The sequence below is a fragment of the Rhizobium sp. PAMB 3174 genome, from assembly GCF_052908375.1.
Genome location: NZ_CM128608.1, coordinates 3,144,874 through 3,200,441 on the forward strand (window position 1 = coordinate 3,144,874; position 55,568 = coordinate 3,200,441).

At 63.1% G+C, this 55,568-nt stretch carries 56 protein-coding genes (2 of these 56 only partly in view); 25 read left to right on the forward strand and 31 right to left on the reverse strand.

All coding sequences use genetic code 11. The annotated features are described in order from the left end of the window. From ACU5AY_RS15095 to sppA, 10 genes are all read right to left on the reverse strand, one after another. Window positions 1–557, reverse strand: partial view of a GNAT family N-acetyltransferase gene (locus ACU5AY_RS15095; protein WP_446826816.1) — the 5' portion only. The gene continues 322 nt to the left of window position 1, outside the view; 557 of the gene's 879 nt are visible here — the first part of the coding sequence; the start codon lies at window positions 555–557; its stop codon lies beyond the left edge, outside the window. Between the two features lie 90 nt (window positions 558–647). Then, window positions 648–2,858, reverse strand: a complete 2,211-nt coding sequence (locus tag ACU5AY_RS15100) for an ATP-binding protein (RefSeq protein ID WP_446826817.1) — start codon at window positions 2,856–2,858, stop codon at window positions 648–650. A 159-nt stretch (window positions 2,859–3,017) separates the two neighbouring features. Beyond that, complete coding sequence (gene lspA / locus ACU5AY_RS15105; protein ID WP_446826818.1) at window positions 3,018–3,509, reverse strand: signal peptidase II; 492 nt, start codon at window positions 3,507–3,509, stop codon at window positions 3,018–3,020. After that, window positions 3,506–4,357 (reverse strand): TrmH family RNA methyltransferase, encoded by an 852-nt coding sequence (locus ACU5AY_RS15110; protein WP_446829029.1) that lies wholly within the window; start codon window positions 4,355–4,357, stop codon window positions 3,506–3,508. The genes lspA and ACU5AY_RS15110 overlap by 4 nt, the downstream gene beginning before the upstream one ends. Before the next feature lie 2 nt (window positions 4,358–4,359). Continuing rightward, on the reverse strand, window positions 4,360–5,478 hold the full coding sequence (locus tag ACU5AY_RS15115) for a class I SAM-dependent methyltransferase (protein ID WP_446826819.1): 1,119 nt from the start codon (window positions 5,476–5,478) through the stop codon (window positions 4,360–4,362). A gap of 111 nt (window positions 5,479–5,589) precedes the next feature. Beyond that, a complete protein-coding gene (locus tag ACU5AY_RS15120; protein ID WP_446826820.1) occupies window positions 5,590–7,518 on the reverse strand; it encodes an O-linked N-acetylglucosamine transferase, SPINDLY family protein in 1,929 nt (642 codons plus the stop codon). 59 nt (window positions 7,519–7,577) lie between these two features. Continuing rightward, window positions 7,578–9,485 carry an O-linked N-acetylglucosamine transferase, SPINDLY family protein gene (locus tag ACU5AY_RS15125; RefSeq protein ID WP_446826821.1) on the reverse strand — a complete coding sequence of 636 codons (1,908 nt, stop codon included), beginning with the start codon at window positions 9,483–9,485 and terminating at the stop codon, window positions 7,578–7,580. A gap of 95 nt (window positions 9,486–9,580) precedes the next feature. Next, complete coding sequence (locus tag ACU5AY_RS15130; protein ID WP_446825518.1) at window positions 9,581–9,922, reverse strand: lipopolysaccharide assembly protein LapA domain-containing protein; 342 nt, start codon at window positions 9,920–9,922, stop codon at window positions 9,581–9,583. Between the two features lie 118 nt (window positions 9,923–10,040). Beyond that, complete coding sequence (locus tag ACU5AY_RS15135; protein WP_446825519.1) at window positions 10,041–10,361, reverse strand: integration host factor subunit beta; 321 nt, start codon at window positions 10,359–10,361, stop codon at window positions 10,041–10,043. 34 nt (window positions 10,362–10,395) lie between these two features. Continuing rightward, complete coding sequence (sppA, locus tag ACU5AY_RS15140) at window positions 10,396–11,340, reverse strand: signal peptide peptidase SppA (RefSeq protein ID WP_446826822.1); 945 nt, start codon at window positions 11,338–11,340, stop codon at window positions 10,396–10,398. 287 nt (window positions 11,341–11,627) lie between these two features. On the opposite strand from sppA, the gene lptC reads away from it, so the two are divergent. The 7 genes from lptC (at window position 11,628) to ptsN (ending at window position 17,093) form a co-directional block, all read left to right on the forward strand. Next, a complete protein-coding gene (gene lptC, locus ACU5AY_RS15145) occupies window positions 11,628–12,293 on the forward strand; it encodes an LPS export ABC transporter periplasmic protein LptC (RefSeq protein WP_446825521.1) in 666 nt (221 codons plus the stop codon). A gap of 14 nt (window positions 12,294–12,307) precedes the next feature. Then, the gene (locus ACU5AY_RS15150; RefSeq protein WP_446825522.1) at window positions 12,308–12,871 is read left to right on the forward strand and encodes an LptA/OstA family protein; all 564 of its coding nucleotides are present in this window, start codon (window positions 12,308–12,310) and stop codon (window positions 12,869–12,871) included. 46 nt (window positions 12,872–12,917) lie between these two features. Further along, on the forward strand, window positions 12,918–13,691 hold the full coding sequence (gene lptB, locus ACU5AY_RS15155; protein ID WP_446825954.1) for an LPS export ABC transporter ATP-binding protein: 774 nt from the start codon (window positions 12,918–12,920) through the stop codon (window positions 13,689–13,691). Window positions 13,692–13,984: 293 nt separating this feature from the next. Further along, a complete protein-coding gene (gene rpoN, locus ACU5AY_RS15160) occupies window positions 13,985–15,541 on the forward strand; it encodes an RNA polymerase factor sigma-54 (RefSeq protein ID WP_446826823.1) in 1,557 nt (518 codons plus the stop codon). A 202-nt stretch (window positions 15,542–15,743) separates the two neighbouring features. Then, window positions 15,744–15,899: a hypothetical protein gene (locus tag ACU5AY_RS15165; protein WP_446825524.1), complete on the forward strand. Its 156-nt coding sequence runs from the start codon at window positions 15,744–15,746 to the stop codon at window positions 15,897–15,899. Window positions 15,900–15,967: 68 nt separating this feature from the next. Continuing rightward, entirely contained in the window at window positions 15,968–16,543 is a 576-nt protein-coding gene (gene hpf, locus ACU5AY_RS15170) for a ribosome hibernation-promoting factor, HPF/YfiA family (RefSeq protein WP_446825955.1), read from the forward strand. Window positions 16,544–16,628: 85 nt separating this feature from the next. Further along, window positions 16,629–17,093, forward strand: coding sequence for a PTS IIA-like nitrogen regulatory protein PtsN (gene ptsN / locus ACU5AY_RS15175; RefSeq protein WP_261931409.1), 465 nt, complete (start codon window positions 16,629–16,631; stop codon window positions 17,091–17,093). Window positions 17,094–17,190: 97 nt separating this feature from the next. Here ptsN and grpE read toward each other — a convergent pair whose 3' ends face one another. Then, window positions 17,191–17,838: a nucleotide exchange factor GrpE gene (gene grpE / locus ACU5AY_RS15180; protein ID WP_446826824.1), complete on the reverse strand. Its 648-nt coding sequence runs from the start codon at window positions 17,836–17,838 to the stop codon at window positions 17,191–17,193. A 111-nt stretch (window positions 17,839–17,949) separates the two neighbouring features. Beyond that, window positions 17,950–19,038 carry a heat-inducible transcriptional repressor HrcA gene (hrcA, locus tag ACU5AY_RS15185; RefSeq protein ID WP_446825526.1) on the reverse strand — a complete coding sequence of 363 codons (1,089 nt, stop codon included), beginning with the start codon at window positions 19,036–19,038 and terminating at the stop codon, window positions 17,950–17,952. Between the two features lie 174 nt (window positions 19,039–19,212). On the opposite strand from hrcA, the gene rph reads away from it, so the two are divergent. From rph to ACU5AY_RS15210, 5 genes are all read left to right on the forward strand, one after another. Further along, entirely contained in the window at window positions 19,213–19,935 is a 723-nt protein-coding gene (gene rph, locus ACU5AY_RS15190) for a ribonuclease PH (protein WP_446825527.1), read from the forward strand. Window positions 19,936–19,953: 18 nt separating this feature from the next. After that, the gene (locus tag ACU5AY_RS15195) at window positions 19,954–20,376 is read left to right on the forward strand and encodes a VOC family protein (protein WP_446826825.1); all 423 of its coding nucleotides are present in this window, start codon (window positions 19,954–19,956) and stop codon (window positions 20,374–20,376) included. Beyond that, a complete protein-coding gene (rdgB, locus tag ACU5AY_RS15200; RefSeq protein WP_446826826.1) occupies window positions 20,376–21,020 on the forward strand; it encodes an RdgB/HAM1 family non-canonical purine NTP pyrophosphatase in 645 nt (214 codons plus the stop codon). Before ACU5AY_RS15195 ends, rdgB begins: the two co-directional genes overlap by 1 nt. Continuing rightward, window positions 21,020–22,207 (forward strand): radical SAM family heme chaperone HemW, encoded by a 1,188-nt coding sequence (hemW, locus tag ACU5AY_RS15205; RefSeq protein WP_446826827.1) that lies wholly within the window; start codon window positions 21,020–21,022, stop codon window positions 22,205–22,207. The genes rdgB and hemW overlap by 1 nt, the downstream gene beginning before the upstream one ends. 226 nt (window positions 22,208–22,433) lie before the next feature. Then, a complete protein-coding gene (locus tag ACU5AY_RS15210) occupies window positions 22,434–23,012 on the forward strand; it encodes a GNAT family N-acetyltransferase (RefSeq protein ID WP_446826828.1) in 579 nt (192 codons plus the stop codon). 67 nt (window positions 23,013–23,079) lie between these two features. On the opposite strand, the gene ACU5AY_RS15215 is transcribed toward ACU5AY_RS15210, so the two are convergent. Continuing rightward, on the reverse strand, window positions 23,080–23,673 hold the full coding sequence (locus ACU5AY_RS15215) for a class I SAM-dependent methyltransferase (RefSeq protein ID WP_446826829.1): 594 nt from the start codon (window positions 23,671–23,673) through the stop codon (window positions 23,080–23,082). 182 nt (window positions 23,674–23,855) lie between these two features. On the opposite strand from ACU5AY_RS15215, the gene ACU5AY_RS15220 reads away from it, so the two are divergent. Further along, entirely contained in the window at window positions 23,856–24,158 is a 303-nt protein-coding gene (locus ACU5AY_RS15220) for a hypothetical protein (RefSeq protein ID WP_446825533.1), read from the forward strand. Window positions 24,159–24,263: 105 nt separating this feature from the next. Here the strand turns inward: ACU5AY_RS15220 and dnaA are convergent, their stop codons facing one another. The 4 genes from dnaA to mutM form a co-directional block, all read right to left on the reverse strand. Continuing rightward, window positions 24,264–25,703: a chromosomal replication initiator protein DnaA gene (gene dnaA, locus ACU5AY_RS15225; RefSeq protein ID WP_446825534.1), complete on the reverse strand. Its 1,440-nt coding sequence runs from the start codon at window positions 25,701–25,703 to the stop codon at window positions 24,264–24,266. Window positions 25,704–26,533: 830 nt separating this feature from the next. Beyond that, a complete protein-coding gene (rpsT, locus tag ACU5AY_RS15230; RefSeq protein WP_261931420.1) occupies window positions 26,534–26,800 on the reverse strand; it encodes a 30S ribosomal protein S20 in 267 nt (88 codons plus the stop codon). Window positions 26,801–27,000: 200 nt separating this feature from the next. Then, window positions 27,001–27,774, reverse strand: a complete 774-nt coding sequence (locus ACU5AY_RS15235; protein WP_446826830.1) for an enoyl-CoA hydratase — start codon at window positions 27,772–27,774, stop codon at window positions 27,001–27,003. A 31-nt stretch (window positions 27,775–27,805) separates the two neighbouring features. Continuing rightward, window positions 27,806–28,684 (reverse strand): bifunctional DNA-formamidopyrimidine glycosylase/DNA-(apurinic or apyrimidinic site) lyase, encoded by an 879-nt coding sequence (gene mutM, locus ACU5AY_RS15240; protein ID WP_446826831.1) that lies wholly within the window; start codon window positions 28,682–28,684, stop codon window positions 27,806–27,808. A gap of 163 nt (window positions 28,685–28,847) precedes the next feature. Between mutM and ubiE the strand changes: the two genes are divergently transcribed. Both ubiE and ubiB read left to right on the forward strand, forming a co-directional pair. Further along, complete coding sequence (gene ubiE, locus ACU5AY_RS15245; protein WP_261931423.1) at window positions 28,848–29,624, forward strand: bifunctional demethylmenaquinone methyltransferase/2-methoxy-6-polyprenyl-1,4-benzoquinol methylase UbiE; 777 nt, start codon at window positions 28,848–28,850, stop codon at window positions 29,622–29,624. A 6-nt stretch (window positions 29,625–29,630) separates the two neighbouring features. Beyond that, entirely contained in the window at window positions 29,631–31,205 is a 1,575-nt protein-coding gene (gene ubiB / locus ACU5AY_RS15250; protein ID WP_446826832.1) for a 2-polyprenylphenol 6-hydroxylase, read from the forward strand. Window positions 31,206–31,236: 31 nt separating this feature from the next. Here ubiB and ACU5AY_RS15255 read toward each other — a convergent pair whose 3' ends face one another. Both ACU5AY_RS15255 and mntR read right to left on the reverse strand, forming a co-directional pair. After that, window positions 31,237–32,286, reverse strand: coding sequence for a type I restriction endonuclease (locus ACU5AY_RS15255; protein WP_446826833.1), 1,050 nt, complete (start codon window positions 32,284–32,286; stop codon window positions 31,237–31,239). Between the two features lie 1,560 nt (window positions 32,287–33,846). Next, on the reverse strand, window positions 33,847–34,296 hold the full coding sequence (mntR, locus tag ACU5AY_RS15260) for a manganese-binding transcriptional regulator MntR (RefSeq protein ID WP_446825538.1): 450 nt from the start codon (window positions 34,294–34,296) through the stop codon (window positions 33,847–33,849). A 230-nt stretch (window positions 34,297–34,526) separates the two neighbouring features. On the opposite strand from mntR, the gene ACU5AY_RS15265 reads away from it, so the two are divergent. After that, complete coding sequence (locus ACU5AY_RS15265) at window positions 34,527–35,885, forward strand: Nramp family divalent metal transporter (RefSeq protein ID WP_446825539.1); 1,359 nt, start codon at window positions 34,527–34,529, stop codon at window positions 35,883–35,885. 13 nt (window positions 35,886–35,898) lie between these two features. On the opposite strand, the gene ACU5AY_RS15270 is transcribed toward ACU5AY_RS15265, so the two are convergent. Then, a complete protein-coding gene (locus ACU5AY_RS15270; RefSeq protein WP_446826834.1) occupies window positions 35,899–36,948 on the reverse strand; it encodes a methyl-accepting chemotaxis protein in 1,050 nt (349 codons plus the stop codon). A 301-nt stretch (window positions 36,949–37,249) separates the two neighbouring features. Beyond that, window positions 37,250–38,833, reverse strand: a complete 1,584-nt coding sequence (locus tag ACU5AY_RS15275; RefSeq protein ID WP_446826835.1) for a peptide chain release factor 3 — start codon at window positions 38,831–38,833, stop codon at window positions 37,250–37,252. 124 nt (window positions 38,834–38,957) lie between these two features. Between ACU5AY_RS15275 and dut the strand changes: the two genes are divergently transcribed. The 5 genes from dut (at window position 38,958) to ACU5AY_RS15300 (ending at window position 41,984) form a co-directional block, all read left to right on the forward strand. Further along, window positions 38,958–39,431, forward strand: a complete 474-nt coding sequence (dut, locus tag ACU5AY_RS15280) for a dUTP diphosphatase (protein WP_446826836.1) — start codon at window positions 38,958–38,960, stop codon at window positions 39,429–39,431. Then, window positions 39,428–40,327, forward strand: coding sequence for a GNAT family N-acetyltransferase (locus tag ACU5AY_RS15285; protein ID WP_446826837.1), 900 nt, complete (start codon window positions 39,428–39,430; stop codon window positions 40,325–40,327). Before dut ends, ACU5AY_RS15285 begins: the two co-directional genes overlap by 4 nt. A 96-nt stretch (window positions 40,328–40,423) precedes the next feature. Next, entirely contained in the window at window positions 40,424–40,753 is a 330-nt protein-coding gene (locus ACU5AY_RS15290) for an ArsR/SmtB family transcription factor (RefSeq protein ID WP_446826838.1), read from the forward strand. A 14-nt stretch (window positions 40,754–40,767) separates the two neighbouring features. Further along, window positions 40,768–41,268 (forward strand): SRPBCC domain-containing protein, encoded by a 501-nt coding sequence (locus tag ACU5AY_RS15295; protein WP_446826839.1) that lies wholly within the window; start codon window positions 40,768–40,770, stop codon window positions 41,266–41,268. A gap of 98 nt (window positions 41,269–41,366) precedes the next feature. Next, window positions 41,367–41,984, forward strand: a complete 618-nt coding sequence (locus tag ACU5AY_RS15300; RefSeq protein ID WP_446825546.1) for a LysE family translocator — start codon at window positions 41,367–41,369, stop codon at window positions 41,982–41,984. A 4-nt stretch (window positions 41,985–41,988) separates the two neighbouring features. Here the strand turns inward: ACU5AY_RS15300 and ACU5AY_RS15305 are convergent, their stop codons facing one another. Continuing rightward, window positions 41,989–42,621, reverse strand: a complete 633-nt coding sequence (locus tag ACU5AY_RS15305) for a LysE family translocator (protein WP_446826840.1) — start codon at window positions 42,619–42,621, stop codon at window positions 41,989–41,991. A gap of 229 nt (window positions 42,622–42,850) precedes the next feature. Here ACU5AY_RS15305 and cysK point away from each other — a divergent pair, with 229 nt between their 5' ends. Next, window positions 42,851–43,819, forward strand: a complete 969-nt coding sequence (gene cysK / locus ACU5AY_RS15310; RefSeq protein WP_446826841.1) for a cysteine synthase A — start codon at window positions 42,851–42,853, stop codon at window positions 43,817–43,819. An 82-nt stretch (window positions 43,820–43,901) separates the two neighbouring features. Here cysK and ACU5AY_RS15315 read toward each other — a convergent pair whose 3' ends face one another. The 9 genes from ACU5AY_RS15315 to rsmI all read right to left on the reverse strand — a co-directional run bounded on the left by ACU5AY_RS15315 (window position 43,902) and on the right by rsmI (window position 52,984). Then, window positions 43,902–45,434 (reverse strand): YifB family Mg chelatase-like AAA ATPase, encoded by a 1,533-nt coding sequence (locus ACU5AY_RS15315; RefSeq protein ID WP_446826842.1) that lies wholly within the window; start codon window positions 45,432–45,434, stop codon window positions 43,902–43,904. Window positions 45,435–45,635: 201 nt separating this feature from the next. Continuing rightward, the gene (gene gshB, locus ACU5AY_RS15320) at window positions 45,636–46,583 is read right to left on the reverse strand and encodes a glutathione synthase (RefSeq protein WP_446826843.1); all 948 of its coding nucleotides are present in this window, start codon (window positions 46,581–46,583) and stop codon (window positions 45,636–45,638) included. Between the two features lie 98 nt (window positions 46,584–46,681). Continuing rightward, window positions 46,682–47,179 carry a cupin domain-containing protein gene (locus tag ACU5AY_RS15325; protein WP_446826844.1) on the reverse strand — a complete coding sequence of 166 codons (498 nt, stop codon included), beginning with the start codon at window positions 47,177–47,179 and terminating at the stop codon, window positions 46,682–46,684. A gap of 110 nt (window positions 47,180–47,289) precedes the next feature. Beyond that, a complete protein-coding gene (locus ACU5AY_RS15330) occupies window positions 47,290–48,348 on the reverse strand; it encodes a sn-glycerol-3-phosphate import ATP-binding protein UgpC (RefSeq protein WP_446826845.1) in 1,059 nt (352 codons plus the stop codon). A 2-nt stretch (window positions 48,349–48,350) separates the two neighbouring features. Then, window positions 48,351–49,199, reverse strand: a complete 849-nt coding sequence (ugpE, locus tag ACU5AY_RS15335) for a sn-glycerol-3-phosphate ABC transporter permease UgpE (RefSeq protein WP_446826846.1) — start codon at window positions 49,197–49,199, stop codon at window positions 48,351–48,353. An 11-nt stretch (window positions 49,200–49,210) separates the two neighbouring features. Then, a complete protein-coding gene (gene ugpA, locus ACU5AY_RS15340) occupies window positions 49,211–50,095 on the reverse strand; it encodes a sn-glycerol-3-phosphate ABC transporter permease UgpA (RefSeq protein ID WP_446825554.1) in 885 nt (294 codons plus the stop codon). Window positions 50,096–50,202: 107 nt separating this feature from the next. Next, window positions 50,203–51,522: a sn-glycerol-3-phosphate ABC transporter substrate-binding protein UgpB gene (gene ugpB / locus ACU5AY_RS15345; protein ID WP_446826847.1), complete on the reverse strand. Its 1,320-nt coding sequence runs from the start codon at window positions 51,520–51,522 to the stop codon at window positions 50,203–50,205. Window positions 51,523–51,717: 195 nt separating this feature from the next. After that, window positions 51,718–52,086, reverse strand: a complete 369-nt coding sequence (locus tag ACU5AY_RS15350) for a YraN family protein (RefSeq protein ID WP_446826848.1) — start codon at window positions 52,084–52,086, stop codon at window positions 51,718–51,720. Window positions 52,087–52,090: 4 nt separating this feature from the next. Next, window positions 52,091–52,984, reverse strand: coding sequence for a 16S rRNA (cytidine(1402)-2'-O)-methyltransferase (gene rsmI, locus ACU5AY_RS15355; protein WP_446826849.1), 894 nt, complete (start codon window positions 52,982–52,984; stop codon window positions 52,091–52,093). A 250-nt stretch (window positions 52,985–53,234) separates the two neighbouring features. Between rsmI and dnaN the strand changes: the two genes are divergently transcribed. The 3 genes from dnaN to pyrF form a co-directional block, all read left to right on the forward strand. Next, window positions 53,235–54,353 carry a DNA polymerase III subunit beta gene (gene dnaN / locus ACU5AY_RS15360; protein WP_446825558.1) on the forward strand — a complete coding sequence of 373 codons (1,119 nt, stop codon included), beginning with the start codon at window positions 53,235–53,237 and terminating at the stop codon, window positions 54,351–54,353. Between the two features lie 153 nt (window positions 54,354–54,506). Then, window positions 54,507–55,100, forward strand: a complete 594-nt coding sequence (gene pmtA, locus ACU5AY_RS15365; RefSeq protein WP_446826850.1) for a phospholipid N-methyltransferase PmtA — start codon at window positions 54,507–54,509, stop codon at window positions 55,098–55,100. 89 nt (window positions 55,101–55,189) lie between these two features. Next, on the forward strand, window positions 55,190–55,568 hold the 5' portion of the coding sequence (pyrF, locus tag ACU5AY_RS15370) for an orotidine-5'-phosphate decarboxylase (protein ID WP_446829030.1). Its footprint extends 329 nt past the window's final position; 379 of the gene's 708 nt are visible here — the first part of the coding sequence; its start codon is at window positions 55,190–55,192; its stop codon lies off the right edge, out of view.

The following is a 55,568-nucleotide window of genomic DNA, read 5'->3' on the forward strand; positions in this document are numbered from 1 at the left end:
ACGCCCGGGAACGAGGCGCAGCCGAACATCGCGTCGACGCCGTAACGCAGCGCATAGGCCCAGTTGCCCTGCCACAGAAGCTCGACGGTGCGCTTGGTGCGGTAGGCCGGCAGCACGCAGGAGCGGCCGAGCTCCATGAAACGCTTGCCCGGATGGTGGGCGATCAGCCCGTCGACATCGAATTCGGAGGCCGAATAGAAGCCGCCATGGGCTTCTGCTACTTCCTGGCGCATCAGCCGGTAAGTGCCGACGATCTGGTCTTCGGTATCGCCTTCGAGCGAGCGGTCGAGCACCAGCAGATGGTCGCAGATCAGGTCGAAGGCATCGAAGTCGCGCTTGCGGCGTTCTGCCTCGGGGTCGAGCTTCGCCCGCATTTCCTCCACGAAGACCCGGTAGCGCACGGCCTGGGCAGCGTCGATTTCGGACGCCGTGCGGGCGAGCCGCGTTTCCAGGCTGCCGATGCGTCCGAGCAGCTTCGCATCAGAGCCGGGACGGACGATGGATGCCCGTTCCGCGATGAGATCGAGACCAGGCCGGTCGGCAACATTGGTTGTCATTGCGAATCGCCTTGTGTTCGCCTGAAAAGTTCGAGCGCGCTTAAATCATGGATGTACTACAGCAGCATGACAACCCTGTGAAGCGGCGGGTCAGGCTTTGCGCGCGGCCGGCTTTGCCTTGGACAGCGCTGCGATCTCGGCCAGCAGCCCCGCCGGATCGAGCGGCTTCGTCAGCACGCGGTTGGCGCCGGCAATCAGCGCCTGGCGGTGGATGTCGTCGCGCTTGTCGCCGGTGAGCACGATGATCGGCATCGGATCGGAGCCGAGGCCCAGTTCGCGCTCGCGGATCTTAGGCAGGATCTCCAGACCATGTCCGCCGGGCATGTGAAGGTCGGTGACGATCATGTCCGGGCGGTCGGCATCATCACCGCAAAGCGCGGTCATCATGGCCTCGAAATCGCCGCAGACATCGACCGTATGGCCGGACTTCTCGAGCACGGCGCGCACCAGCATGACGTTGACCGGATCGTCCTCGCCGAGCAGCACCTTCAGGCCACTGCCCGCCGGTGCCGACATCTTCGGCAGGTTGAACTCGTATTTGCGGGCGTTGTCGTTGATCGCTTCGCGCCGCTCGACGCCGCGCATGCGGCCCAGGAGCACGTCGATCAGCGACTGTTCGCGCAGCGGCCGGATGAGCCAGGCGTCGAACGCGCCGAAGCCGGCGGCATTGCGCTCCTCCGGATTGACGAGCAGGATCCTGCGCGGCGACTGGCCGTTCTCGTGCAGATGTTGCGGCATCCGCGCATTGAAGGCGTCGGCAAGCCGGTTGTCGACGATGACGTCGGTGAAGGCGCGACCGCCGCTGATGATCTCCATCGCGGCATCGATGCCGGCGGCACTGGAGCAGGAGCCGCCCAGCGTCGTGATCGTCGCGGCAAGCGCGGTCTCGGCAGGGCCCTTCGGCGCGATGATCAGCACGCTCGTTTCGGCCAGCGCCTTGCGGCGGGCGACCACCACGTCCTCGCGCTCCTCGGACCGGATCGGGAACAGGATGCGGAAGGTCGATCCCTTGCCCTTGATGCTGGCGACCTTCAGATCGCCGCCGAAGGCCTTCATGATGCGCAGCGATATCGCCAGGCCGAGGCCGGATCCGGCGCTCTTTTCCTCGCTGTTGCCGGCCTGTTCGAATTCGCCGAACACGCGGCGCTCCTCGTCCTCGGTCATGCCCGGCCCGGTGTCGATCACCGAAATGACGGCCATGTCGCCCTCGCGGCTCGCGCGGATCTGCACACCACCCTTGACGGTGAACTTCACCGCATTGCCGATGACATTGTAGAGCACCTGCTGCAGGCGGGCCTCGTCGCATTCGAGAATGGCGGGAACGTCGGCCGCAATCGAGGTGGCAATCTCGATGCCCTTGTCATGGGCGCGGTGCGACAGCATTTCGGAGACGCCTTCGACCAGCTTGCGCAGCGCCACCGGCTTCTGCCTCAGCTCGAAGCGGCCGGCCTCCATGGCGGAGAAGTCGAGCAGGTCCTCCACCAGCTTGACCAGCGTGTCGCCGGACTGGCGGATGCCTTCGAGATAGTTGCGCTGGGCCGGCGTCAGCGGCGCTTCCTCCAGAAGCTGGCTCATGCCGATGATGCCCGACAGCGGCGTGCGGATTTCATGGCTGACGGTCGCCAGCAGGCGCGACTTGGCGGCATTCGACTGTTCCGCCTTCAGCCGCGCCTCTTCCTGCGCCCGCATCAGCCGGCGTTCGTCGGTAACGTCGCGGCCGACGCTGCTGATGATCAGCTGCCCGCTTGACGGGTCACGCACGGTAATGTCGTGCCAGATGAAGAGACGCTTGCCGGCGGGACCGGTGATTTCGACCTCGAAGCGGTTGGGCACCGTCGAGGGGTTGAAGATCAGGCCGAGCTCGCGGCAGGTCTTTCCCTCGGGCTCATCGCAATCGGTCAGGCGGCGGAAGGTCTGGTTGGCGTCGATGATGCGCCGGTCGGAATCGCGGCTGAGCGCGATGTCGCCAAGGTCGTCATGGATCGCGGCCAAGCGGACGCTGCGTTCGGCGTCCGCCCAGGAGCGATCGTGATCGGCCTCCTCGACCAGCCGCGACAGCTCGTCGGTTGCCGTATCCTCCTTGGCCGTGCCGTAGTCGACGGGCGCCAGCGCCAGCTGGACGATGATGAAGACGATGCCAGCGGTCATGATGCCGAGCACCATCCAGCCGGCCGGGCCGCCGGCCGCGCTGAACAGCAGCGCCACCGCTGCCAGTCCGCCGCCACCGAGCCAGATACGAAGAAGCAGGCGGGCCATGCTGCCACCATTCTGTTTCGACGCGGGCTTCGGATCAGTCATCATGGCAGGCCTTACCTCCACGCCAGCCGACGCCTCCGTTGCTTCGGATTTCGAAGAGACGGACAGGATATCCTTATCGGTTCTCAGGCTGCGCGCAAATTCACTCATGCAACCTGAGTAGCATACACTTCTTCCGAATCGTTTTGTCGAAACACTAAATTTTTAGGGTTTTTGCGCTTTGGAACCGAGGAATTCATCGATGACGACGAGCACCGCGCCGATGGTGATGAAGCTGTCGGCGAGGTTGAAAACGGCAAACGACCACGTCGATGTGTGAAACAGAACATAGTCGATCACGTGGCCGTAGAGGAAGCGGTCGAAGAGATTGCCGAGCGCCCCGGCGATGATCATGGCGAAGCCGACATGGGCGAAATGCCGGTCGGGCTCGGTCCGTCGCCAGAGCCAGATGACGAAGGCGACGATGGCAAGCCGCATGCCGACGATGAACCAGCCTTCCATGCCCGACAGCATCGAAAAGGCGACGCCGAGATTGTAGGTGCGGTAGAGCGCCAGCATGGGCATGACCGGCACGGCCTGTTGGAACGGCAGGTAATGGTCGACGGCGATCTTGACCGCCTGGTCTGCGGCGACCGCCAGCACGATGAAGAGAACGATCGCGACGGGATTGCGCAGGAAGCCGGATGTCTGCGTCATGCGCCGCCGTCCAGCGTCAGGAGGTGGCGACGGGCTTCGAACAGCATGACGGCGGTGGCGACGGCGAGATTAAGGCTGTCGGCCCTGCCCTGCTGCGGAATGCGGGCGAGCGCGTCGGCCTCTCTTGCCAGCTCGTCCGGCAGGCCGGACTGCTCGTTGCCCATCAACAGGACGACCGGCTTCTTGCGATAGTCGATGGTCCGGTAGTCGACCGCCCCGGCGAGATGCGTGGCGACCACGCTGACGCCCGCCGTCTTCTTCCAGGCGATGAATTCGTCCACTGTTGCGCGGATCAGCGGCATGGCGAAGACCGAGCCCATGGTGGCGCGAACCGTCTCCATCGAGAACGGGTCGGTCGTCTCGCCGACCAAGATGACGCCCGAGGCGCCAGAAGCATCGGCCGTGCGGATGATGGTGCCGAGATTGCCGGGATCGCGCACCCGATCGAGCGCCACCCAGGTCTCTCCGGCCTGCGGCTTCACCCTGGCCAGCGGCAGCCAGCGCTGCTCGAAGACGCCGGCGACCATCTGCGGATTGTCGCGCCGGGTGATGGAGGACATGACCTTTTCCGAGACTTCCAGCACCAGCCCGCCGGTCGCGACCGTCTTTGCCGCCACCTGCTCGACCGCCGGCTTGCCCTTGGCCGCCTTCGCATAGACCAGCGTGCGGATGGTCCAGCCGAGTTCGATCGCGTCGATGATCAGCTTCAGGCCTTCGGCGAGGAAGGTCTTCGTCGCGTCGCGCTCCTTCTTCTGGGCGAGCGCCTTGATGTCCTTGACGATCGGATTGGAAAGGCTGGTGACTTCCTTGACCTGGCCGACGCGGCGGCGGTCGTGATCGTGGTTCATGGTCATTTCGGCACCCAGCGGCTGAAGAGTGAGGTCGAAAGGGCACGGCCCTGCGATTTGCCGTCGAGGCCCGCCTCGCGGATGACGAGCTCGCCCGATTCCACCACGCCGCCCCTGCCGCGCATGGTTTCGCGCATCAGTTCATGCATGGAATAGAAGCTCGCCCGGATGGAGTAGGCCGTCAGCACCAGGCCGATCGCCTTCGGCGCCAGGATTTCGCGGCAGCCGGCCAGCATGTGTGGCAAATGGTCGAACAGGTGCCAGACCTCGCCCGCCGGGCCGCGGCCGAATTTCGGCGGATCGGTCAGGATGATGTCATAGCGGTTGCCGCGCCGTCCCTCGCGCTCGACAAACTTCATGGCGTCCTCGCAGATCCAGCGGATCGGTAACCTGTCCATGCGCGAGAGCGCCTGGTTTTCGCGTGCCCAGCCGATCGCCTTCTTCGAGGCGTCGACATGGGTGACTTCGGCGCCGGCGGAGGCGGCGACCAGCGAGGCGACGCCCGTATAGCCGAACAGGTTCAGGACCTTGACCGGCCGCTTGGCGGCCTCGATCGCATCCTTCATCCACGACCAGTGGGCGATCTGCTCGGGGAACACGCCGACATGGCGGAAGGACGTGAAGCGGCCAAGGAAATCGACGTCCAGCACCTTCAGCGGCCAGGTTTCGCCGAGCGCCTCGCGCGGAAAACGCCAGCGACCCATGCCGTCCTCATCGGTATCGCCGGTGAAAATGGCATCGGCGTTCTCCCAGACATGCGCAGGCAATGCCGGCGGCCACAGCGCCTGCGCCTCCGGGCGCACGATGCGGTAGGGGCCGTATTGTTCCAGCTTCAGCCCGTAGCCGCTGTCGATCAGGTGGAAGTCGCCGGACGCGGCGCTTTCTAGGATGACCGGCAGGCGTTCGGCCGGGCGCTCGCCCGAAAGAAGCGGCAGGCGCTCGACGGTCACCGTCTCCTTCTGCTCGGAACGCGGGCTTTCGGCAACATTTGCCCTGGCCGCCTGCGGCCGGTCCGCAGCGCGCTCGCGCTTCGGCTTCGGCGGCTTTCCGCCCGGGTTCTTCGTGCCGGCGCCCTTGGCAAAGGGCTTGCCACCGTCGGTCCTGCGCTGCCTGTTCTTCACGTCACCTGTCTCTCCGGACCATCCGGCCCGTGGCTGTTGCTTTCGTTCGTCAATATAGGGAAGCCGTACATAAGGGAAGGCGCAAGAGGTTTCCAGCGCCGGGACCATCCGTCAGACGAGAAAGGTGCCGCCCCGTGCCGGCAGAGCGGGCACGTCGATGTGGTCGGGGCCGAGGCCGGCGCGGGCCCGTTCGATCATCATCTCGTAGGCGCGCTCCAGATGCCGGGCAAAGCGCTCGGTATCGAAGAGCGGCGCGCTCACCCGGCTTACCGCAAGCCGCGCACGGACAGCGGCCAGGCGTTCCCGGTCACCGGCCAGCGCCACGGCGAGATCGGCGAACCCGGCAGCGTCGTCGGCCACCAGGTCCGGAAGCCCGACGGCTGTCAGCAGGCTTTCGGAGACCCGCGAGGCGAAACTGCCTCCCTTGAAGGTCACCAGCGGCGTGCCGGCCCAGAGGATGTCGGAAGTCGTCGTATGGCCGTTGCAGGGATAGGCATCGAGCGCGAGGTCCACGGCGGCGATGCGCGACAGGTAGCTGTCATACGCTTCGCCGGAAAAGAAGATCAGCCGCTCGGCGGCCACGCCACGACTGGCGAACACCTTCGCCAGATTTTCCCGCGGCAGGCCTTTCCGGCACAGCAGGCAGAAGACGGAATCCGGGACGCGGCGCAAAATATCCGCCCAGAGGTCCAGCGTGGTCATGGTGATCTTGGCCGGCGAGTTGAACGAGCCGAACACCAGCCTGTCGTTCGGCAGTCCGAGATCGTCGCGCGTGAGGGCCAGCGGCTTCGGGCGGTTGCGGCTGCCATTCGCCTGGTATGTCTCAGGCAGGCGGCACAGGCGCTCGGTGTAAAAGGGCTTGCTCGTGTCCGGCGTGACGATCGGATCGGTGATGGCATAATCGACGTCCATGCCGGTCAGCGATCCCGGATAGCCGAGATAGGTCACCTTCACCGGGGCGTCGGAGCGGTTCAAGATGCCGAGCCGGGCGCCGGTGGTAAAGCCCTTCAGGTCGACGAGAATGTTGATCCCGTGCGCCGCGATGCACTGGGCCGCCTCGGCATCCGTCATGGCGCGCACTGGCACCACCGCATCGCGCATCCATACCGGCCAGCGCCTCTGGTAGTCCGCGTCTGCCGCGTCGGTGTAGCAGAACAGCGTGATCTCGAAGCGCTCGCGGTCATGCGCCTGCATGACCTCCTCGAACAGGATCATCGTCGCATGCCAATGGAAGTCGTTGGAGAGATAACCGATCCTGATCTTTTCGCCGGCCTTCGAAGGCGTCCGCCTTCGCGCAGGAATATCCTGCGGCTCGATGCGGTGCAGGCCCAGCGTATCGTAGGACGGCAGCCCGTGGACGCGTTCGTCGTCGGTGCGCATCAGCCGCGACCAGGCCAGTTCGTTGCGGCAGAGCGCTTCCGCCGCCGCATCGTTGCGGCTCTGGAGCGCACTGAATTCCGCCGTCGCGTCCAGGTCCGCGACATTGATCGCCCGCGCATAGCGCAGGCTGTTCAAGGGCAGGCTCTGCGGCCGCGTGCGGCAGGCTTCGGCAAGGAACAGATAGAAGCGGTCGGCATCCCCGATCGCCGTCTCGAAATCGGCGAGAAGGGCAAAATGCTGCGGATTGGCGAGGTCGAGATCGGCGATGAAGCTCTCGGCCTCGGCGAGCGCGCCGGCGAGCTTGCAGGCCATGGCAAGCCGGTAAAGGAAGGCCGGATCGCCGCGATGAAGACGCGCGGCGTCCGCGGCGATTGCGGCAGTCCGGGCATGCTGCCCCTCGTCCGCAAACAGGTTGACGGCAAACTGCAGGAAGAGCGCCCGCTTGTCGGCGATCGCCGCCGCAGCGCTGACAAATGCCTCCGCGGCCGCGACCTTCCGCCCGAGCTTCAGATTGCTGTTGGCGAGAATAACCAGAAGGTTCTGCCGCGTCTTGACGTCGGCACGCGCGAGCGCTCCCTCGGCCGCCTCTACCGCGTCCGCAAAGCGGCCGGCCTGATAGGCGGCGAGCGCAGTCGCCATGCCGGATGGAGCCTGTTTCATCGCGTATTTCGATCCGAGCTTTGCATCATGCCCCCTGGACTAGTTAAAGGTCGCGACCGTCACCGCGCAAGTTTCGGCACATCGATGTGGTCCGGCGGCAACCCCGCACGGGCGCGCTCCATCATCATCTCATAGCCGCGCTCCAGATGCCGGGTGAAGCGATCGGTATCGAAGAGCGGGGCCGTCGGACGGTTGGCCGCAATCCGCTCGCGGATCGTCGTCAGGCGCGCCGTATCACCCGCCAGCGCCACAGCCAGATCACAAAAGCCCGCCGCGTCTTTCGCTATCAGCTCCGGCAGACCGATCGCCTCAAGCAGGCTTTCCGAGACCCGCGAAGCGAAGCTCCTGCCCTTGAACGTCACCAGCGGCGTTCCGGCCCAGAGGATATCGGACGTCGTCGTGTGGCCATTATAGGGATGCGTGTCGAGCGCCAGGTCAACAGCGGCGATGCGGCCGAGATAGGCTTCGTACGCAACGTTCGCGAAGAAGATCAGCCGATCTTGGCCAATACCCTCGCGCCCGAAGGCATCGGCAATGTAACCCCGCGCCAACGGATCGTTGCAGAGCATATAGAGCAGCGAATCCGGCACGCGCCGCAGGATGTCCGCCCAGAGCCGCAGCGTCGCATGGGTGATCTTGTGGACCGCGTTGAACGACCCGAAAGCGAACCGGTCCGCCGGCAATCCCAGTTCGGCGCGTGTGACGGAAGCAGGTCGTGGCCGGTTGCGGCTGCAGTTCGACTGGTAGGTGTCCGGCAGGCGGCACAGCTTCTCCCGATAGACGGACCGGCTTTCGTCCGGCGTCACGACAGGGTCGGTGATCGCATAGTCGACGTCCATTCCTGTCAGCGGTCCGGGATAGCCGAGATAGGTCGCCTTCACGGGCGCGTCGGAGCGGTTGAGAATGCCGAGCCGGGCGCCAAGCGTGAAACCCTTGAGATCGACGAGAATGTCGGTGCCCTCGCGATCGATCAAAGCCGCCGCCTCCGCGTCGCCCAGGTCCCGGACGGAAACCACCTCGTCGCGCAGCACCGCCGGCCAGCGTTCCTGATAGCGGGCGGCCTCCTTGCCCGTATGGCAGAACAGCCGGATATCGAAGCGTTCGCGGTCGTGGCCGAGCAGCACCTCCTCGAACAGGCGCATGGTCGCGTGACCGAAAAAGTCGTTGGAGAGGTAGCCGACGCGGATCTTTTCGCCGACGGCGGACGGCTGCCGGCGATTGCGCGGAATGTCGTCCGGATCGGTCCGGTGCATGACCAGCGTGTCGTAAGACGGCCGCGCATGCGCGCGCTCGTCGTCGGTCCGCGTCAGGCGGATCAGCGCCAGCTCGTATTCCCGAAACGCGCGGGCGCGCGGTCCGTCGCCCGTCGCGACCGCATCGAATTCATCGAGGGCCGCAAAGTCGCATATCGCCCTCGCCCGTGCATAGCGCACGCTGTTGAGCGGAATGTTGTCCGGCCGCGGCCGGCAGGCGCCGTTCAGGAACCGGTAGAAGCCGGCCGGATCGCCGAGCGCCTGCTCGAACTCGCCGAGCAGCATGAACTGCTGCGGCTTTTCGAGATCCAGGTCGGCGATGAAGGGCGCGGCGTCGGCCAGCCGTCCCGCGTGCTTCAGCGCCGAGGCGAGCTTGGCGAGCAGCGGCTTGTCGTCACGGTTCGCCGCCCCGACCTCGGCGGCAATCGCCGCCATCGCCTCGAACCGTCCCTCGTCGAAGAACAGATTGGCGGCGAACTTCAGGAATTCGGCGCGCTTGTCGGGAAGAATCTCGGCCGCCCGTACGAAGGCATCGGCGGCGGCCTGCCGGCGGCCGAGCTTCAGGCTGGCATTGGCGAGGATGACGAGGAGCATCGGCCGGGCGTTCGCACCGGCGGATTGAAGAGCCGCACCCGCCGCATCGGCCGCGCCGGCAAAATCGCCCGCGCGGTAGTCAGCCAGCGCCTTAGCCGCCATCGGCGGATTGTCCGTCATATCACCGCATGCCTCTTGCCACGGCGGCAAGGTCTAGCGGCCGACACTTGCGTGAACCTGCTCGATACGTCATAAGGAATGAAGGGTGGAGCCGGTCAGTTGCCCGGCAGGGACAGGGACTGGCCCGCGAGCGATTCCGCCCGCGCCTTGTGCTGGCCGGCTTCGGCCTGCCATTTGACGGCCTCGCGTGCCTCGCGGCGGGCGCGCTTGCGGTGCTTGCCCTGGCTGACCCAGGTCGCGGCCGATCCGACGATCATGCCGAGGATCAGGGCGCAGAAGAGGAAGACGAACAGCGGTGCGCTGACGGACAGGACCTGGTCGGACGGGCGGAAGGGGTTGAGCGCCAGCGTCACGCTGTCACGATTGGCAACGGAGAGCAGGATCAAGACGATGCCGAGCGGCACCAGGACGATGATGTTGATCAGCTTTCGCGTCATTCGGCATTCTCCTCGCCAGTGTCGGCACAGACTGGCATGCATTTCCGGCAAAATATGGGGCGAAGCGACCGTTCCGCAAGACCATCATGCGGATTTTGCCGTCTCGCGCCCTGCCGGATCAATCCTCGTCTTCGTCGTCCTCGTCGTCATCCAGCATGCCGTCGGCATTCAGGCGTTCACGCAGTTCCTTGCCGGTCTTGAAGAAGGGAACCCACTTTTCCTCGACGAAAACGCTTTCGCCGGTGCGCGGGTTGCGACCGGAGCGGGACGGACGATTCTTGACGGAAAACGCACCGAAGCCACGCAGTTCGACCCGGTTGCCGGCCGCCAGCGCATCAGTAATTTCGTCCAGCACGGCGTTGACGATATTTTCCACGTCGCGGTGATAAAGGTGCGGATTGCGCGCGGCAACGATCTGCACCAACTCGGATTTGATCACGACTTCCCCCGTTTCAAAATTCTTATTTGGCCACTCAAGGCCGCCAGTACGACGTCAACCCGTCAACCAGCAAGTGTTCTCCGGCACCAGCCGGCAATTTGTCACGTCCGGCTAAGTCACCATAACCAAGCAAATTAATCAATGTGGAAAGTGCTCTGGGCAGCGTGAAGCCGGAAATGCCCTCACTCGCCTGCCAGTCGACCATCGGCAGGTCCGAAGACACGCCTCTGGTCTCAAGATAAGCGCGGATTTCCTCGTCGCCGCCGAGTTCGTCGACCAGCTTCAGCTTCAGCGCCTGGCGGCCGGAAAAGATGCGTCCGTCGGCAAGGGTCACGGCCTCGTCATGCGAGAAGCCGCGCCGTTCGGCGACGAGGTCTACGAACCAGTCATAGCTGTCGAGCACCAGGTCGCGCACCACGGTTTTCGCATCCTCGCTCGGCGGATGGAAGGGCGATGGCTCGGCCTTCAGCGGTGCCGACTTGATCTCCTCAAGCGAAACGCCGATCTTGTCCAGGAGGTCCTTGACCTGCGGATATTGGAAGATCACGCCGATCGAACCGGTGATCGATGTCTCGCCTGCAAAGATGCGGTCGCCGGCAACCGCAATCATATAGGCGGCCGACGCCGCGGTGGTGCGGATGTCGGAGACGACCGGCTTGACCGCCGCGATGCGGCGGATCGCCTTGTAGACCTTTTCTCCGCCATAGGTGGTGCCGCCATTCGACGAGATGGAAACGACCAGTGCCTTGACCGCGTCGCTCTCCTCGATCCGGGTAAGCCGCGCCAAGAGCTCCTCGTCGTCGGTGATCAGGCCGGTGACGCTGATGCGGACAACCTGCGGGGCCGAGCCGACCCGCTCGCCATTGGCCATAAAATAGGCCGAAAAGCCACCGACAAGAATGAGCGCGGCCGCGAAGAGCCTCCAGAAGCCCAGCTTGCGGCGAAGTGCTCGGCGGTCGGCGATTGCGGATTGGTCCATCGGAGAATAAAAGCCCTGTGCCGGAAAATGTCGGTTCGTGCCGCACCACTAGCGCCACGCGGTTGCATATGGCAAGAAAGAAACCATATTGGCAATCGGCTGTCATGATGGCATGTGTGCCGAAAAGGTCGCATGTTCACCGGGAATCAGTGAATTGCGTGGTATTAACGGGCTTTGACCGAGCTTGACATTGCGCGCAATGCAATTGATTTGCATTATATTGTGTTATTACTTTAACTTCGGAACATATGTTCCGACTATTCGATTGTTGGGAAAGTCTGGGGTTCATGCTTGATAGCGTGCAGAAGCCGGCATACGGCGCCGGCCTGGCGAAGTCGCAGAGCGCGTATTCGCGCGGGCTTCGCCATTCTCGGCGTGTGCGCTGGCTGAAAGTCCTCCTGCCGCTGGCCGCCATTCTCGTCTCGGGCTCATTCGTCGGCGTCGCCGTCGTGCGCAGCTACCTGCCGGACAACATCAAGATCGCCGCCGCCACCATCGAGAACGGCATGGTGGTGATGGAAAAGCCGGCGATTTCCGGGCGCAACCGGATGGGCATCCTCTATTCCATGACCGCGGCAAGAGCCTTGCAGCCGATCAAGGATTCGAACACCATCAAGCTTGAAGACATCAACGCATCGATGCCGATGAATGCCGATACGATGGCCCACGTGGTCGCCAAGTCCGCCACCTACGACCGCAAGGCCGACGACCTGACCGTCGAGGAACCGTTCACGATCACCCTGTCGAACGGTGTTACGGCGCGCTTCCAGTCGGGCTTCCTCGACGTCAACGGCGGACATCTGGTCTCCGACCGGCCCGTCTCGATTACGGCAAATGGCGCATCGATTGATGCCGATTCTCTTGATATGTCGGATAACGGCCGCGTGATAAAGTTCACCGGTCATGTCCGCATGAATGTAAGCCCGGACGCTCTGCGAAAGACGAAAAAGTGAAAGATGGAAATCCGATGAATGTAGGCCGAGTGAAAAAATTTGGTTGCCTGGTGACATCTTTCGCGCTCGCCGCGAGCCTGTCGACGGGAGCGCTGGCACAATCGACGCAGATGGAGGGCATGAAGCTTTCCAATGATCAGCCGATCCAGATCGAGAGCGACCAGCTCGAGGTCCATGACCAGTCGAGTTCGGCCGTGTTCACCGGCAACGTCAATGTCGTGCAGGGCACGACGACGCTGAAGGCCGGCAAGATGACCGTCTACTACGTCAAGCAGGGACAGACCTCCGGCGGTGCCGCATCGGTGGCCTCGGGCAATGCCGACATCGACAAGATCGATGTCTCCGACAATGTCTTCCTGAGCTCCGAGACCCAGCAGGCGACCGCCGATACCGGTCATTTCGACATGCAGGCGCAGACCTTCGTGTTGCAAGGCAAGCAGGTCGTGCTGTCGCAGGGGCAAAACGTGTTCGTCGGCTGCAAGCTGACCGTTCAGATGCAGACCGGAGAAGCCAAGCTGGATGCCTGTGGCGGGCGGGTAAAGATCCAGCTAGACCCGAAATCCCGGCAGAAGCCGTAACAGGACTGACCTTTCCGTGACGAAACCCTTCAACCCGACCAAAGAGATTGCCGAACCGAAGAAGCAGGCCGCAGCGCCGTCAGACAGGTCCCGATATGAAGGAACCCTGATTGCCCGCGGCCTGACGAAGGCCTACCGCAACCGACGCGTCGTCAACGGCGTGTCGCTGGTGGTGCGCCGCGGCGAGGCCGTCGGTCTGCTCGGCCCGAACGGCGCCGGCAAGACGACCTGCTTTTACATGATCACCGGCCTCGTGCCGGTCGACGAGGGGCGCATCGAGCTTGACGGCAATGACGTGACCTCGATGCCGATGTACCGGCGCGCGCGTCTCGGTGTCGGCTATCTGCCGCAGGAAGCCTCTATCTTTCGCGGCCTGACCGTCGAGCAGAACATCAACGCCATTCTCGAAATGCATGTGAAGAACAAGCGTGAGCGGACCGAGAAGCTGAATTCGCTGCTCGCAGAGTTCCACATCGACAATCTGCGCAAGTCTCCGGCCGTGGCGCTTTCCGGCGGCGAACGGCGCCGTCTTGAAATCGCCCGCGCGCTGGCCACCGATCCGGCCTTCATGCTGCTCGACGAGCCCTTTGCCGGCGTCGATCCGATCTCGGTCGCCGATATCCAGAACCTCGTCCGTCACCTGACGGCGCGCGGCATCGGCGTGCTGATTACCGACCACAATGTCCGCGAGACCCTTGGCCTGATCGACCGCGCCTACATCATCCACGCCGGCGAGGTGCTGACTCACGGCCGCGCCGATGAAGTTGTGGGCAATGCGGAAGTGCGCCGCCTGTATCTCGGCGACAAGTTCAGCCTCTAGGCCCTGCCGCGTTCAATTGCTCCCGATTGAACGCCGACGCCCATTCGGAAACCAGGATGTGACGCGCGGCTCGCGCGATTCCCGTGTGCGCGTCACGCTCCGGCGCCTTGATCCGCGGCTCATCGGCATCGCCAAGGCCCCAAAACAGGGATGCGACCGGGCGAAATTAATCTTAAGACGTCATGACGCTTGACCTCGGGCTACAAAAAAGCAATTTTTGGGCCAGATGGATATTGCCTGCAAAACAGGCAGGCGGTGTCCCGATCTGATCCGTAGGGAGTTCAGCGTTCGCCATGGCATTATCGGCCAGCCTTCATCTGCGACAGAGCCAGTCCCTGGTGATGACACCGCAATTGATGCAGTCGATTCAGCTGTTGCAGATGAATCATTTCGAACTGACGCAGTTCATTGCCCAGGAAGTCGAAAAGAACCCCCTTCTCGAAATCGCCGAAGACGACACGTCCGACCGGACGCCAGACCGGGAGCGCGAAGCTTCCGAGGCCGCCGAAGCGGATGCCCGGACGCAAGCCGCGGACGCCGAGCCCTCGGGCGACTGGTACGAGCATGGCGCCACGGGCGGCACCGTCCGGCTCAACGACCAGCTCGACAGCAACTTCGACGAAGCCATGTCGGACGACAGCGCGCCGCGCAAGGCGGAAGCGCCCGGCCTCATCGATCAGTGGAAATCCATGCCGGGCTCGTCGGAAGGGTCGGACGGCTATGATCTTGAGGATTTCGTCGCCGGACAGGTTTCGCTTCGCGACCACCTCAGCCAGCAGATCCCCTTCGTGCTGACCACGCCGCGCGAACGCATCGCCGCCGACCATATGGTCGATCTTCTGGACGATGCCGGTTACCTTCAGGAAAGCACGGATTCGATTGCCAGCCGGCTGGGCATGGACCTCGTCTTCATCGAGAAGGTGCTGGCCGCGCTTCAGACGCTCGATCCGCCGGGCATCTTCGCCCGCTCGCTCAGCGAATGCCTGGCGATCCAGCTGAAGCTGCTCGACCGGTACGATCCGGCCATGGAAGCCTTCGTCGTCAATCTCGATCTTCTGGCGCGCCGCGACTTTGCCTCGCTGAAGAAGATCTGCGGCGTCGACGAGGAAGACCTCATCGACATGCTGTCGGAGATCCGCAAGCTCAACCCGAAGCCGGCCAGCAATTTCGACCGCAATCCGGTCGAGGCGATCGTGCCCGACGTCATCGTGCGCGAGGCTCCCTCCGGCGGCTGGGCGATCGAACTCAACCCGGAGACCCTGCCCCGGGTTCTCGTCAACCAGGGCTATTACGCCGAAGTGTCGAAGGGCCGGGCGTGCAAGAGCGAGGACCAGGCATTCCTGTCCGAATGCCTGCAGAACGCCAACTGGCTCACCCGCAGCCTCGACCAGCGGGCCCGCACCATCATGAAGGTGGCGAGCGAAATCATCCGCCAGCAGGACGGCTTCCTGACCCACGGGGTCGACGCGCTGCGGCCGCTCAACTTGAAGACCGTCGCCGACGCCATCAAGATGCACGAGTCGACCGTCAGCCGCGTGACGTCCAACAAGTACATGCTGACGCCGAGAGGCCTGTTCGAGCTCAAATACTTCTTCACCGTGTCGATCGGCTCCTCCGAGGGTGGCGACAATCATTCCGCGGAAGCGGTGCGCAACCGCATCAAGGTGATGATCGCCCAGGAGGCCCCGGATGCCGTCCTGTCGGACGACGACATTGTCGAGCGGCTGAAGGGCGGCGGCATCGATCTCGCCCGCCGCACGGTCGCCAAATACCGCGAGGCGATGAACATCCCCTCCTCCGTTCAACGCCGGCGCGAAAAGCGGGCGATGGCCAGGGTTTCCGGCTTCTGACTATCCACAACCCTCCGCACTGCCGGGGAAAAGTTAACGGAAAGTGTTGACTTCGAAGGGGTCCGGCGCTAGAAGCCGCCCGCACTTGGGAAGCTGACGGCATATTGCCGCAGCCGCTATGGTTCCAGCTGAAAAGGAAGCCTGCGACGCTCGAATGCGAAGATTTTTGCGCTCCCGGCGCAGCTTGTCCGCCTGAATGGGGATGAGCGAAAGCCGAACCGGAGCATCGGTCAAGCGATTGCCAGGGCGAAAAGCCGGCACGATTGATGCGATCGTCTCGACGAGACCCGCAAAACTCCTCGAATTCGAATGGCTGGTCATCGTCGATACGGCATCGATCAATGACCTGTTCGCTTGAAACGCTTGGATGAGACCGCCGGTTGGCGTAAACTGATACCCGCAAATCAGCATAAGAAGGAAAAATCCATGAGTGTGCGTGTATCCGGTAAACATATGGAAATTGGCGATTCTTTCCGTCAACGGATTACAGGTCAGATCGGGGAGGCGATCGAGAAGTACTTTGACGGCGGCTTTTCAGGACAGGTGACGGTCGAGAAGTCGTCCTCCCGCTTTGCGGCGGATTGCAGGCTTCATCTCGACAGCGGCGTGGTTCTGCACGCGGCAGGTCAGGCCAACAGCCCGGAGGCTGCGTTCGACGCGGCCGCGGAACGGATCGAGAAGCGGCTTCGTCGCTACAAGCGGAAACTCAAGGATCATCACGCCGGCAACAACCAGAACGGCTCTGCGGAAATCTCCTACACGGTGATGGACGCGGTTCCGGAAGAACACGAAGAGCTTCCGGAAGATTTCGCGCCGACGATCGTTGCCGAGAGCAGCAAGCAGATCAGAACCATGACGGTGGCGACCGCCGTCATGGCGCTCGACATGACCGACGAACCGGTCTTCATTTTCCGCAGTCCGGGCAAGGAAGACCTGAATATCGTCTACCGTCGTCAGGACGGCAATATCGGCTGGATTGACGCAGCCACCATCAAGAGTTGAAATCAAGATAGCCCGGCAGGCAAAGAACCCGTTAACTGGCACCCGCCGGGCTCTCCTCCCTTCATGCGGCACGAAGGAACATTAAATGGCATTGGCAGACCTTCTGCAGACAGATGCGGTCATCCCCTCGATGAGGGCTCATTCGAAAAAGCAGTTGCTCCAGGAACTGGCTTCCAAGGCCTCCAAGATAACCGGCATTCCCGAGCGGGAGATCTTTGACGTCATCCTGCAGCGCGAGCGACTGGGCTCGACCGGCGTCGGACATGGCATCGCCATCCCGCACGGCAAGCTCACCAGCATCAAGTCGATCGTCGGCGTGTTCGCACGCCTGGAGACACCGGTCGATTTCGAGGCGCTCGACGACCAGCCGGTCGATCTGGTGTTCCTGCTCCTGGCGCCCGAAGGCGCCGGTGCGGACCACCTGAAGGCGTTATCGCGCATCGCCCGCATCCTGCGCGACCAGGATCTCGTCGCCAAGCTGCGCGCCACCGACAGCGCCTCGGCGATCTACACCTTCCTCAACGAGGAAGAAGCCTCGAACGCCGCCTGATCGTTTTCGCAGGCACCAATGAAAAGCCGCCGGACGTGAAACGCGTCCGGCGGCTTTCTTGTGTCGAGTTTCTGGAACGTTGCGGAAGGATGTGCCCTTACGCGTCCTTCTCGTTGACGGCCTCGGTGCCCGGTTCGGCCGCTACGGTTTCAGCCTTCGGGCCGCCCTTGGCAACGCCGACCATGGCCGGGCGCAGCACGCGCTCGCCGATCGTGTAGCCGGCCTGGACGACCTGCATGACGGTGTTGTTCGGCACGTTCGGATTGGGAACCTCGAACATCGCCTGGTGGAAGTTCGGGTCGAACTTCTCGCCTTCGCATTCGATCTTCTTGACGCCGTGACGCTCAAGCGCCGAGAGCATCGAACGCTCGGTCATGTCGACGCCTTCGACGAGCGCCTTCAGGCCTGCATCGGCGTTTTCCAGAACCTCGGCCGGAACGGCGTCGAGCGCGCGGCGCAGGTTGTCGGATACGGCGAGCATGTCGCGGGCGAAACCTGCGACCGAATAGGAGCGGGCGTCCTTGACGTCGCGCTCGGTGCGGCGGCGCAGGTTTTCCATCTCGGCAGCGAGGCGCAGCATGCGGTCGCGAAGGTCGAGGTTTTCGGCCTGCAACTGTTCGATCGGGTCGGGCGCCCGCGCTTCCGCTTCGGCGGCGCCGGCTGCATCCTGCTCCTTCGGAGCTTCGGTTTCGGCTTGGGCCTCTGCGGCGGTGTCAGGGCCGTTCTTCTTCATTTCATCGGTCATGACGATCTCCGGATAGGTCATTTCATGTCGTGCCCGATATCGAGGTTCACGGCCGAAAAATCAAGGCTTGCGTGCGATCGCCGGCCGGAAATCCGTCGTTTTCGGGATTGTCTAGCGCCCCGAGCGGGCGAGCCGCGCCATCAGCTGCGCGGTGTAGTCGACCATGGGTACGACGCGGGCGTAATTGAGCCGTGTCGGGCCGATGACGCCCACCGCCCCGACGATCCGCTCGTCGGCATCGCGGAAGGGCGCGACGATCAGCGAGGAGCCGGAGAGCGAGAAAAGCTTGTTCTCCGAGCCGATGAAGATGCGCACGCCCGACCCGGTTTCAGCGAGACTCATGATCTCGATCAGGCTGTCCTTCTTCTCCAGATCATCAAACAGCATGCGCAGCCGGTCGATGTCCTCGACGCCGCCCACGCCTTCGAGCAGGTTGGCGCGGCCGCGCACCACGAGCTGGGAAGGCTTGCCCTCCTCGCCCGATCCGGACCAGACCGCCAGACCGCGACTGACGAGGTCCTGCGACAGCGTGTCGAGCTCGCGGCGTACCTCGTCCTTCAAGGCCTCCAGCTGCCGGCGCAGTTCGGCCAGCGTCCTGCCGGTCATGTGGGCGTTCATGAAATTGGCCGCCTCGGTCAGCTGCGAGGTGGTGATGCCGGACGGCAGGTCGATGATGCGGTTTTCCACCTGCCCCTGTTCGCCGACCAGCACGGCGAGCGCCTTGGTCGGCTCGAGCCTTATGAACTCGACATGCTTCAAGACCGGATCGGCCTTCGAGGTGATCACCAGGCCGGCGCCGCGCGACATGCCAGACAGCATCTGGCTGGCATCGTTGAGGAGGGTTTCGACCGACTGGTCGGCATGGCCCGAGCGCATGTGGCGATCGATCGAGGCGCGGTCATCCTCCGACAGGTCGCCGATCTGCATGAAGGCGTCGACGAAGAAGCGCAGGCCAAGCTGCGTCGGCAGCCGGCCGGCGCTGATATGCGGAGAATAGACGAGACCCAGCTCCTCGAGATCGCTCATCACGTTGCGCACGGAGGCTGGTGACAGCGACATCGGCAGGAGGCGCGAGAGATTGCGCGAGCCCAAGGGCTCGCCGCTCTCCAGATAACTCTCCACGATGCGCCGGAAAATCTCTTTCGAACGGTCGTCCAGTGCGGTGACAGCGTCCTTGTCCGGCTTGCCAGGAAAACCCATCTGATGCGCGATATCCATCACAGTTCAACTCTGTCTGAAATATAGTCGTTCCCTTTTCCAACTCAAACCGGAATTTCGCCTGCGACCATGGAAGTCGGGCATGATCCTCGCTTTTTCTTTGCAAAAAGGCCGGGTGAGCCGTAGAAGGCTGACCAAAGAACAAGGAGATACCTTATGCGTCCATCCGGCAGAAAAACAGATCAAATGCGCGCCGTCAGCTTCGAGCGCAATTTCACCAAGCATGCGGAAGGCTCCTGCCTGGTGAAATTCGGCGACACGCATGTTCTGTGCACCGCCAGCCTGGAGGAAAAGGTACCGGGCTGGATGCGCAATTCCGGCAAGGGCTGGGTGACGGCCGAATACGGCATGCTGCCGCGCTCGACCGGCGAACGCATGCGCCGCGAGGCGACCGCCGGCAAGCAGGGCGGCCGCACGCAGGAAATCCAGCGCCTGATCGGCCGCTCCCTGCGCGCCGTCATTGATCTCGAAGCGCTCGGCGAACGCCAGATCACCGTCGACTGCGACGTCATCCAGGCTGACGGCGGCACCCGCACCGCCTCGATCACCGGCGGCTGGATCGCCCTTTACGACTGCCTGAAGTGGATGGAAGCGCGCAGCATGATCAAGACCGATCGCGTGCTGATCGATCATGTCGCCGCCATTTCCTGCGGCATCTTCGCCAACCAGCCGGTCATCGACCTCGATTATCTCGAAGACTCGGCTGCCGAAACCGACGCCAACTTCGTCATGACCGGCAAGGGCGGCATCGTCGAAATCCAGGGCACGGCGGAAGGCAAGCCGTTCTCGGACGAGGAATTCCTCACCCTGATGGGTCTCGCCAAGACCGGCATTGCCGATCTCGTATCGCTGCAGAAGCAGGCGGTCGGCGCGGCCTGAGGTCTGCGTCCGGAGATCATGACGAACGCGATTGCCGCCATACTGGAAACAGCGCTCTACGCCCGCGATCTCGACGCGGCGGAGGCGTTCTATGGCGGCATCCTTGGCCTTGAGACAATCACACGGGTGGCGAACAGGCACGTCTTCTTTCGCTGCGGCGACGGCATTCTGCTCGTCTTCAATCCGGACGAGACGGCAAAGCCCGCCGCACCGGACCGTCTGCCGGTGCCGGCACACGGCACGAGCGGCGCCGGACATGCCTGCTTCCGCGTCGCCGGTGCCGAAATGGACGGCGTTCGTGCGCGACTTGAAGAGGCCGGCGTCGCCATCGAAGCGGATTTTTGCTGGCCGAACGGCGCGCGGTCGATCTACTTTCGCGATCCGGCCGGCAACAGCCTCGAATGCGCCGAACCGAAACTATGGGGACTAGAGCAGGACTGATGCGCAAACTCGACCAGAAGACGATCGTCGTCGCCAGCCACAATGCCGGCAAGATCCGCGAGATCGAGGACCTGATCGGTCCGTTCGGCTTTAACGCCAGCTCGGCTGCGGCACTCGACTTTCCGGTCCCCGACGAGACCGGCACGACCTTCGAGGAGAACGCCGCCATCAAGGCGCTCGCCTCGGCGAAGGCCTCCGGCCTGCCGGCGCTTTCGGACGATTCCGGCCTCGTCATCGACGCGCTCGACGGCGCGCCGGGCGTCTACACTGCCGACTGGGCGGAGAAGCCGGACGGCAGCGGCCGCGACTTCATGATGGCGATGGAAAAGGTCGAGCAGGCGCTCAAGGACAAGGGCGCCGCCGCCAATGAGCGCACCGCCCGCTTCGTCTCCGTGCTCTGCCTTGCCTGGCCGGATGGCCATACCGAAATGTTCCGCGGCGAGGTCGAAGGCGAGATCGTCTGGCCGCCGCGCGGCAGCCGCGGCTTCGGCTACGACCCGATCTTCAAGCCCGACGGCCATGAGCGCACCTTCGGCGAAATGGAGGCAGACGAAAAACACGGCTGGAAGCCCGGCGATACGACCGCGCTTTCCCACCGCGCCCGCGCCTTCAAGCTCTTCGTCGAAACCTGCCTGGAGGCCTGATGGCATTGATAGATGCACATGCCGGACTGCTGCCCGACACCGGCGATCCGGGTTTCGGCGTCTATCTGCATTGGCCGTTCTGCGCGGCCAAATGCCCGTATTGTGACTTCAACAGCCATGTGCGCCACCAGCCGGTGGACCAGGAGCGCTTCGCCGCCGCCTTCCTGAAGGAAATGGCGACCATGCGGCAGATGAGCGGCGCGCGCACCGTCACGTCCATCTTTCTCGGCGGCGGCACGCCCTCGTTGATGGAACCGAGGACGGTCGAGACCATCCTCGACGGCATCGCCCGCGAATGGCACGTGCCGGCCGGCATCGAGATCACCATGGAGGCCAATCCGTCGAGCGTCGAGGCCGAGCGGTTTCGGGGCTACCGCGCGGCCGGCGTCAACCGCGTCTCGCTCGGCGTCCAGGCGCTGAACGACATCGACCTGAAATTCCTCGGCCGCCTGCACGACGTCGCCGATGCGCTGAAGGCGATCCGGCTGGCGCGCGAAATCTTCCCGCGCATGTCGTTCGACCTCATCTACGCCCGCCCCAACCAGACGGTCACCGCCTGGGAGCAGGAACTGCGCGAGGCGATTTCCTATGCCGTCGACCACCTGTCGCTCTACCAGCTGACGATCGAGGAAGGCACGCCGTTTTATGGCCTGCACAAGGCCGGCAAGCTGATCGTGCCGGACGGCGACCAGTCGGCGCTGCTCTACGAGGCCACGCAGGCGATCACCGCCGACGAAGGGCTGCCGGCCTATGAGGTTTCCAACCACGCCCGGCCGGGCGCCGAAAGCCGCCACAACCTCACCTACTGGCGCTACGGCGACTATGCCGGCATCGGCCCCGGGGCGCATGGCCGTCTGAAGACCGGCAACCGCAAGACCGCGACCAGCACGGAGCGCAATCCGGAACGCTGGCTGCAACTCGTCGAGACGCAGGGCCACGGCATGATCGACCAGGAGCTTCTCGGCTATGAGGAGCAGGCGGACGAATTGCTGCTGATGGGCCTGCGCCTGCGCGAAGGGGTCGACCTCGCCCGCTGGCAGATGCTGTCGGGCCGCGACCCCGATCCGAAGCGCGAGGCAACGCTCCTCGAACACGGCTTTATCGAGCGGATCGGCAATTCGCGGCTGAGATGCACGCCGTCGGGCATGCTGGTGCTCGACGCGGTGGTCGCCGATTTGGCTTGCTGATGAAGAACAAGCGGCGACCCTGCTTGATCTTTCGAACCGCACGGCTATCCTCCCCTTCATGATCACAGCCGGCCAAACCCTTATGACCATGACCACCATGCAGACCTCGGGGTTTGCGGGACTGGCTGAGGTTTGAGTTCAGCATCATAGATCCCGACCAACCCCGCGGACCAAGCGGGGTTTTGTTTTTTCAGCGCTCCGCTTCCTCCACAACCAGGAAAAAGCCATGCGTGAAAGCAAGACGAACCATGCAGACCTGCCAAACAAACCGGGATCCGGCCCCGCAAACCTCATCATCCGCCCTGTCCATGAACGGGATCTGCCTGCCCTTTTCGAAATCGTCACCATGCCCGGTTTCCGGGCGGGAACACTCCGCCTCCCTTTCCAGCGATTCTCCGACACGGAGAAGTGGTTCGCGGCGATCGGCCCCGAGGACATCTCCATCGTCGCCGAACTGAACGGCAAGGTGGTAGGCGATGCCGGCGCACGCCGCTTTGCCGGACGGCGTGCGCATGTCGCGCGGATCGGCATGGGCCTGCATGACGACTATCACCGGCGGGGTATCGGCTCCGCTCTTCTTGCCGCCATCATCGACGCCGCCGACAATTGGCACGACATTCGCCGTCTGGAGCTTGAGGTCTTTGCCGACAATAAGGCTGCAATCGGTCTCTACCGCAAATTCGGCTTTCAGGAAGAAGGGCTGCTGCGCGGCTATGCCTATCGAAACGGAACCTACGCGGACGCCCTCGTGATGGCGCGCCTGTGTTTCGATCCCATGCCGCGACAACCGACAACGACCGAGTGACTGGGGACAGGCCGGGCCGCTACAGGTAACTGGACCCTCCTCAATGGGAAGAGGCTGCGGCCCACCCTTAAACCTTCACCGCTGTCACATGCAGCCAATCTGTCGGCACGCCGTCATAGCCGCCGCCCAAGCTGGCATCGATCTCGACGGCGCCAAGGCCGGCGGCCTCGTAAGCGCTTTGCAGATACTCCGCCGACGGATTGTTGTAGTAGCGGCCGAAGCGGTCGATCGTCTCGTCCGCCGCCGTCTTGTAGCTCGCGTAGAACAGGCCGCCGGCCTTCAGCGCCCGCGCGATGCGGCCGATGATCTCCGGCAGTTCGGTTCTCGGCACGTGCAGCAGGCAGGCGTTCGCCCAGACGGCGTCGAAAGCGGCGATGTCCGAGAGGGTCGCGAAAGGCTGCACGCGAACCGGAACGCCGAGCCGCCTCTCGGCTTCGGCGGCCATTTCCGCCGTGCCGTCGGTTGGCCTGACCTCGATCCCGAGTGACAGCATGTGGGCGCTGTCATGGCCCGCGCCGCAGCCAAGCTCGAGAACGCGGGCGCTCGCCGGCAGGCGGGCAATGAAGGCGTCCAGCCGCCCGAAATTCCGCCGCTCCGTATCCGCGGCATATTGCGCGGCATTCTGCGCGTAGAAGCGGTCGGTGGAATGGTCGTCGGTCATCACGCGCCTTTCAATCATGAATAGAAGCAGTAGCGTCCACAAATCTTGTAGGGCAAGGGCGATGTTTGCGAAAGCCGAGCGCTCTGTCCTTCAGAGGACACGAAGGTTGCCCAAGATGATGTCGCGAATATAGGATAATCAATGTCCAGGTGAGCGTTGATGGTGCTCTGATGAAAAGCCCTTTGAACATCCAGATCAGCGAACTACGAAAGATCGGGTGGGATGATTGGGATCCAATCGGTATCCGCAGTGCCGAATCGGCAGACTGGAAGACCTGCACGGCCGACGAATACGATTCCTACCTCCTCCATGTCGTTGATCTCCTGCGTCAGGGAGGCCAACCGAAGGACGCAATTTCATATCTCGACCGAGTCGTAACCGAGCACATGGGGCTCGGGCGTCTGACCGATGAGCGGCACCAGGCGTCAGTGAAGTGCGTTCAAGCGATTTCGGATTATCTCAAGGCGCTTGGCGGAGAAAAATGATGCCGCCAGCCCGGGAGCGAATTGCCGGATTCATGCGTTCCAACGCGATTTTCGGGCACTGCTAAAGAAAAAGGCCGGCGTTTCCGCCGGCCCTTCCTGGTCCGCCTATTCGTTGATCAGCCGTTTCAGCAGCTCGATCTCGTGGGAAAGCTTCGTATCCTCCGAAATCAGTTCCTCGATCTTGCGCACCGCATGCAAAACGGTGGTGTGATCGCGTCCGCCGAAGCGGCGGCCGATTTCAGGGAAGGAGCGCGGCGTCAGCGTCTTCGACAGATACATGGCGATCTGGCGCGGCTTGACGATGACACGGGTGCGGCGGTTGGAGACCAGCTCCTGGCGCGACACGTTGTAATGACGGGCGACGACGCGCTGGATGTCCTCGATGCGCACCCGGCGCGGCTCGCCGGCCCCGACCAGATGGGCAAGCAGTTCGTCGACGCGCTCGACCGAGATGTTCGGCTCGAAGGAACGGCGGAACAGGAGCTGGTTGAATGCGCCTTCCAGCTCGCGGCCGCTGGCGGTCACCTTGCGGGCGACATGCGTGAGGATATCGGCGGGGATATCGATCGACGGATCTTCCTTGCGCGCCTGTTCGAGCCGGCCCTTGAGCATTTCCAGCCGCATCTCGTAATCGGGCGCTTCCATCTCGATCGCCACGCCACCCTGCAGGCGGGAGCGAACGCGGGTGTCGAGCGATTCCAGCTCCCACGGCGCGCGGTCGGCGGCGACGACGACCTGCTTGGCGCTGTCGAGCAGCATGTTCAGGAGATGGCAGAATTCGTGCTGGATCGACTTGCCCTGCAGGAACTGCATGTCGTCGATGACGAGCAGGTCGATGTTGCGCAGCGTGTCTTTCAGCGACAGGGCGTCATTGTCGCGGATCGCCGAGGCGAAGCGCCACATGAAGTATTCGGCCGTCAGGTAGACGACGCGCAGCTGGCGCGGGCTGGAAATCGCCGCATTGGCGATCGCCTGCAGGAGGTGCGTCTTGCCGAGGCCGACGGAGGAATGGATGAAGAGCGGATTGAAGCGCACAGCACTCGCGCCGGCTTCCGCAATGGTGCGGGCGGCGGCAAGCGCGACACGGTTGGACGCGCCCTCGATGAAGCTGTCGAAGGTGTAGCGGCTGTCGAGCGGCGAACCGAACAGCGGGCCTTGCGTGTTTGCCGGACGCTGCATCTGCGTCTTCAGCACAGGCACGGCCTGGGCGATCGACTGCGGGCCGGAAAGGGTGGTCTGGACCGGCGCGTCGGTGCCGGAGGAGGCGGTCTCCTCAGCCGACGGCTTGGCGGCGCGGGTCGCGCTGCGCACCATGATCTCGACTTTCAGAACCGCCGGCTCTTCTTCCTGCAGCAGGCTGGTGATGAGATCCAGATAGCGGTTGTTGATCCAGGATTTCAGGAAGGTGGTGGGAACGGAAAGCCTTACGACGCTCTTCGATACCGAATGCAGCTTGAGGCGTCCGAACCAGCTTGCATAGACATCGGACCCGACCTGAGCCTTCAGACGCTTGCTGAAACGGTCGAAAAGAACGTTGTGATCCATCGTGGACCAGCCTCCCACCGCAGACAGCACTTCTTCGGCATTATCGTTAGAACCGGATGATTTGATTGTAGTCAGCACTTTTTTCCGCCTTTTTTATACAGCCGCCACGTCCCGCTTCGCCGAGCAGGTCTCCGCCGCGCCAGTCAGTTCTCCGTCAAGACACAAAGTTCGCGCCCTCGCATGCGCTTACCCGGTCACCTAAAAACACGGCCTCCTTCTTTTTCTGGCGGAGCCACCCGCCTACGCTTCACACTCTCGCAAAGAGACAAAGACAATGCGTCCGGAGACCAGACGGACTCCCGGCAAACCCTTGTTCGTTTCGCGAAATGCGGGACAGAAAAGTCCCGCAGCAAGTGGGTGCAAAAAACCGCTTGCTGTCGCCAGCAATTTTCATGCCTAACCCTTTGGAGTTGCCCCACCCCTTTGCTGGAAGTCATTTAGGCAAGATCGATGGCCAAGATCAACGGTGAAATTTACGCAAATTTAACGGGCGGCCATTGACTCTCGGGGCGGGGTTTAAAAGCCCGTTTTGGAGGGTTGGAGAATCGCTTTTGAATCAACGGGATTCAGCTCAAGTGCAGGTCTGCAACACCCGAAATCGAAAAAAAATAAAAATTCGCTTGACTCACTTCGGGGGTCATCTTCCGTAGCGTAAGATCGAACCGGCCGTCATATCCTTCTGCAAGCTCTTGATTTTAATGATTTTTTAATGTCACCGCGACGTCATAAGATTGACACATTGACGGAGGGCAAAACGGCTATCGGGACAAACACGAAAAGCCCGGCCGAAACGGCCAGGCTTTGTCGAGAGACGAAATGAAGCGTCGAAATTAGGCCGAAAGGGCCTTCACGCGCTGGGCAAGACGCGACACCTTGCGGGATGCGGTGTTGCGGTGCATGACGCCCTTCGATGCGGCGCGCTGCAGTTCCGGCTGAGCGGACTGGAGGGCTGCGAGAGCGTCGGCAGCATTGCCCGAAGCGATCGCTTCTTCAACCTTGCGGATGAAGGTGCGGACGCGCGAAACGCGGTTCTTGTTGACTGCGGTACGGCCAGCGATCTTGCGGGTCGCCTTCTTTGCCGACTTGGTATTGGCCATGTATGCCTCTCTTCGAAATCAAACAATCCCGTCATCGCCGCGGCCAGTCTGCGGCCATTCCGTGCAACAATGCGGGAGCAAATTTAAGGGAAAGCCTGATGGGCTTCCCAAACCGTGGCGGGCATATAGCTGCAATCCGGCCTGACGTCAACGCGCAAACGGGGTCCGGCGGAAAAGAATCTGCATGCCGCCACCGCCATTCACCGGTTCTTGAAGTCCGGTTTGCGTTTTTCGGCGAAGGCACCCATGCCCTCCTTCTGGTCCTCCGTCGCAAACAGTGCGTAGAACAGGTTGCGCTCGTAGCGCATGCCTTCGGCGAGCGTCAGCTCGAACGCGTTGGCGACGGCTTCCTTGGCCATCATCACCGAGGGCAGCGAGAAGGAGGCGATCTTCTCGGCGGCGGCCATGGCGTCCTCGATCAGCTTTTCCGGTGCGACGACCCGGGCGACGAGGCCGCAGCTTTCCGCCTCCTTGGCATCCATCATCCGCCCCGTCAGCACGAGATCCATCGCCTTCGCCTTGCCGACCGAACGCACCAGGCGCTGCGTGCCGCCCATGCCGGGAATGACGCCGAGCGTGATCTCCGGCTGGCCGAATTTCGCCGTCTCGGAGGCAATCACGATGTCGCACATCATCACGAGCTCGCAGCCGCCGCCGAGCGCATAGCCGGAAACGGCCGCGATCATTGGCTTGCGGGTCGCCGCCACCTTGTCCCAGCCGGCGATGAAGCCGGACTTGTAGATGTCGGGGTATTCGAGCGGCAGCATTTCCTTGATGTCGGCACCGGCGGCAAAGGCCTTTTCCGAGCCGGTGATCACGATCGCGCCGACCTCGTCGTCGCCGTCGAAGGCGGCGAGCGCCTCGATCATCTCGGCAAGCACCGTCGAATTCAGCGCGTTCAGCGCCTGCGGCCGGTTGAGCGTGACGACACCCACCCTGCCCTTCTTCTCCACGATCAGCGTCTCATAGGCCATGCTGCTTCTCCCTTTTGTCTTGTTCTGCGCGCTATTTCTGGCAGCGCGGGCAATAGAATGTCGAGCGGCCCGCCTGCACGAGCCTCTGGATGGTGCCGCCGCAGCCCTCGCGGCGGCAGGGCTCGCCTTCCCGGTCATAGACGGAGAAGGAGTGCTGGAAATAGCCGAGCGAGCCGTCGGTGCGGATATGGTCGCGCAGCGTCGAGCCGCCGGCCAGGATCGCGTCGGCGATGACGGCGCGGATCGCCGCTTCCAGCTCCAGGAGCTTGGCGCCGGGCCGGCCGGTCTTCGTCACCAGGCTGCCGGCGGGCTTTATCGGCGACAGGCCGGCGCGCCACAGCGCCTCGCAGACATAGATATTGCCGAGCCCGGCGATCACCTTCTGGTCGAGGAGCGCCGATTTCAGCGGCTGCGCCTTGCCGCGGAAACGGGCGGCGAGATAATCGGCGTCGAGCGCATTGCCGGTCGGCTCCGGCCCGAGGTCGCGGAAGGCCGGATAGGCTGCCGCATTGGAGCGGCGCATCAGGTCCATGAAGCCGAAGCGGCGCGGGTCATTATAGATGACATGCCGCCCGGCCCCCTCTCCTTCCAGATGGAAGACGACATGGTCGTGCTTGACGTCCTTGCCGCGCGGATGGTGGAATTCGCCGAGCGTCGCATCGGCAACGCGAAACGAGCCGGACATGCCGAGATGGGCGACCACCGTCAGATCGTCCTCGAGATCGATCAGCAGATATTTGGCGCGGCGCGACAGCGAAACGATCCGCCTTCCCGCCACCTGCTCGGCGAAGGCCGCGGGGAAGGGAAAGCGCAGGTCGCTGCGGCGCAGCTCCAGCCGGCCGAGCACGGTGCCCTCCATCACGGGGGCGAGCCCGCGCCTGACGGTCTCCACTTCCGGCAATTCCGGCATCCGGTAACCCTTCGTCGAACTTCCTGTTTCAAGATTTTCCGTTTCCGGCTATAGCAGCGCGGACAGGCTGCGGCAAAGGGTGTTCTCGCCTTCGCCGTCACGCCCTATATAAGGTGCGGCAATGACGATTTCCGCATCCCGTGTTTGAAATGGAGTAAGGCTCATGGCTGAAGGCCGCACGTCCGCCGATGGCGGCATGGCGACATCCTACGGTTTCCGCGACGTTGCGGAAGGCGAAAAGCAGGGCCTCGTCAACGACGTCTTCCACAAGGTGGCCAAGCGCTACGACATCATGAACGACGTGATGTCGGCCGGCCTGCACCGGGTGTGGAAGAACGCCATGGTCGCCGCCCTGACGCCACGGCCCGATCCGTCCTACCGCGTGCTTGACGTGGCCGGCGGCACCGGCGACATCGCGTTTCGCATCATCGAGGCCTCGAAGCGCCAGGCGCATGCGACCGTGCTCGACATCAACGGCTCGATGCTGGCCGTCGGCGAGGAGCGCGCGGCGAAGAAGGGGCTTTCCGACAACCTCACCTTCGTCGAGGCGAATGCCGAAGAGCTTCCGTTCGAAGCCAATTCCTTCGACGCCTACACGATCGCGTTCGGCATCCGCAACGTACCGCGCATCGACGTGGCGCTGTCGGAAGCCTACCGGGTCTTGAAACGCGGCGGCCGGCTGCTGGTGCTCGAATTCTCCGAAGTCGAACTGCCGCTTCTCGACCGCGTCTATGACGAGTGGTCGTTCAAGGCGATCCCGAAATTCGGCAAGGCGATCACCGGCGACGACGAGCCCTACCAGTATCTGGTCGAATCGATCCGCAAGTTCCCGAGCCAGAAGGACTTTGCCGCGATGATCGAGACTGCCGGCTTCTCCCGCGTCACCTTCACCAATTACACCGGCGGCATCGCGGCGCTGCATTCCGGCTGGAAGCTTTAAGCCCGGATGAGCACGATCGGCGCATATTACCGGCTCGCCCGGGTCGGCTGGGTTCTCGTCCGCGAGGGTGTCGTTTCGGCGCTGCCTTCGGAAGACCTGCCGCCGCTCGCCCGCGTCGGCCAGAAGCTCGCCGGGCTATTCGCCCGCAACCGCGCGCTTCGCCGCGACCGGCGCGACAATCTCGCCCGCGCGGTCGAACGGCTCGGCCCCTCCTACGTCAAGATCGGCCAGTTTCTGGCCACCCGCCCGGATGTCGTCGGCGTCGAGTTCGCCGCCGACCTCTCCATGCTGCAGGACCGCATGCAGACCTTCCCGACGGCCGCCGCACGGGCGCAGATCGAGGCTTCGCTCGGCCGCAGTATCGAGGCGCTCTACGCCTCGTTCGGCGAACCGGTCGCCGCCGCATCGATCGCGCAGGTGCATCCTGCCGAGGTCGAGGCGAACGGCGTCACCCGCAAGGTCGCCGTCAAGGTCATCCGGCCCGGCGTGCGCGAGCGGTTCGCCCGCGACATCGAGGCGCAATATGCCTTTGCCCGGCTGCAGGAGCGCTTCATTCCCAAGACCCGGCGGTTGCGCCCGGTCGAGGTGACGAAGACACTTGAGCAGACGACCAAGGTCGAGATGGACCTCCGTCTCGAAGCCGCCGCACTCTCCGAACTCGGCGAGAATTCCAAGGACGATCCGGGTTTCCGCGTGCCGAAGGTCGACTGGGAGCGCACCGGTCGCGACGTCGTCACCATGGAATGGATCGACGGCATCAAGATGTCGGATGTCGAGGCGCTTCGCGCCGCCGGCCACGATCTCAACGCGCTCGCCGTCACCATGATGCAGGCCTTCCTGCGTCACACGCTGCGCGACGGCTTCTTCCATGCCGACATGCACCAGGGCAACCTCTTCGTGGAAGCCGACGGCACCGTGGTGGCCGTCGACATGGGCATCGTCGGAAGGCTCGGCAAGAAGGAACGCCGCTTCCTCGCCGAAATCCTCTACGGCTTCATCACCCGCGACTACATGCGCGTCGCCGAAACCCATTTCGAGGCCGGCTATGTGCCCGGCCACCACGACCATGCGAGCTTCGCCCAGGCGATCCGCGCAATCGGTGAGCCGATCCACGGCCAGCCGGCCGAGACCATCTCGATGGCCAAGCTCCTGACCCTGCTCTTCGAAGTGACCGAACTCTTCGACATGGAGACGCGGCCCGAACTCGTCATGCTGCAGAAGACCATGGTCGTCGTCGAGGGCGTGGCGCGCACGCTCGATCCGAAGTTCAACATGTGGAAGGCCTCCGAGCCGGTGGTCGGCGGCTGGATCCGCGACAATCTCGGCCCGAAGCGCATCGTCACCGACCTGAAGGACGGCCTTTCCGCCGCCCTGAAACTCGCCGAAGCCGTCCCGGAAATCGCCGCCCGCACGGAAAAATTCCATCACGAACTGATGGTGATGAGCGAAAACGGCCTCAGGTTCGACCCGGCCACCGCGGAAGCCATCGGCAAGGCCGAAGCCCGCCACAGCCGCTCCGGCCGCTTGGCGCTATGGGTGATTGCGGCGGCGCTGATCTGGATCGGCTGGATGCTGGCCTGATGAACTGTCCGCGGCGCTCAAAGCGCCGCGACTAATCCAGATATTTCTTGGCCGTTGTTCGAATTCGCTCCGCGTGATCGTAAATCTGATCCAGGCTGTCCAGAGAAACCCGTTCTTCGTCGTCCTTGTCAAACAGTCCGAGGTATTTGGTCGATCGGTTGAAATGCAACCTCGCAAGGGGGCGGCGGTTGTTGTTGTCTATCAGCACCGCGCAATAGCTCTTTGCGTCCCGCATGAAGACCCGCTTTGATGAAATGGCTTCTCTGGCGATGGCCTTGACGATCATGAAGCCTTCTCGTTCTTCATCGGTCGTCACAATCTCTTCTTCGACCTGCGGCGCCTCCTCCGCTAAGTCGCTCACATCTTCTGCGTCGGCCAACGCGGTGGATAGCCGGCTCTTAACGGCATCCATGATGACCTCCCTGAACGCAGCCTTGACGACACCGGTCAGCATTTCTTTCACCGGCGCACGCATCTGGCCTTCATAGACATTGCGAGCAACCAGTTTGACAAACTCCTCCGTCGGCTCGTCGACGAGCTTGGCAATCTCCCTTTTGACGCCTGACGTGTATTTCAACCGCTCTGCCGTGGCGAGAATGGCGGAAACATCAAAGGCTGCCTTCTCGAATTTCTTGAGCTCGGCGATAGTGCCGCTTTGCAAATCGCCAATATCGAAGATGAGGAACGGTCTGGTGTCGAGCTTGTTCGTTTCTTCCAGGTCCGTGTAGAAGTTGAATGTCTTCCCGTTGGTCAGAATGGCAAATTTGGCGTTTGTCACCGTGAAATAGCGAAACAGTTGATCCAGATGTCGCTTGTCCAGCACCGTCGTCAACGGCTTACACTCAATGAGTATTCGAATCTCGCCATCGAGCTTTATGGCGTAATCGACCTTTTCCCCTTTCTTTCCCACGGCATCAGCCGTGAACTCAGGGATGACCTCGAACGGGTCAAAGACATCATATCCAAGTGCTCGGAGAAAAGGCAGAACAATGGCCGTCTTCACTGCCTCTTCTGTAAGCATTGATGTAGAATGGACTTTCACCTTCTCCGATAAGGCCCGCAAATTGTCTTCGATCGACATGTACCCCTCCCACCATCGACGGTAGAAAGCTTGCCGACTTACATCCGTCAGTCAATCTTTATTTAAAATTGCGTCAGTGTTCCGCGCGCAAAATTGGCTTGCGTCAGTTCGCTTTCGTTCCATAAAGGCGCGCAGTGGCTGGATCACCGGGACAAGCTCGAGGATGAGGGAAAGAGGAGGGCAGCCACCTCCGTCATCCCGGACTTGATCCGGGATCCAGTAGCGCGATGTCCATCGCGTAGGAGACTCTATGGCGAGTGCACGACGCTCGCGACGCATCATCTCCCCCTTGGCGGGGGGAGACTTCGGAGCGGCGGCCAAAGGCCGGAAATCGATGAAGTCGATTTCAGCGAACGGAGGCCTGAGCGCGACGCCGCGCGAAGGCTGGTCAACATCTTAGCGCCAGCTAAGTGTTAGAAATTCCAAGAGAGGGGGTCAGGAACGCAGCTGGCGAAGCAACCCCCTCACCTGAAAAATCTAGCAATAGCCTTCCGGCTAAGTGCTAGATTTTTCTTCCTCTCCCGCAAGGGGAGAGGCGAACCGCCGCCGCCAGCCCCGGCCCTTCGCATGGCTCCGGGCGTTCGCTGCTTGAAACGATCCACTGGATCGTTTCATCGGCAAAGCCGACCGCAGCTCACCCCCCAAAATCCCCCTCCCCAAATCCCGTGCCATACTCGTCCCGTTCCGTGTGGATAGGCCGGGGGAGCGAACCTGGCGAGCGGAACCGGCGCTGACGGGTGCGGGCGATCGCAGGCTCATATCCGTCGGGGTTCGCGAACGGTCCCCCTCGGCCCGTGCGGTTCCCGCGATGCGGGGGCCATACAGGACGCAAGCCGTTGCGTGCTGGCGGGTGGGCAGACCGGTCGGGTGTGAAGACACCCGCCGGCGCGCCCTTGAACGATGTGCCTTCGAGGCACGCAAGGCCCTGCCGCAAGGCAAGGCCGCAGAGGGATCCGCGGGCATAAACCGCCGAACGAGGCGCCCGGAAGGGCCATGATACCAAACAAAAGATGAGGCACCCCGGGCGCTTCGTCCTTCATACCCTTCATGCCACGGCCGAAAACGGCGCGTGAAGGGGAAGGCGTGTCCGGAGAGAAGGTTTGATGGTGATGACGATAGAAATCGTGATGCAGACGATGGCCACCAACAACACCCGTCATCCCGGACCTGATCCGGGATCCAGCAGCGCGATATCGATCGCGCGGGGGACTCCCTTCCAAGGGAGGCGTCCGCCGCCCCTTCTCTCACCGCGCCGACGCGCGGTGGCTGGATGCCGGATCAGGTCCGGCATGACGGAAGGAAGAGAGGGCAACGGTGGCAAAGAAGAGGACCACGGCAATGACACCATTAGCGGCAGGCACCGAGGCCGCCATCCCCACCACCCTCATCCTCGGCCTTGTGCCGGGGATCCAGCGGCGTGATGTCAATCGCGCAGGAGACTCTATGGTGAGGATGACGGCTGGGTTGTTGGAAGGCGGGTTCTCTGGCCGCGCCGACGCGCGGCGGCTGGATCCCCGGGACAAGCCCGAGGATGAGGGAGAGCTGGGAGCGTCGACCCCGCTACCCCCGCATCGCCTTGCGGAAGGCTTCCAGCGTTTCCACGCTGACATGGTGCTCGATGCCCTCGGCGTCGATGCGGGCGGTTTCTTCGCACACACCGAGCGAAATCAGGAAGGCGACGACGGTCTGGTGGCGTTCGCGGCTTTCCTGGGCGACCTTCAGCCCGGCCTCGGTCAGGAAGACGCCGCGGTAGCGCTTGCGGGTGACGAGGCCCTCGGCGGTCAGGCGGGCGAGCATCTTGGCGACCGTCGGTTGGGCGACGCCGAGGCGAGCGGCGATGTCGACCTGGCGCGCCTCGTTGCCATCCTCGATGAGATCCGCGATCAGCTCGACGTAATCCTCAATGAGCGCGTTGCGGCGTGCCTCGCGGGTCTGGCGAAACCCTTCGGAATGCACCTCCGCGTCGGGCAATGGCTCGCTGCGCTGAATGTGTTTGCGTGTCGCCGCCAAGGTCCTGTTCCGCCCCAATCCCGATTGCCCTTGAAGAGTTATAGCAAATGCTTGGATTTTTAACAGCGGCTCCTGCCGCAATCCCCGGAGCATCCCGTCCGGTGCCCTTTGCCGGAGTCGCCGCGACATTTCAAGAACCCTCATATATGAAATATAGCCTATTGCATAATTATAAGCTGTGGTGCAGATTGCACGAAGCTGGTAATGCTGCATCTGCGAAAGGCCCCTTGATGTCCGATGCCCCGACGACCGCCGAACAGAGGACCGGCTGGCAATTCTCGCTGCCGGAAGACAGCGAGCGCCCGAGCCTGCCGGAGGTCCACAGCTCCGTGGCGGTGCCGAAGACCGGATCGTGGCTGCGCAAGCTTCTGGCCTTTGCCGGGCCGGGCTACATGGTGTCGGTCGGCTACATGGACCCCGGCAACTGGGCGACGGACCTCGCCGGTGGCGCGCAGTTCGGCTACACGCTGCTCTCCGTCATCATGCTGTCGAACCTGATGGCGATCCTCCTGCAGGCGCTGACGGCCCGGCTCGGCATCGCCACCGGCCGCGATCTCGCCCAGGCCTGTCGCGACCATTATTCGCCGCCGGTCAATTTCGGCCTGTGGTTTGCCTGCGAGCTTGCGATCATCGCCTGCGATCTCGCGGAAGTCATCGGCACCGCGATCGCGCTCAATCTGCTCTTCGGCATTCCGCTGATCGCCGGCGCGCTGATCACGGCGCTTGACGTGTTCCTGCTGCTGCTCCTGATGAAGAAGGGCTTCCGCTTCCTCGAGGCCTTCGTCATCACGCTGCTGACGGTGATTTTCGTCTGTTTCGCGGTGCAGATCATTGCCGCTTCACCGCCGGTCGCGGCCGTTCTCGGCGGCTTCGTGCCGACCGGCGAGATCGTCACCAATCCGGCCATGCTTTACATCGCCATCGGCATCATCGGCGCCACCGTCATGCCGCACAATCTCTACCTGCACTCCTCGATCGTACAGACCCGCGCCTATGAGCGCACCGAGACCGGCAAGCGCGAAGCGATCAAATGGGCGACCATCGACAGCACGATCGCCCTGATGATGGCGCTGTTCATCAATGCGGCGATCCTGATCATCGCGGCAGCGGCCTTCCATACGACCGGCCACACGGAAGTGGCCGAAATCGAGGACGCCTACAAGCTGCTCTCGCCGATTCTCGGGCTCGGCATCGCCTCGACCCTGTTTGCCGTCGCCCTGCTCGCCTCGGGCCTCAACTCGACGGTGACGGCGACGCTTGCCGGCCAGATCGTCATGGAAGGGTTCCTCAGGCTGCGGCTGCCGGGCTGGATGCGCCGGCTGATCACCCGCGGCCTGGCGATCATCCCGGTCATCGCGGTCACCGCCATCTACGGCGAGCGCGGCACAGCCGAACTGTTGATCCTGTCGCAGGTCATCCTGTCGATGCAGCTGCCGTTTGCGGTGATCCCGCTCGTGCGCTTCGTCACCGACCGCAAGAAGATGGGCGTCTTCGCCATTCCGCGGCCCGTCGCGCTCATCGCCTGGCTGGTCGCCGGCCTTATCCTGGTCCTGAACTTCAAGCTGCTCTACGACACGTTCACCGGCTGAGACCGGCGGCGTTTCAGAGGCGCTCGACCTCGGCGCGGATCCGCTGTTCGTCTTCGGTACGCTGGACGATCACGCCGTACCAGCCGAGGCCGTCATAGTCCTCGTAGCCGAGCGTCTTCGCATAGGCGACGATCGCGCCGTCGTCGGTGTAATAGCTGCCGCTGCCTTCGCCGCCGGAGCGGTCGAGCATGAAGCGGGTGAAGACAAGCTCGGGACGCGAGGCGGCGATGATGGTGCCGTGCTGGTCGAGCAGCAGCACGGATGTCCGCTCGGCGACCGCCGGCGGCAGGTTCGCCTCCTTCTCGACGATCGCCTGGCCCTGCTCCTGCCAGTCGAAATAGACGCCGAGCGTGCCCAGGAGTTCGCCGTCGGGCTTGCCGCCGCGCCTGACACCGGTCGCATAGACCAGCACGTTGCGCTTGTCGTGATGCTGGCTCGGCCGCATCTGGTCGACGATGTAGTCGTTGCCGGATCGGGTCTTGGCCGCCGCGCGGACCCAGTCGAGCCCAGACAGATCGGCGCGTTCGAGGCCCTTGCGGTATTTCGGATTGGCGCTCGCGACCACGCGGCCGTTGCGGTCGGTCATCACCAGATCGATGTAGACGGTGTAGAACTTGTTGATTTCGCCGAGCCGCGAGGCGGCATAGGCGGCGCTGTCGGCCGTCGGCTCCTCCAGCGCCTTCCAGAGCGACGGATCGGTCGCCCACCAGCGCACGTCGGCGGTGCGTTCGAACAGGTTGCGGACGATCAGCTGCACGAGGCTGAGCGACAGGTCGATCAGGCGGCTGCCCTCCATCTGCTGGACGAGATCGGAGGACATGCCGCGGGAAATCTCGATGCGGTGCATCACCCTGTTTTCGAAGTCCGCGGCAATCGATGCCGAGCTTTCCGCCAGGCGCTGCACTTCGTTGGCGACGACCGCAAAGCCTTTGCCGGCCTCGCCGGCACGGGCCGCCTCGATGATGGCGTTGGTCGCCAGAAGGCGGATCATCCGGACGATCTTGAGATTGTCGACGCTGAAGGCCTCAAGCGCGGTGCCGATGGATTCCGTCAGAAGGCGCATACTGCGCGGCGTTGCGGACAGTCGGCTTGCGGAATTTGCCGCTCGGGATTTGGAAGGCACAGGCAAGCGTGCGTTCATCGGAAAATGACCGTTCAAAAGGAGCTGACCAATAAAGAGAGTACCTATTCGGAATTGAAATAACGCCGCCTCGGGACCTGCGCCTAACCCTAGGGAAGCATGGTTTATTTTGGGTTAAGGCCGGCCGAAATTCCGCATGATTTGTGTGCAGGCCACAAAGGCAAGCCGCCCCTGCCCATTTGATGAGCAGAGGCGGCTGACGTTTAGGGGGGCCTTGACGGTATCAGGCAGCCTTGGCGGCGTGATATTCCTTGATGGCGACCATGCGGATATCCGGGGAGCGCTCGCTCTCGTACCGGAGCGAAAAGCCGTCCTGCGCCAGGAAGACCGGATCGCCGTCGAGGTCACGGGCAATGTCGCCGCGATGGGTGGAAATGAACTTTTCCAGGTCCAGGGTCTTGTCGGCCGATATCCAGCGGCAGACGGAGAAGCGCGGCATTTCGAAGGAGACCGGCAGGCCATATTCGGCCGAAAGGCGCTCCTTCAGAACGTCGAGCTGCAGCGCGCCGACAACGCCGACGATGGCGGGCGAGCCGTCTTCGGGCGAGAAGAGCTGTACGACGCCCTCTTCCGCCATCTGCTGCAGCGCTTCCTTCAGCTTCTTCGCCTTCATCGCGTCTTCCAGGCGCACGCGGCGCAGGATTTCAGGCGCGAAGTTCGGCACGCCCTGGAAGACCAGCGGCTCGCCTTCGGTCAGCGTGTCGCCGATGCGCAGGCTGCCATGGTTCGGAATGCCGACCACGTCGCCGGCATAGGCGGTGTCGGCCAGCTGGCGCTGCGAGGCGAAGAAGAATTGCGGCGCCGTCAGGCCCATCTGCTTGCCGGTGCGCGACAGGCGCGCCTTCATGCCGCGCTCCAGCTTGCCGGAGCAGATGCGGGCAAAGGCGATGCGGTCGCGGTGGTTGGGATCCATGTTCGCCTGGATCTTGAAGACGAAGGCCGTCATCTTGTCCTCGGCGGCATGCACGGTACGGATGTCGGCAACCTGGTCGCGCGGCGGCGGCGCGATTTCGCCGAGCGCATTGATCAGGTCGCGAACGCCGAAGTTTCGGAGCGCCGAGCCAAAGAAGACCGGCGTCAGATGACCTTCCAGGAAGGCCGTACGGTCGAAGGGACGGCAGGCCTCGCGGGCGAGTTCGAGCTCCTCGATGAAGGTCTCGCGCTCGTTTTCCGGCAGGTGCTCGGCAACGCTTTGCGGGCCGTTGACCGGGACGGCGACGACCTGGGTATCGGAACCGCGGAAGGCGTTGTCGGCCAGGTGGTAGGCGCCGCAAAAGGTCTTCGACCGGCCGACCGGCCAGGTGATCGGGGCGGTGTCGAGCGCCAACTTCTCCTCGACCTCATCCAGGATCTCGAAGGGATCGCGGCTTTCGCGGTCCATCTTGTTGATGAAGGTGATGATCGGGATGTCGCGCATGCGGCAGACTTCGAACAGCTTCAGCGTCCGTGGCTCGATGCCCTTGGCGGCGTCGATGACCATGATGGCGGCGTCCACCGCCGTCAGCGTGCGGTAGGTGTCGTCGGCGAAGTCTTCGTGACCGGGCGTATCGAGGATGTTGAAGATGCGGTCGTTATACTCGAAGGTCATCACCGAGGTGACGACCGAGATGCCACGTTCGCGCTCGATCTTCATCCAGTCGGAGCGCGTCTGGATGCGGTCCTTCTTCGCCTTCACTTCACCGGCCAACTGGATCGCGCCGCCGAACAGCAGCAGCTTTTCGGTGAGCGTGGTCTTGCCGGCGTCCGGGTGGGCGATGATCGCAAAGGTGCGGCGGCGCAAGACCGCCTCGTTCAAACTTTCGGCCATGTCTTCGAGAATCCTGTGAATTGGCGCCCTCATACCCGCTAATGGGCGGCGATGCAATTGACCTGGGATGCGGACTCGCCCGAGAGTCTCCGCATCCTGCACACAATGGAAAATGGGTTCTGCCATGAACATACGCCCGCATGCCAGACCATGCCTCGCGCTTCTTCGCCTGCCGCACGGCGAAGGGCTCGACCTGCCGTCCTACGAGACCGCCGGCGCCGCCGGAATGGACCTGCGCGCCGCCGTGCCGGACGACCGGCCGCTGATGCTGATGCCCGGCAAGCGGGCACTGGTGCCGACCGGCTTCGTCTTCGAAATCCCGGACGGCTACGAGGGGCAGGTCCGCCCCCGCTCCGGCCTCGCTTTCAAGCACGGCATCACCTGCCTCAACACGCCCGGGACGATCGACAGCGACTATCGCGGCGAGGTCAAGGTCCTGCTCGTCAACCACGGCGACGAGGAGTTCCTGATCGAGCGCGGCATGCGGATCGCCCAGATGGTGATTGCGCCGGTGACGCAAGTATCCGTCGCGGAAACACATGCGGTGGAAGACACCACGCGCGGCGCAGGCGGCTTCGGCTCGACGGGGACCGCATGAACGCCAATGTTCCGGCGGGGCTCGTCTTTCGCCAGAACTATTTCTCCGATCCGTCGGCCTTTGCCGCTCTGAGCGACCTGCTGCAGGACACATTCGGGATCGACATCTCGCTGCAGAACGCTTTTGGCGGACCCGACCCGACGTCCATGCCGCTTGGCTATTTCGATGAAGCCGGCGGCCGATGCGTGGCGAACTTCTCCGCCTTCACCATGCCGTTGATGATCAACGGCCGGGCGGTGAAGGCCGCCGGCTATCAGTCCGGCGCGGTGCGGCCGGAGTTTCGCGGCAAGGGCCTTTACAGGGACTTGATGCGCCGCACCTTCGCTTGGACCGAGGAGACCGGACACGAGATCGGCATCCTGCTGACGGACAAGCCTTCGCTCTATGCACCCTACGGATTCCGGAGCGTTCCGCAGCATCGCTTTTCCGGCCCGATGCCGGACAGGCGCGCGGAACGCCCAAATGCGCGTCCGTTGAGCATCGGGAATGGCGAGGACATCGCGCTCATTGCAAAGCTGCTCGACCAGCGGCAGCCCGTCTCCGAAATCTTTGCACCGATCCGGCAGAAGGAAATGTTTCTCCTTAACTGCCATTTCGATGATGAAATCCGGCTGACCTTTGTCCAGGAACTCGACTGCGTCGCGGCCTGGAAAGTCTCAGACGATGGAGCGCTGCAACTTCTCGATCTCGTGTGCCATGACATTCCGCCGGTCGAGCGGATCGTCGGCGCACTCAATCCCGATGCCACGCGGCTGGACGTGCTCTTCCCGACAGACCGGCTGAACTGGGATGGCGTTGCGGTGCCGCACAAGGGCTATTGCGACCTGATGATCTCCGGCCTGCCGGCAGACGCCCTGCCCGAAGTTTTCATGCTTTCGCCAATGGCCGAGTTCTGAGCCACAGTTCGGCTGGATCGCGACCGGATTTCCGATTTCACGCTGAAAGTTAAGTCATGACTTTACTTTTGAATTGCTACCGATATAGTTAAGTCCATGCTTAACTATGATCCCAGACTCGCCACCCTGATGGCCGCCCTTGCCGATCCGACGCGGCTTGCCATGATCGAGCGGCTGAGCGTTTCGCCGCGCTCCGTCAGTGAGCTCGCAGAGCCTTTCGGCATGTCGCTGGCTGCGATCGTGCAGCATGTGCAGGTGCTGGAAAGGGCCGGAGCGATCAAGACCAGCAAGGAAGGGCGCACTCGCCGCTGCGCCATCGACCCCGCCGGCATGGCCCAGTTGAAGACTTGGATCAGCGACCGCGAGCGCTTCTGGCAGGCGCAATTCGACAATCTTGCAGCATTTCTGGACAAGAAACAGGACTGAGGAAGCCGGACACCATGACCAAGATTTCAGACAGGATGAGCGCAATCACCATCGACAGGATGTTCGGCCAGTCGCCGGCGAGGGTGTTCGCCGCCTTCTCGCAGAAGGACCAGAAGGCGCAGTGGTTCGCCGGTCCGACCGACGGATCGGAAGTGGAACGCGTGCTCGACTGCCGCACCGGCGGACGCGAGGTGCTGGAAGTGCGCTGGCCGAGCGGCACGGTCACCCGCTTCGAAGCGAAATTCCATCATGTCGAGGCTGAGAGCCGCCTCGTCTACAGCTACGACCTCTTCATCGACGGCGCGCTCTATTCCGTCTCGCTCGCCGACATCGTGTTCGAGGGTCGCGATGGCGGGACGAAGATGCGGTTTGCGGAAACGACCTCCTATTTCTCCGATCAGGACATGGGCGAGATGACGGCCTCGCGACTGCATGGAACGGGTGCCCAGATGGACATGCTGGCCATGCATCTTGCCGGCGAAACTGTGATGCGAACGATCGACGACTGTCATTGAGGCGGCGCTGCGACGCGGTGCATTGCAAGGACTTTTCCCGCGGCTTGCCGCCAAAGATACACAGGCGTATGACGCTGGCTGCAGATGGAAGGTGCTTGATGACGTTCGCAGCTTTGCTGACCTATACCGGCGCGCTTTTCGTGGCCGCGCTCATTCCTGGCCCCGGCGTGACCGCGCTGATTGCCCGTGCGCTGGGCTCCGGCTTTCGCGCCACCTTTCCGATGGCGATCGGCATGATGCTCGGCGACCTCGTGTTCCTGAGCGCCGTCATTGCCGGGCTCGCCTATATCGCCGAGACCTTCTCGACGGCCTTCATGGTGATCAAGTATCTCGGCGCGGTCTATCTCGCCTATGTGGCGTGGAAGATCTGGACCGCCGGCATCCTGCCGCGAGAGGTGACGGCGGAGAAGAAGACCGGCATATGGATGCCGCTCTTCTCCGGCCTCTTCACCACGCTCGGTAATCCGAAGCCGATGCTCTTCTATGTCGCGCTGGTGCCGACGCTGATCGATGTCTCAAGCGTCAACGCCACAGGCTTCCTGGAACTCGTCGGCGCGACCGCGACCGTGCTGACGCTCGTGCTCGGCGGCTATGTGCTGCTCGCGGCCCGCGCCCGCGGCCTGTTGCAGAAGCCGAAGCAGCTCAAGGTGCTGAACCGCGTGGCGGCAAGCTTCATTGCCGGGGCCGCGGCGATGATCGCCGTTCGGGCGAACTGAGACCTTAGCGCCGCCCTTCCAGCGCCATGCGGGCGGCAAGCCCCGCCAGAACCGTTGCCATCAGCCAGCGCTGCACGCTCGCCCAGAAGGGACGACGGGCGAGGAATAGCGCGATCGAGCCGGCCGTGACTGCGATGATGGCGTTTACCGTGACGCTGACAGCGATCTGCGTGCTGCCGAAGACCAGCGACTGCAGCAGGACCTGACCTTTTGCCGGGTCGATGAACTGTGGCAGCAGGGAAAGGTAGAGCACGGCCGCCTTCGGGTTCAGCAGGTTGGTGAAAAGCCCCATGAGAAACAGCTTCCTCGGGCTGTCCTTCGGCAGCTGCCGGACGGCGAAGGGCGAGTGCCCGCCGGGCCTGACCGCATTCCAGGCGAGATAGAGAAGGTAGAGGGCGCCCGCCAGACGCAGGGCGTCATAGGCGAGCGGCACCGCCATGACCAGAACTGTGATGCCGAGGGCGGCCGAGAGCATGTAGAAGACGAAACCGAGCGCCACGCCGCCAAGCGAGATCAGCCCGGCAACCGGTCCCTGGCAGATCGACCGTGAGATCAGGTAGATCATGTTCGGACCCGGCGTCAGCACCATGCCGAGCGCAATAAGGGCAAAGCCTGCGATATGGGCGAGATCCGGCATGGGCTGTGTTCCTGCGGCGGGTTGAATGGCCGAATGAAGCGTGATTGCGATTTTGCCGGCAAGGGATTTCTTGTCACCGTGGCATTTGCCGGAACATGAAACGACATTCCCGCAGCGGGTCGAAAATCGAAATTGCATTCTCCGTCTGAACCTTCGGCGGCTCTGCGGTCGCTGGCAATTCCGGCGGCGGCACCCTATCTTGGCTCACAACCAATCAAGGGAGAGCACCATGGCAGATGCACGCAAGCCCGGCCGCGGCCGGATCTACAATTCGATCATCGACACGATCGGCGACACGCCCATCGTGCGTCTCGACAAGCTGGCCGAGGCCAAGGGCGTGAAAGCCAATCTTCTCGCCAAGCTCGAATTCTTCAACCCGATCTCCTCCGTCAAGGACCGCATCGGCGTCGCCATGATCGAGAGCATGGAAGCAGAAGGCAAGATCGCCCCCGGCAAGACGACGCTCGTCGAACCGACCTCCGGCAATACCGGCATCGCACTGGCCTTTGCCGCCGCCGCCAAGGGCTACAAGCTGATCCTCACCATGCCGGAAACCATGTCGGTGGAGCGCCGCAAGATGCTGGCGCTGCTCGGCGCCGAACTGGTGCTAACCGAAGGCCCGAAGGGCATGAAGGGCGCGATCGCCAAGGCCGAGGAACTGGCCGCCTCGACCGAGGGCGCCGTGATCCCGCAGCAGTTCGAAAACCCGGCCAACCCCGAAATCCACCGCAAGACGACGGCCGAGGAAATCTGGAACGATACCGACGGTTCGGTCGACATCTTCGTTGCCGGCATCGGTACGGGCGGCACGATCACAGGCGTCGGCCAGGTGCTTAAATCCAAGAAGCCGGGCGTCAAGGTCGTGGCCGTCGAGCCGGCCGACAGCCCGGTGCTTTCCGGCGGTAATCCGGGTCCGCACAAGATCCAGGGCATCGGCGCCGGCTTCGCGCCGCCGATCCTCGACACGCATGTCTATGACGAGATCGTCACGGTCACGAATGACGAAGCCTTCTCGCTTGCCCGCGAGGTTGCCCGCCTCGAAGGCCTTCCGGTCGGCATTTCGTCCGGCGCGGCACTGACGGCGGCGATCAAGGTCGGCCAACGCGAGGAAAACGCCGGCAAGACGATCGTCGTCATCATCCCGTCCTTTGCCGAGCGCTACCTGTCGACGGCTCTGTTCGACGGCCTCGGCGGCTGAGCCGACACGGCACACTCGCTGCCATTTGTAACGCGGGAGGAGAAATCCTCCCGCGTTTCTGTTTGTCGCGCGATCGACACGGTCAAGCCGCTGCCGTGAGCCTCTCTCCAGCAATGCGATAGGAGATCGCCTCGGCGAGATGAATGCGGCCGACGGTTTCCACGCCGTCGAGATCGGCGAGCGTGCGCGCCACCTTCAGGACACGATGATAGCCACGCGCGGAAAACTTCATCTTCTCTGCGGCGTCGCGCAGGAGCTGCAGGCCACCGGGATCCGGATTGGCGATCTTTTCGACAAGCGCGGTGGAGGCGCGCGCATTGATGCGCAACCGCGCCTCGCCGAGCTCGGCAAAGCGGTCGCGCTGCAAAGCGCGAGCGCGGGCCACGCGCCTGGCGACATCGGCACTCGCCTCCGCGGCGACAGGCTGGATGAGATCGATGGCGGAGACGGCGGGCACGTCGATGCGGATATCGATACGGTCGAGCAGCGGCCCGGAAATGCGGGCCTGATAATCGGCGGCGCAACGCGGACCGCGGGCGCAGGAATGCCCCGGCTCGCCGGCCATGCCGCAGCGGCAGGGATTCATGGCGGCGACGAGCTGGAACTCGGCCGGATAGGAGACCCGGTGATTGGCCCGGGCGATGATGCATTCGCCGGTTTCGAGAGGCTGGCGCAGTGCATCAAGCGCCTGCGGCGAGAATTCCGGCAGTTCGTCGAGAAAGAGAACGCCGTGATGGGCAAGCGACGCCTCCCCCGGCTTCGCCCTCAACCCGCCGCCGACGAGCGCGGCCATGGTCGCCGAGTGGTGCGGCGTGCGATACGGCCGGCGGTCGGAGAGCTTGCCGCCGGAGAGCTGTCCGGCAATCGAATGGACCATGGAAACGTCGAGCAGTTCGCCGGCCGACAGCGGTGGCAGGATGGACGGCAGGCGCGACGCCAGCATCGATTTCCCAGAACCGGGCGGGCCAACCATCAGCAGATTATGCCCTCCGGCCGCGGCCACTTCGAGCGCCCGCTTGGCGCTTTCCTGCCCCTTGATCTCGACCAGATCCGGCAGGTTGGCGGGATTGGCGCGGATCGCCGCTTTCGGACGTGAGAGGACCTGCGTTCCGCGGAAATGATTGGCGAGCGCGATCAGGCTGCGGGGTGCGAGAATGTCGATATCGGCACCGGCCCAGGCGGCCTCCGGGCCGCTTTCGGCCGGGCAGATCAGCCCCTTGCCGAGCGCATTGGCGCCGATCGCGGCCGGCAGCGCACCGGCGACAGCGGCAATCGTGCCGTCGAGATTGAGTTCGCCGAGCACCACATAGCCGCCGAGCGCATCGGCCGGAATGGCGCCCAGAGCGGCCATCAATCCGAGCGCAATCGGAAGGTCGAAGTGGGAGCCTTCCTTCGGCAGGTCCGCCGGTGCGAGATTGACCGTGACGCGTTTGCCCGGCAGCGACAGGCCGGAGGCATGCAGGGCGGCCTGCACCCGTTCGCGGCTTTCGGCCACCGCCTTGTCCGGCAGACCGACGATCTGGATTCCCACCTTGCCGGGGGCGACCATGACCTGAACATCGACGGGCACGCCCTCGATGCCCTGGAATGCGACCGTACTGACGCGAGCGACCATGCCTGTCCCCTCCATCATGGAAGCGGCAGGCACAACCATCGCCTGCCGGGCTCTTCATGAGCTACCGGAGGCAGTGTTGCATATCAGATCGGACAAGACAAGAACATTAACAGAACAAATGCACGCAAGGATAGCTCTACGGTTGCATCAGGTTGCAGCCCGAGAACAGGTGGGGTCCACTGCGGTTCAAGGAACCCGCGATCAGGTCCGTTTGCGTTCGATCGCATCCCAGAGAAGCGAGGCGATATCGGCGCCGCCGAACTTCTTCACCTCGCGGATGCCGGTCGGGGACGTCACGTTGATCTCGGTCATGTAGTCACCGATCACATCTATGCCGACGAGCAGGAAGCCGCGCTCCTTCAGCGACGGGCCGATGCGCTCCCAGATTTCCTTCTCGCGCGCCGTCAGTTCGGTCGCCTCGGCGCGGCCGCCGACATGCATGTTGGAGCGGCTGTCGGTTTCGGCCGGAACGCGGTTGATCGCGCCGGCGAACTCGCCGTCGACGAGGATGATGCGCTTGTCGCCCTTGCGCACGGCCGGCAGATACTGCTGGGCGATGAAGGGCTCGCGGAACATCTGGTCGAACATTTCGAGAAGCGAGGTGAAGTTGCGATCGTCGCGCGAGGAGTGGAAGACCCCAGCGCCGCCATTGCCGTAGAGCGGCTTCAGGATGATATCGCCCATCTCGTCGCGGAAGCGGGCGATCTCGGCGAAATCGCGGGTGATCAGCGTCTGCGGCATCAGGTCGGCGAATTCGGTGACGAAGATCTTCTCCGGCGAATTGCGCACCCATGCCGGATCGTTGACGACCAGCGTCTTGGGATGAATGCGTTCGAGCAGATGGGTCGAAGTGATATAGGCCATGTCGAAGGGCGGATCCTGGCGCAGCAGGACGACGTCCATGGTCGACAGATCGATGCGCTCCGGCGCGCCGAGCGTGAAATGGTCGCCCTTGACGTCGCGCAGTTCCATCGGCTCGACGGTGGCATAGACCTTGCCGTCGCGGAGACTCAGCTTGTTCGGCGTATAATGGAAAAGCTTGTAGCCGCGCGATTGCGCTTCAAGGCTCATGGCGAAGGTGGAATCGCCGGCGATGTTGATGCCGGACACATGATCCATCTGGACCGCTACATTCTTGATCGCCGCCATGAGAACTCCCCGTTTGAAAGGCCATCCTCATTTAGGGTGAGGCGGCCCGAATGGCAACGGGCCGCAGGCTGCGATTTGCGGTCGAAGAGCCAGCCTGATCAGGCAGCCCATTGCGCGCCGGCGCGGGACGCCCGGGGGCTTGCGAGCCGCGTCATGGCCGCAATGAGCATCGAGCGTGGCTTGGGCAGGACCGCAACCTTCCTGACATAGTTTTCGACCCGCCAGGTCGCCCAGGTACCACTGGCGAAATAGCCGACATCACCCTTGCGCAAGACGGTGACAGTTCCGTCTTCAGCCGTGACCTCGACTTCCCCTTCGAGGATCAGGACGGTCTCTTCCCAGCTGAAGTTCCATCGGAACGTGCCGGCGGTGCAATCCCACACGGCGGTCATGACGGCACGGTTTTCCGACTCGGGCTGGAAGCCGCAACGCGCTTCCGGATTTCCCTCGATGATCCAGTCCGGATTGATGGGCGCCGGCTTCATCTCGAATGCGTCGAGCCCGCTCGCGACGACAGGGCTTCGCGCCGACTCGTTAGAGCGGTTGCGTACTTTGATCGCCAGAACGACGGCGGCGGCAATGAATTTCAAAGGCATGGTATCCCCCACATGCTGTTTGTGCCGAAAAGGCCTAGCATGCAGGGGGTTTCGTCCCGGTTCACCCGCTCGTTAAAATTTTAGCGAGCGGGTCGCTTAGCGCATGCCGCTCAGGCACCCGCCGCCACAATGCGCCGGCCCGAAGAGGTCTCGAAGAAATGCAGCCGCTCGGGAACGATCGAAAAGGCGACATCGTCGCCGATCGGGGTTTGCGCCGGCACGGCGGCGCTCAGCATTTCGTCGCCGACCATGCCGTGGACGAGGCGCTGCGAACCGAGCTCCTCGACGTAGGAAACCTTCATGCGGATCACACCGCCCTCGGAGACCTTCATGTCCTCGGCGCGCATGCCGACGGTCAACGGACCGGACGGAAGCGAGCGGCCCTCAAGGTCGATCACGGCCGAGCCGATCGACAGCTGGTTGCCGTCGACGGATGCCTTGGCGAGGTTCATCGCCGGCGAGCCGATGAAGCTCGCGACGAAGGTGGAGGCCGGATTGTGATAGACGTCGAGCGGCGTGCCGATCTGCTCGATACGGCCGCCATTCAGCACTACGAGGCGATCGGCCAGCGTCATGGCTTCGAGCTGATCGTGGGTGACGTAGATCGACGTCGTGCCGAGGCGGCGCTGCAGCTGCTTGATCTCGCCGCGCATGGAGACACGCAGCTTGGCGTCGAGGTTCGACAGCGGCTCATCGAAGAGGAAGGCCGCCGGCTTGCGCACGATGGCGCGGCCCATGGCGACGCGCTGGCGCTGGCCGCCGGACAAGGCGCGCGGCTTGCGGTCGAGATAAGGCTCCAGCTGCAGCATGCGGGCCGCTTCGGCGACGCGCGCGTCGATCTCGGCCTTCGGTGTGCCACGGTTCTTCAGACCATAGGCCAGGTTCTGGTAGACGCTCATATGCGGATAGAGCGCATAGTTCTGGAACACCATGGCGATGTCGCGTTCGGCCGGCTCCATGCGGTTGACGACCTTGCCGCCGATGCTGACGGTGCCGCTGGAAATCGTCTCCAGCCCGGCGACCATGCGCAGAAGCGTGGACTTGCCGCAGCCCGACGGACCGACCAGCACGATGAATTCGCCATCGGCGATCGAGATCGAAACGTTATCCACGGCCTGAACGCCGCCGGTATAAACCTTTCCGACCTTGTCGATTTCGATAGACGCCATTGTTACTTCTCCGTTTCCACGAGGCCTTTTACGAAGAGCCTCTGCATAAAGACGACCACGAGGACCGGCGGCAACATGGCGAGCATGGCCGTCGCCATGACAAGGTTCCACTGCGGCTCTGCGTCGGCGACGTCGGCCATGCGCTTGATGCCCATGACGATGGTGTAATAGCGGGGATCGGTCGTCACCATCAGCGGCCAGAGATACTGGTTCCAGCCATAGATGAAGAGGATGACGAAGAGCGCCGCCATGTTCGTGCGCGACAGCGGCACGAGGATATCCCTGAAGAATTTCATCGGACCGGCGCCGTCGATGCGGGCCGCCTCGAGCAGTTCGTCCGGCACCGTCAGGAAGAACTGGCGGAACAGAAAGGTCGCAGTCGCCGAGGCAATCAGCGGGATCGACAGACCGGCATAGCTGTCCAGCAGGTGCAGGCTGGCGATGACCTGGAAGGTCGGCACGATGCGAACCTCGACCGGCAGCATGAGGGTGATGAAAATGATCCAGAAGCAGAACTGCCGGAAGGGAAAGCGGAAATAGACGATGGCGAAGGCCGACAGGATGGAAATGGCAATCTTGCCGATGGCGATCGACAGCGCCATGACCAGGCTGTTGACCATCATGGGGCCGACGGGCGGCGCGCCCGAAGATGCCATGCCGCTGGTCAGCATGGTCTTGTAATTTTCCCACCCATGGCCCCCTGGCGTCAGCGGGATCAGCCCGGACAGGAAGTCGGTCGGTCCATGCGTCGACGCGATGAAGGCGATATAGACCGGCAGGGCGACGGTGGCCACGCCGATCAGGAGCACGATGTGCGACAGGATCTTGAGACCGGGTCTGTTTTCAACCATCCGCTCTCTCCTCAGTACTGTACGCGCCGCTCGACGAAGCGGAACTGGATGAAGGTCAGAAGGATGACGATGCCCATGAGCACGACCGACTGGGCTGCGGACGAGCCCATGTTGAGGCCGATGAAGCCGTCGTTGAACACCTTGTAGACGAGGATGTTGGTGGCCTGCGCCGGGCCGCCCTTGGTGGTGGCGTGGATGACGGCGAAGGTATCGAACATGGTGTAGACGACGTTGACGACGATCAGGAAGAAGGTCGTCGGCGACAGGAGCGGGAAGACCACGGTGAAGAAGCGCTTGACCGGACCGGCGCCGTCGATGGCAGCCGCCTCTTTCAGCGATTGCGGGATGGACTGGAGGCCAGCGAGGAAGAACAGGAAATTGTAGGAAATCTGCTTCCAGCTCGCCGCAAGCACGACAAGGATCATGCCGTCGACGCCGGAGAGGCGGTGGTTCCACTGATAACCGAGCCCCTGCAGCAGATAGGGTGCGATCCCGATCGTCGGATTGAACATGAACCACCACAGGATGCCGCCGACGGCGGGTGCGACCGCGTAAGGCCAGACGAGCAGCGTGGTATAGGCATTGCGGCTGCGCAGGCGCCCGTCGGCGGCCAGCGCCAGGATCAGCGCCAGGATGATCGACGAGGCGGCCACGCTGACGGAAAAGACGAGCGTCACCTTGAGAGAATTCAGATAATTCGGATCGGCAAACAGGGCCTTGTAGTTCTGCAGGCCCACGAATGCCGTACTGAGGCCGAACGGATCCTCACGCAGGAACGATTGGCGGATTGCCTGAGCGGCCGGCCAGATGAAGAAGATCAGAGTGATGGCAAGTTGCGGAAGCAAAAGCCAGTACGGCAGTATCTTGTTGCCGAATATCGTGCGCTTGGTCTGCATGATGGGCGTCCGACGGTCAGGTATTGCATGGGATGAAGGGCCTGCGGAGGATAGGACATCCGCCGCAGGCCCTGCCATTCGTTCAGATTGACGTCAATGAACCGGTATTACTGGTTCGTCGCGGCAAAATCGGCAATGAGCTTGTTGCCACGCTCAACGACGGAGTCGAGAGCAGCCTGGGCGTCCTTCTGACCGGACAGCAGAGCTTCGAATTCTTCGTCGATGATGGTGCGAACCTGAACGTAGTTGCCGAAACGCAGACCCTTGGAGTTTTCGGTCGGCTCATTCAGCGTGATCTGCTTGAGAGCCACTTCGGCGCCGGGGTTCTTGTCATAGAAGCCCTGCTTCTTGGTGTAGTCATAAGCAGCCTGGGTGATCGGCAGGTAGCCGGAGAACTGGTGCCAGTCGGACTGGACTTCCGGCGAGGACAGGTAGTGGAAGAAGTCCGCCACGCCCTTGTATTCTTCCTGGTCGTGGCCCTGCAGCACCCACAGCGTTGCGCCGCCGATGATGGAGTTCTGCGGAGCGCCCTGGACGTCGGAGTAGTACGGCAACATGCCGACGCCGACTTCGAAGTCCTTGGCGTTGTTGACGACGGCTGCGCGGGCTGCCGACGAGTTCATGTACATGGCGCATTCCTGCGAATAGAACTTCGGCGGAGCGTCATCGCCACCGACCGGGCCGCCGTACTGGAAGAGGCCTTCGTCCTGCCACTTCTTCAGGTTCGCCCAGTGGCGCGCCTGCGTGGGGCCATTGAAGGTCAGCTGCGAGTCGACCGAGCCGAAACCGTTCTGGTTCGTGCCGATCTGCAGGTTGTGCCAGGCGGAAAAGTTCTCAAGCTGAACCCAGGAGATCCAGCCGGTGGTGAAACCGCACTTGGCCGCGCCGGATTCCATGATCTTCTTGGAATAGGCTTCCATGTCTTCCCAGGTCTTCGGCGGAGTTTCCGGATCGAGGCCGGCCTTCTTGAAGACGTCCTTGTTGTAGTAAAGGACCGGGGTGGACGAGTTGAACGGCATGGACAGCATGTTGCCGTCGGTATCGGAGTAGTAGCCGACGACGGCCGAGATGAAGCCCTTCGGGTCGAATTCGGTGCCGGTGTCGGCCATCAGCTTGTAGACCGGGTAGACGGCGCCCTTGGCCGCCATCATCGTCGCGGTGCCGACTTCGAAGACCTGCACGATATCGGGCTGCTGCTTGGCACGGAAAGCGGCGATCGCGGCGGTCATCGTTTCGGGATACGAGCCCTTGTAGGTCGGGATAACTTCAAAGTTGTCCTGCGACTTGTTGTAGTTCGCGACGATTTCTTCGAGTTTCTTGCCATTCTCGCCACCCATGGCATGCCACCAGGTGATCTGCGTCTTGGCATAGGATGTGGAGGCCGTCAGGCTGAGCGCCAGGGCGGCAAAAGCGATTTTCTTTATCATGGTGTTCCTCTCCTCCTCAGAAGAGTTGAGACATTAAAGACGTTGGGTGGGCCGTCAAGCTTGAATTTTCACTTTGACGTTCGTTCAGCGACCGGACGGTTTCGCTTTACTTTCGGTTCTCTAGCCACATCGAATGAACGGCAGGTGACAATCGGATGACAGTTTCATGACGGCGCGACGCGGGCACCGGAACCGTCAGAATGCGTCGCGCAAATGGCGCGGCAAATGCCAGGGAACGACGGCGACAATGTCGTATCGCCAGGAAAGCCGGGCGTAATCCGGCTGGCGGGAAAGCCAGATCTCGCTGGCGGACCGGATGCGGCGCTGGGTGGAATAACCGACCGCGTCGATGGCAGCGTTCTCTCCGGCCCGCGCCTTCACCTCGACGAAGGCGACAAGATCGCCCCGGCGGGCAATGATGTCGATCTCTCCGACCTTCGTTCGATAGCGAACCGAAAGAATGCGGTAGCCCCTGAACATCAGAAAGACGGCGGCGATATATTCCGACAGGAGGCCGCGGCGATAGGCGCTACGCTTGCGGGAGCTGCCGTCGCCGTCGGCCATCGCGTCACCCCTTCAGCGCCATCAGGCGGTCGTAGAGCTCCTTGCGCGGCAGGCCGGTGCGCTTTGCCGCCTCGGAAGCGGCCTTGCCGGCCGGCAGCGCGCTTGCGAGCTCTCTCAGTATATTGTCGACGTCGGCGGCCTCGGGTGGCGCGGCCTCTTCCGGCGGACCGATGACGAGCACGATCTCGCCCTTGACGGTTTGCCCTTCATATTGCGCGGCGAGATCGGCAAGCGAGCCGCGGCGGAATTCCTCGAACGTCTTGGTCAGTTCGCGGCAGACGGCGGCCGGGCGGGCTCCAAGCACATCGGACGCGGCAGTGAGCGTGGGGGCAATCCGGTGCGGCGATTCAAAGAAGATCAACGTCGCCGGCACGGCGGCGAGCTCGGCAAGACGGTCGCGCCTGGCCTTATCCTTCGACGGCAGGAAACCGGCAAACAGGAAGGCGTCGTTCGGCAGGCCGGAACCGAGAAGTGCTGCCAAAGGCGCGGAGGCGCCCGGAATGGGGACGACACGGTAGCCCGCCTCGATCGCCTGCAGCGCCAGCCGGTAGCCCGGATCGGAGACGAGCGGGGTTCCGGCGTCGGAGACGAGCGCGACCGAGCGCCCCTCCTCCAGCGCCTGCAGGAGCTTCGGCCCGGCCTCGGCGGCATTGTGCTCGTGATAGGCGTAAGGGCGGCCGCGAATGCCGAAGCGGTCGAGCAGCACGCGGCTGACGCGGGTGTCCTCGCAGGCGAGCACATCGGCGCCGGCGAGCGTTTCCAGCGCCCGAAGGGTAATGTCGCCGAGATTGCCGATCGGGGTCGCCACCAGATAAAGCGCCGGCTCCAGCGGGCGCGCCGGCACCACGACATTGTTCAGACGGTAGCCACGAAGGCCTTCGGCGGGACTTTCATTCATCGACATTCATTCCGTACTTTACCCATACCGAGGCCACACTCGGCGCCGCGGTGCGTCGGACCGTTATGCGGCAAGGCCGCTCAGCCCGCAAGCTCCGGGGATAAGACAGGCTGCGCGACGACAAAGCCCTTGCAATGCAACGGTAACATCTGCCATTTTGCGCCTCCACGCCCGCCGGCCCGGTCCCGGCACAGTCCATGGAAATACCGCCATCCGTCCGGATGGTCCTATCGAAAGCGGCAGAGTCACAATGCGTATTACGATCGAGCGGTCCAATCTCTTGAAATCGCTGAACCACGTGCATCGCGTGGTCGAGCGCCGCAATACGATACCGATCCTGTCGAACGTGCTGCTGAAGGCCGACGGCGCCAGCCTGGAAATGAAGGCGACCGACCTCGACCTCGAGATCACCGAGGCGACGCCGGCCAATATCGAACAGGCCGGTGCGACCACGGTTCCCGCCCACCTGCTCTACGACATCGTCCGCAAGCTGCCGGACGGGGCCGAAGTGCTGCTCGCCACCAACACGGACGGCACGGCGATGACGGTTGCCTCGGGCCGCTCGAAGTTCTCGCTGCAGTGCCTGCCGCAGTCGGACTTCCCGGACCTGACCGCCGGCACGTTCAGCCACACCTTCCGACTGAAGGCGAACGACCTGAAGATGCTGATCGACCGCACGCAGTTCGCCATTTCGACGGAAGAGACCCGCTATTATCTCAACGGCATCTTCTTCCATACGGTCGAAGCCGGCAGCGACCTGAAGCTGCGCGCGGTAGCGACCGACGGTCACCGTCTCGCCCGCGCCGACGTCGATGCGCCGTCCGGCTCGGAAGGCATGCCCGGCATCATCATCCCGCGCAAGACGGTTGGCGAACTGCAGAAGCTCGTCGACAATCCCGACGTCGTCGTCACCGTCGAAGTGTCGGATGCGAAGATCCGCCTGACCATCGGCTCGATCATCATGACGTCGAAGCTGATCGACGGCACCTTCCCGGATTACCAGCGCGTGATCCCGACCGGCAACGACAAGGAAATGACCGTCGATTGCCAGACCTTCGCGCAGGCGGTCGACCGCGTGTCGACAATCTCGTCCGAGCGCGGCCGGGCGGTGAAGCTGTCGCTCTCCGACGGCCAGCTTCTCCTGACCGTCAACAATCCGGACTCCGGCAGCGCGACCGACGAAATCGCAGCCGGCTACGAGAACGACCCGCTCGAGATCGGCTTCAATGCCAAGTATCTGCTCGACATTACTGGCCAACTGTCCGGCTCCGAGGCGATCTTCCTGTTCGCCGACGCCGGCTCGCCGACGCTCATTCGCGACACCGCCGGCGACGACGCGCTGTACGTCCTGATGCCGATGCGCGTTTGACGCTGCCTCGGTCTCGCTAAAGCCGCAATTCCCGGCAATTCAGGCACGAAGAAACAGGCAGCGCAAATTTGCTGCAAAACTGACGATGACGCTTATATAAATCAGACTGCGACATTTTTTGTAACGATAACGACGGGAAGAGGAGAGGACGCCATGGCGATCCGCCTGAAGCAAAAGCTGGAGAAGAAATTCGATGCGGAGATCCGCTTCTTCAAAGGCATGATGCAGGGGCCGAAGCAGGTGGGCGCGATTGTCCCGACCTCCTCCGTCACCGCCCGCAAGATGGCAAGCGTCGTCAATACCGGCTCCGGCCTGCCGGTCCTGGAACTCGGCCCCGGAACGGGCGTCATCACCAAGGCGATCCTCGAAAAGGGCGTGAAGCCGGAAGACCTCTATGCGATCGAGTATTCCTCGGATTTCTACCGGCATCTCGTCGAGCAGTTCCAGGGCGTCAACTTCATCCATGGTGACGCCTTCGATCTCGACCGGACGCTCGGCGAGAAGAAGGACCTCATCTTCGACTGCGTGATTTCCGCCGTGCCGCTCCTCTATTTTCCGATGCACGCCCGCGTCAGCTTCCTTGAGAGCCTTCTCACCCGCATTCCGCCCGGCCGCCCGGTCGTTCAGATCACCTATGGCCCGGTGTCGCCGGTCATCGCCTGTCCCGACCGCTACCAGATCCAGCATTTCGACTTCATCGTCCGCAACATTCCGCCGGCGCAGCTCTGGATCTACCGCAAGGCCTGATCCCTCCCCTTACAAGCCACATTTTCCCTTGCCCTCGACGGCGTCCCGTGCGACTTGGAGCCGGCTGAAATCGGACGAGGGATCGAATGATGAGTGCACGCGACAGGCTGATCGTCGGGCTGGATGTTCCAACCGTTGCGGAGGCGGAGAAGATCGTCTCGCAGATCGGCGACGACATTTCCTTCTACAAGATCGGCTATCAGCTGGTGTTCGCCGGCGGGCTCGAATTTGCCCGCGAACTTGCCGAAAGCGGCAAGAAGATCTTCCTCGACATGAAGCTCCTCGACATCGACAACACCGTGGCGCACGGGGTCGAGAACATCGCCAAGATGGGCATGAGCATGCTGACGCTGCATGCCTATCCGAAGGCGATGAAGGCCGCCGTCGAAGCCGCGAAGGGCTCCGGGCTCTGCCTGCTCGGTGTCACCGTACTGACCTCCATGGATGACGGCGATCTTGCCGACGCCG

Coding starts and splice junctions, on each gene's coding strand:
- rdgB (WP_446826826.1), top strand. CDS start 20,376: ATGCGCAAACTCGACCAGAAGACGATCGTCGTCGCCAGCCACAATGCC.
- ACU5AY_RS15305 (WP_446826840.1), bottom strand. CDS start 42,621: ATGCCGGATCTCGCCCATATCGCAGGCTTTGCCCTTATTGCGCTCGGC.
- ACU5AY_RS15315 (WP_446826842.1), bottom strand. CDS start 45,434: ATGGTCGCTCGCGTCAGTACGGTCGCATTCCAGGGCATCGAGGGCGTG.
- ubiE (WP_261931423.1), top strand. CDS start 28,848: ATGGCTGAAGGCCGCACGTCCGCCGATGGCGGCATGGCGACATCCTAC.
- ACU5AY_RS15110 (WP_446829029.1), bottom strand. CDS start 4,357: ATGAACCACGATCACGACCGCCGCCGCGTCGGCCAGGTCAAGGAAGTC.
- ugpE (WP_446826846.1), bottom strand. CDS start 49,199: ATGGTTGAAAACAGACCCGGTCTCAAGATCCTGTCGCACATCGTGCTC.
- ACU5AY_RS15300 (WP_446825546.1), top strand. CDS start 41,367: ATGACGTTCGCAGCTTTGCTGACCTATACCGGCGCGCTTTTCGTGGCC.
- ACU5AY_RS15295 (WP_446826839.1), top strand. CDS start 40,768: ATGACCAAGATTTCAGACAGGATGAGCGCAATCACCATCGACAGGATG.
- sppA (WP_446826822.1), bottom strand. CDS start 11,340: ATGGACCAATCCGCAATCGCCGACCGCCGAGCACTTCGCCGCAAGCTG.
- ACU5AY_RS15215 (WP_446826829.1), bottom strand. CDS start 23,673: ATGACCGACGACCATTCCACCGACCGCTTCTACGCGCAGAATGCCGCG.
- lptC (WP_446825521.1), top strand. CDS start 11,628: ATGCTTGATAGCGTGCAGAAGCCGGCATACGGCGCCGGCCTGGCGAAG.
- hpf (WP_446825955.1), top strand. CDS start 15,968: ATGAGTGTGCGTGTATCCGGTAAACATATGGAAATTGGCGATTCTTTC.
- dut (WP_446826836.1), top strand. CDS start 38,958: ATGAACATACGCCCGCATGCCAGACCATGCCTCGCGCTTCTTCGCCTG.
- ACU5AY_RS15255 (WP_446826833.1), bottom strand. CDS start 32,286: ATGTCGATCGAAGACAATTTGCGGGCCTTATCGGAGAAGGTGAAAGTC.
- ACU5AY_RS15210 (WP_446826828.1), top strand. CDS start 22,434: ATGCGTGAAAGCAAGACGAACCATGCAGACCTGCCAAACAAACCGGGA.
- ugpA (WP_446825554.1), bottom strand. CDS start 50,095: ATGCAGACCAAGCGCACGATATTCGGCAACAAGATACTGCCGTACTGG.
- ACU5AY_RS15330 (WP_446826845.1), bottom strand. CDS start 48,348: ATGGCGTCTATCGAAATCGACAAGGTCGGAAAGGTTTATACCGGCGGC.
- dnaN (WP_446825558.1), top strand. CDS start 53,235: ATGCGTATTACGATCGAGCGGTCCAATCTCTTGAAATCGCTGAACCAC.
- ACU5AY_RS15125 (WP_446826821.1), bottom strand. CDS start 9,485: ATGACGGACAATCCGCCGATGGCGGCTAAGGCGCTGGCTGACTACCGC.
- ACU5AY_RS15270 (WP_446826834.1), bottom strand. CDS start 36,948: ATGCGCCTTCTGACGGAATCCATCGGCACCGCGCTTGAGGCCTTCAGC.
- gshB (WP_446826843.1), bottom strand. CDS start 46,583: ATGGCGGCGATCAAGAATGTAGCGGTCCAGATGGATCATGTGTCCGGC.
- rpoN (WP_446826823.1), top strand. CDS start 13,985: ATGGCATTATCGGCCAGCCTTCATCTGCGACAGAGCCAGTCCCTGGTG.
- ACU5AY_RS15325 (WP_446826844.1), bottom strand. CDS start 47,179: ATGCCTTTGAAATTCATTGCCGCCGCCGTCGTTCTGGCGATCAAAGTA.
- ACU5AY_RS15165 (WP_446825524.1), top strand. CDS start 15,744: ATGAGCGAAAGCCGAACCGGAGCATCGGTCAAGCGATTGCCAGGGCGA.
- cysK (WP_446826841.1), top strand. CDS start 42,851: ATGGCAGATGCACGCAAGCCCGGCCGCGGCCGGATCTACAATTCGATC.
- ACU5AY_RS15130 (WP_446825518.1), bottom strand. CDS start 9,922: ATGACGCGAAAGCTGATCAACATCATCGTCCTGGTGCCGCTCGGCATC.
- dnaA (WP_446825534.1), bottom strand. CDS start 25,703: ATGGATCACAACGTTCTTTTCGACCGTTTCAGCAAGCGTCTGAAGGCT.
- rph (WP_446825527.1), top strand. CDS start 19,213: ATGCGTCCATCCGGCAGAAAAACAGATCAAATGCGCGCCGTCAGCTTC.
- ptsN (WP_261931409.1), top strand. CDS start 16,629: ATGGCATTGGCAGACCTTCTGCAGACAGATGCGGTCATCCCCTCGATG.
- ACU5AY_RS15150 (WP_446825522.1), top strand. CDS start 12,308: ATGAATGTAGGCCGAGTGAAAAAATTTGGTTGCCTGGTGACATCTTTC.
- ACU5AY_RS15235 (WP_446826830.1), bottom strand. CDS start 27,774: ATGGCCTATGAGACGCTGATCGTGGAGAAGAAGGGCAGGGTGGGTGTC.
- rsmI (WP_446826849.1), bottom strand. CDS start 52,984: ATGAATGAAAGTCCCGCCGAAGGCCTTCGTGGCTACCGTCTGAACAAT.
- hrcA (WP_446825526.1), bottom strand. CDS start 19,038: ATGGGTTTTCCTGGCAAGCCGGACAAGGACGCTGTCACCGCACTGGAC.
- hemW (WP_446826827.1), top strand. CDS start 21,020: ATGGCATTGATAGATGCACATGCCGGACTGCTGCCCGACACCGGCGAT.
- ACU5AY_RS15285 (WP_446826837.1), top strand. CDS start 39,428: ATGAACGCCAATGTTCCGGCGGGGCTCGTCTTTCGCCAGAACTATTTC.
- lspA (WP_446826818.1), bottom strand. CDS start 3,509: ATGACGCAGACATCCGGCTTCCTGCGCAATCCCGTCGCGATCGTTCTC.
- mutM (WP_446826831.1), bottom strand. CDS start 28,684: ATGCCGGAATTGCCGGAAGTGGAGACCGTCAGGCGCGGGCTCGCCCCC.
- ACU5AY_RS15120 (WP_446826820.1), bottom strand. CDS start 7,518: ATGAAACAGGCTCCATCCGGCATGGCGACTGCGCTCGCCGCCTATCAG.
- ACU5AY_RS15100 (WP_446826817.1), bottom strand. CDS start 2,858: ATGATGACTGATCCGAAGCCCGCGTCGAAACAGAATGGTGGCAGCATG.
- rpsT (WP_261931420.1), bottom strand. CDS start 26,800: ATGGCCAATACCAAGTCGGCAAAGAAGGCGACCCGCAAGATCGCTGGC.
- ACU5AY_RS15195 (WP_446826825.1), top strand. CDS start 19,954: ATGACGAACGCGATTGCCGCCATACTGGAAACAGCGCTCTACGCCCGC.
- ACU5AY_RS15350 (WP_446826848.1), bottom strand. CDS start 52,086: ATGGCCGACGGCGACGGCAGCTCCCGCAAGCGTAGCGCCTATCGCCGC.
- pmtA (WP_446826850.1), top strand. CDS start 54,507: ATGGCGATCCGCCTGAAGCAAAAGCTGGAGAAGAAATTCGATGCGGAG.
- ACU5AY_RS15290 (WP_446826838.1), top strand. CDS start 40,424: ATGCTTAACTATGATCCCAGACTCGCCACCCTGATGGCCGCCCTTGCC.
- ubiB (WP_446826832.1), top strand. CDS start 29,631: ATGAGCACGATCGGCGCATATTACCGGCTCGCCCGGGTCGGCTGGGTT.
- ACU5AY_RS15275 (WP_446826835.1), bottom strand. CDS start 38,833: ATGGCCGAAAGTTTGAACGAGGCGGTCTTGCGCCGCCGCACCTTTGCG.
- ugpB (WP_446826847.1), bottom strand. CDS start 51,522: ATGATAAAGAAAATCGCTTTTGCCGCCCTGGCGCTCAGCCTGACGGCC.
- grpE (WP_446826824.1), bottom strand. CDS start 17,838: ATGACCGATGAAATGAAGAAGAACGGCCCTGACACCGCCGCAGAGGCC.
- ACU5AY_RS15265 (WP_446825539.1), top strand. CDS start 34,527: ATGTCCGATGCCCCGACGACCGCCGAACAGAGGACCGGCTGGCAATTC.